We start from the raw sequence: 53385 nt of genomic DNA on the forward strand, positions 1-53385 counted from the left end.
CCTCGGCGGCTTCATTCATGTACGGGGCAAGAATTCGATTCACATAAAAACCCGCACAGTCTTTAACGACAATCGGTGTTTTACCCTGTTTTTTCGCTAACGCGACGACCGTAGAGATCGTTTCGTCGCTGGTCGATTGATGTGGAATGACTTCCACCAATGGCATTTTTTCAACTGGGCTAAAGTAGTGTAAGCCAATCACATTTTGTGGGCGAAGCGCTTTCTCAGCAATTTTAGCGATCGGTAAAGAAGACGTGTTGGTCGCAAAAATAGTGCTCTCTTTCACGTAGCTTTCTACATCCGCAACCATTTGCTGTTTCAAATCAAGATCTTCAAAAACCGCTTCAATCACAACATCCATCGTATTAAAACGTGCGAAATCGATACCGCCTGAAATCTGCATCATTTTAGATTGCTGTTGAGCTTTAGAAATGATTCGGCGCTTGCGCTGCTTATCAAACAACTTATTGTTGTATCTCAGCGCGTTTAACACGCCATCATTAGACACATCTTTGATACGTACAGGCAATTTGGCTTTGGTGACGGTAACGTGACTGATCCCTGCCCCCATAAGACCGCCGCCCAATACCGCTACTTGATCGATACTTGCTGGCTCAGCACTGCTGCCGTGCTCTTTTTTCATTTCCGTTGTCGCAAAGAAAATCGAACGAAGCGCTTTAGACTCGTCAGTCATCACCAACTCACCAAAACGTTTCGCTTCTTGCTCTAACCCTTTTTTGATGCCCTTTTCTAAACCATAACGGATGACTTCCAAAATACTATCAACCGCTGGGTAATTGCCCCGTGTTTTCTGAGCGGTTTTCTTTGCCGCTTGCTCAAAAATCACCTTACGACCAAGCCCAGTATTAGACATCAACTTTTCTTTGGTCGACGATTTTTTCTTTTTATGTTTATTTTTGGATGCTTTCTCAAGCATGGACAAAGCCACATCAAATAAAATACTTTGCGGAACACAGGCATCCACCACACCCAGCTTTTTCGCTTTTTTAGCACGAAGCTGTTTGCCCGTTAGAATCATATCAAGCGAAGGCAGTAGCCCAATCAGTCTTGATAACCGCTGCGTACCGCCAGAACCTGGCAGCAAGCCCAGTTGCACTTCAGGTAAACCAAGGCGCGTTTTATCTGAATCAGTACACACACGGTAATCACATGCGAGTGCTAGCTCTAATCCACCGCCTAGACAAGGCCCATGAATAGCGGCAACAACAGGGTAAGGTAAATCGGATAACGCCTGAAACATCTCTTGCCCTTGCACTGCGAGCGCTTGGGCTTCTTGGGCTGTTTTGCATTCCGCTAACATGCGAATATCGGCACCCGCAATAAAGTTGTCGGGCTTATCGGAATGAATAATCACGCCCTTGAGTTCATCTTGATAAGATTCAAGTTCAACCAAAATATCTTTAATCTCGGAAACAAAGGCAGACTGAAGCGTGTTCATCTTCTCGCCCGGCACATCAATTGAAAGCCAAGCCACCTTATTGTCATCCACTTTCAAGTGGAACGCTTTAGACTGAGACATTATTCAACCTCCAAAATCATTGCTGCACCTAAGCCACCCGCTGCACACGCGGTATTAAGCGCCAATCCGCCGCCACGACGTTTCAATTCACGCAGTGTTTGAGTGATCATTCTTGCCCCCGTTGCTGCAAATGGGTGGCCGTACGCTAACGAACCGCCAAGTACGTTAAACTTATCCATATCAATCTCACCAATCGCTTTGCCTCGGCCTAAATGCTGCTGAGCAAAACTGTCACTGGCGAACATCTTCACATTAGAAAGCGCCTGTGCTGCAAACGCTTCGTGCATATCGATCAACGTGAGATCAGAAAGCTCAATGCCTGCCCTTGCAAGCGCGATAGGTGTGGCGAACGATGGACCCATGAGCATGTCTTTCTCAACGCCAATGGCAGAAAACGCATAGGAACGAATGTAACCCATGACTTCAAGGCCCAGCTCTTTTGCGCGGCCTTCTCTCATTAACATGACAGCAGCAGCACCATCAGTCAGAGGTGTACTGTTTGCTGCGGTCACCGAACCGTATTGACGATCAAACGCAGGACGTAACTTGGCGTACCCTTCTAAACTGGAATCTAAACGAATGTTGTTGTCTTTATCTATCCACTTTTTATACGGGTCAGGGAAGGCGGTCATGACCTCACCTGAAATCTTTCCTTCATCCCAAGCTTTTGCTGCAAGTGTGTGGGAACGGTGCGCTAACGCATCTTGATCTTCTCTTGAAATACCATGCGTTTTCGCCATCTGCTCGGCGGTTTGTCCCATAGAGATGCCCGTTGAGTACTCAGCAACGGCAGGCGGTACAGGAACCAGATCTTTGAGTGATAGGTTTTTAAGGATTTTAAGCTTTTGCCCAACGGTTTTGGTTTTGCTCAACGCAAGTAAGTTAGCGGCCAGTTTTTTCGACACACCAATCGGAAGAACCGATGAAGAATCTGCCCCCCCAGCAATACCAATATCGATAGTGCCAGAAACAATGCTCTCGGCCACATTGGCTGCCGATTGAAAACTCGTAGCGCACGCGCGGGTCACACTGTAAGCATCGGTATGAATGTTCATCCCAGTACCCAGCACTATCTCGCGAGCGATATTTGGGGCTTCAGGCATTTGAACGACCTGGCCAAACACCACCTGATCGATCAGTTCCGCAGGGACTTCGCTGCGTGCTAGTAGCTCATTGACCACCATTTTTCCGAGATCAACCGCAGGTACATGGCTAAATTCTGTACTTTGACGAGCGAAAGGGGTTCGAAGCCCCGCAACGATAGCAATACGTTCACCGGAACGTGTTTGCAGTATCTGCTTATTAATATTATTTGGCTTGCCCATTAGTTCTCCTTACATTCGCCATTCAAAACATTCTTCATTCAAAGATAGAGGTCAGACCTGATGCATTGTAACGAAATTGTTAACACAATCAAACAGACGTTTGAATAAACGTGAACTAAGCGATATTGAGGGAGCCACAAATGAGGGAGCATCATGGATAAGAAGTAGAACTGGTCATTAAATTTATCCGTTTTTACACGTTAAAAGTCGGAACAGTCTGATTAGTTTTTGGACGTTAGGGATGAGAACGGCCAGATACAGAGGGCTATTGCGTAATGGATGAAACAGTAAACGGGTTAGTTAATTGACTAGCCTATTGCGCAAACACTGACGTAGAACAATAAGAGCGTTAACCATGAAACAGGCACTTAAGAACATAAGCGAATGAATTAAAAGCAAAAAAAAACCACACAAAGTTGTGTGGTTGGAATGTATAAAGCAATCAACTTAACGCCAATTGAAAAATCAGTTTCCTGATTAGGAGAAAGTAAAGTCAGCCTTCAAAAGGAAGTGTCACCTTGCTCAACACACTAACTCATAGAGTTAGCTAGATGACAGGTTGTACTATAGCCACAATTAAGTATAAGATTTTGAAGTAGATCAATTTTATCTCATATTTCGTGCTCATGACCCCTGGATGGAGACTTATGTGTCAATAATCGAATTCTTTGGAAAGAAAAATCCAAAACGTACGGTCAACTCTGATATGGACAAACAAAGAAAATATGAAGCACTCGTACGTGCCTATCACCGTGACCTCTTTCGATATGGCTTTTGGCTATGCAAAGACAAAAGCATTGCAGAAGATCTGGTGCAAGAGACCTGCTTAAGAGCATGGAAATCACTCGATAGCTTACAAGATGAAAAAGCTGCGAAGTCATGGCTCATTACGATATTGAGGCGCGAGAATGCTCGCCGCTTTGAACGAAAGCAGTTCGATTTAGTCGACATCGATGATTACAGTAATGATGCCATCGTCAGCGATGATGCTCATCACCAATCTGAATGGGTACAAACATTGATCATGAAATTGGATGTCGAATATCGCGAACCACTCTTCTTACAGGTTGTCGGCGGATTTAGTGGTGAAGAGATAGGTTCCATTCTCGATCTCAATAAAAACACCGTAATGACACGACTGTTCAGAGCACGAAACCAATTAAAAGAGATGATGGAGTCATCACAATCTACAAGAGGGCAGCAAAATGGATGATTTAGAATTTCGCCGCCATGTCATGTCTGATCCTAAACAACGAGATCACGACATTATAGACGCGATAAATAGTAACGAAGCCAACGCTAAGTTTTTAGACGACGCTCTTGATCTAGACAGTAAGATTCTAAAGGCCATGAATGTTGATGTGCCTGAAGATCTCGCTGATAAAATTCTATTCAGCCAGCCAGATGAAGAACCTAATGTTATTCGGCCTAACTTTGTTAAGCGTTCAATGGCCATGGCGGCCTCTGTGGCTTTTGCCTTTGGCTTGTTAGCTGGGCAACTCAACTGGGGGAATCTGCTGGTTTCTCCTGCTCAGGCGAGCCTGGCTGAAACCGCAGTAAAACATGTCATTGATGAGCGTGATTTTATTTCACCACTTGATGAACGAGTTGGTCTATTTCAAATTAATGCTAAGATGCAGCCGTTTAAAATGAAGTTTGAAAGCGATTTTCCTTACCATGTTTACTATTTGAATCACTGTGGTTTTGGTGATTCCAACGCACTACACATGGTGTTTGAAGGTGAACATGGAAAAGTCACGCTGTTCATCACCAACATATCTCAAGCCGATCGTAAGGTCTTTGACCAAAAAGGCATGACGGGCGTTGTTGAACCTTTAGCCAACGCAAGCTTAATCGTGGTTGGAGAGGAAGGCGAAAACGTCGCTAAAATTGCCGAAAAACTTGCCTCGTCTGTGATATCTAGCCTATAAACCGTGCTTATTTCATACTAGGCTCTGATTGCATATCAGGGCCTTTTTTGAGCCTATTTTGTAGAGTCATAACTCTAAAAACAGCGTTTTATTCCCTTTTTCCTGCCAGATAGGCATCATTTCATTAATTTTCACTGCCAATTTAACGGTGGTCGGATTTGTTTGCTATATACTTGAGTCTAGGATCAGCCACCAACTGAGCATTTGCTCAAATATATCGCCCAACTAGAGGCGAATATTACAAAAAGGAAAAAGCAACTATGAACAACTCGCGTCTGTTTAAAAAATCGCTTCTCGCAGTGACTATTGCCTCAGCTTCTCTTGCCTCTGCGCAAGTAGTAGCAGCAGGTTTCCAACTTAACGCTCAATCAGCAACCGGTCTTGGCCGTGCATTCGCTGGTGACGCTGTTATTGCTGATAATGCATCAGTCATGGCACGTAACCCAGCTGCAATGGCATTGTTTGACTCTGTCGAATTGTCTCTGGGTTTCACATCCATTACCTCTCAAATTGAAGTGAAAGACGCAACTTACTGTGGTCCAACTTGCCAAGTTACTGGCGGGGCTATGGGCTCAGAAAGCGCCAACTACAGTGATGCTGGTGATACGTCACTTGTGCCAAATATTCATTTAATCGTTCCAGTAAATGATAAGTTTGCTTGGGGTATTAATGCTTATACTAACTTTGGTACAAAAACTGAATTTGATAGCACATATGCAGGCTATGAATATGGCGGTTTGACTGATGTTAAGAGCATGAACTTTGGTCTTGCTGGTTCTTACCGTTTAAACGAACAATGGAGCTTTGGTGCCGGCCTCGATCTAATCTATGGTCAAGGTAAGCTACAAAGAAGCTTTAGCCCTGCAATTGCAGGCGCATTAGGTACGGACAAAGCTCTAGATGTAGATGCTGACGGTTGGGCTGTTGGATTTAACCTAGGTACTGTTTATGAGTTGGACGAAAACAATCGTTTTGGTTTAGCTTATCACTACAGCCCTGAGTTAGAAGCAGATGGAGATGTGACATTTAAAGGTGTTAAGTATTCAGACGATACTTTGTTAATGCCACTACCTGATATGCTAGAGTTCTCTGGTTTCCATAAAATAACGGACACTAAATTTGCAGTTCACTATAGTGTTCAGTGGATCGGCTGGAGCGCATTTGATGTACTTAAAAGCGAAAAAGCTGGTGAGCTAAATCAGTATAAATGGCAAGATGGTATGCACTACTCACTGGGTGGTACTTATTTCTTGAATCAAGATTGGACAATACGTGCAGGCTACATGTATGACACGAGTGCGCAAGATCAGCTTACTTCGATTTCAGTACCAGATTCAGATCGCCAATGGTTCTCTGCTGGTTTCACATATCATATCGACACGGCATCAAACATAGACTTTGGTTTCACATATCTACTTGGTGATGATGTAAAAGTTTCTGAGTCTAACGCAAACCCATTCTTTGGTACTCAACACCAAACAGGTACAGCGGAAAACATCTCTAGTATTTCTGGTACAACCCACGCAAATGCTATCCTAGTCGGTCTTCAATATAGCCGTAGCTTCTAAGCTTTTTACTACTTAAGTAGTCGCTGTTTTTAAGATTGTTAAAGGGCTGGTTTTCCAGCCCTTTTGTTATTTTTCCTTCCTGTAAAACTCTAATCTTCTTCAAAAACCTTTCATTTCGCATCACAGCTGTTCGCTCAAAAAATGAAACAACCTCATAACATCTAGGCTTTTTAACTGCATAAGACCGACTTTAAAGATAATTAGTCTGAATACTCTAGTTTTACTCTTTTTTATTTTTAAAGTAATAACTCTAAACGTACCATTCAGCCACGATATTGATTCAACTCAGCGAACGGTACGATTAAATGGACTTCAACACTTCAAGAAAAACTCTCCTAGCTAGCGCAGTGGCCTTTGGTCTGCTTTCTACTTCTTCTGCCGTATTTTCCGCAGGCTTTCAGCTCGCCGAATACTCTGCAACTGGCCTTGGCCGCGCTTATGCAGGCGAAGCAGCCATGGCCGACAATGCCAGCGCTCAATGGCGTAATCCCGCGATGATGACGTATCTTTCTGGTACTCAGATTTCAGTAGGCGGTATCTATGTAAACCCGAATATTGATGTAGAAGGAAAAGTGACCCACGCTCACCCTGCACTGGGTCAAAGTCAGGCTTCTTCTAGCGACTTCGCTCACGATGCCATTATTCCAAACCTTTACATTTCTCACCGTTATAACGAGAAGTTCGCGATTGGCTTGGCGTTTGGTACTAACTACGGCATGGAAACAGACCTAGGTGACGATTTTAATGCATCGCACTTTGGTAACGAAGCAAGCGTGATTACCAAAGAAGCCAACCTAAACTTTGCTTATCAAGTCGTTGAGCAAGTGAGCATCGGCGGTGGCATTCGCTATGTCATGGGGGAAGGCAGTTTTGGCGCAACCGCCCCGGCTAAAAATGCCGTTGCTGTTAACCCAAGCACTCAAGCACCCATCTCGGTTCCCGCTGGCACCGCACTTAAATACATGGAAGGCGACGACACTTCTTGGGGCTGGCAAATCGGTACGGCCTGGCAAATCAACGATGATCACCGTATCGGGTTTGCGTATAAGTCGGAAGTTAAGCTTAAGCTAGAAGGCTATGCTGAAGGTATTGGCTTTGGTTTGGGGTCTCAAGCTGTGCCGATGACTCGTGATACGGGCTACATGAATCTCGCTCTACCCGCAACAGCTGAGTTAGCGAGCTTTCACCAAGTAAGCGAAACTGTCGCGATTCACGCAAGCTTTAACTGGACCGACTGGAGCTCTTTTGAAAAGCTTCAAGCCGAGCTAGACACGGTGGGTAGCCAAACCGTTAAAGTTGAAAACTGGGAAGATAACTACCGTTTCGCTATCGGCGCAACGTATCAAGTGGATCCTAAACTCGCATTGCGTACCGGTGTCGCCTACGACACGTCTGCGGTCAGCGACAAGAACCGCACGATCACCATTCCAGAAACAGACCGTACATGGTTAAGCGTTGGCGCTGGTTATCAGTGGTCGGAGCAACTGACATTAGACGCGGGTTTCACTTACATTATCGCTAAAGACGCCCCAATCACAGAATCTCGCGGTTATGAGTCGGATGATACCGCAGAAAAAGTGGGCGGGCAGTTTGTTGGCACAACGACAGGTAATGTTTGGCTAATCGGTGTGCAAGCGAACTACACGTTCTAAAGTTTGATAGAACAGCAACGATAAAACCAAAAGAGGTGACACTCATACTGTCACCTCTTTTTCTATTCACGTCTTATGTCATCATTTCTATATAAGCTAATTGAGATTAAATTCTTCATCGAGGTAATCATCGAGAAAATCCTCTTCATCTTCATCGTAATCATCTCGTTCAATTTCGGCTCTAAAATCTTGATTCTGTAAATAGATTTCTTTGCTCAGCGCATATGGATCAGGTGAATCATAGAGCATGGATTCTTGCGATACTAAACGAGCACGAGACTCCATTCCTTCTAGCGCCCACTTGCTAAGCCCTGCCCAGATGTTGAGATAAGAGAGTGGCGCGTACAAACTGTCAACGACATCTGTCGCTTCACGAACGGTCCAAGGGCCATAAGCAGGTACCATCACATAAGGCCCGTTACCTACGTCGTAGTGACCGACAGCATCACTGAACACTTTTTCGCCGTGCCTGATAATTCCTGCTTCAGACGCAATATCAATGACGCCAAGCAGACCCAACGTTGAATTCAACCAAAAACGATTAAAGTGATCTAAGGCTTTTTCACCGTTCCCCATTATGAGGTTATTGACCACGCTAGACGGTTCATCCAAATTAGAAAGAAAGTTCGCAATGCCCTTTCGAATCGGCGAAGGGACATAATTGACATAAGCCAATGAGGTTGGGCGAACCAGGTAAGGATCGAGATAATCGAAGTTAAGCGCCCACATAGTGCGGTTGAAGCTTTCAAACGGATCACCTTCGTTTCCCGATTGGCTGGATACAGAGCTTTGAGAAGAGTTGCCGTTTTCAGGGCTATTCGCCAAAGCAGCATTGCCCGTCGTGGAATGATTTGGCGCTGAATAACCACGTGCTGCATCGTCTGATGCGGAATCATCAGGTGAAGAAGCACAGCCCGTCAATAAAACAGACAGCAACATGAGCTTAATTGAACGCACTCGGTTTAATTCCATTTACCTTTTCCATGAAGTAAAGCGTATAAAAAACAAAAAGGCCGATGAATGCATCGGCCTTTGTTAACAATGACTAAGCGTGCATCGTTATGAGTATAACAGCTGATTTGCTATCAATAACGTTTATCAATGACAACGTCAACCGATTCACCAAATTGTGCGACTTGGCTTTCTCCGTACCAGTCACCTTCTCGGGTTGACACATTACCATCCGTATCAATTCGAACGCGCACTATGTAGCTTTCTAGATCCGACAAGTTACGCCCTGGCATCATACTGTTGCCATCGTCTAAAACGACGGTTCGAGGAAAACTACCTAGCGGGTAACGCGCTGCAGCTACGGGCATTGGCGAACCATCTGCATTGTGTACCGATACAATTAACGCATCATTCTCTGCGGCGTTCACCTCGTTACTGATCGCGATAGTCACGGCAACACTGCCACCCGCCGCCGTCATGGTTTCACCCATTTTGTTTTGAGCGCTTTCAATGCTTCGAGACAACATTTCGTAGCGACTGTCTTCTGGGCCAATCATTTTTTGCATCACACCCCAGAACTTAATCGCGGCTGGGTAATCTTGGCGCTCAAAGGCGTCAAAGGCCAGCAGAGAGAAAACTCGCAGATCAACATAATCTTGCTGCACTAAGTTGTTGAGAATCGAGCGAGCACGGTTTTGCTCCCCTTCATCATCAGACATCATCAATGCTTGAGCAAAACCTAGCTGAGAGTCAGTGTCAGTGGTATCCAGTCGATACGCTCGCTTCATTGCCCCAATGGCCGTTTCAACATCGCGGTTAGCTAATGCGATTCTTCCTAGCAATAACCAGCCTGTTGCATCATTGGGTTCAACGTGCAATCGAGAGCGCAAGCCCAAGGTCAAATCGTCCATTTCATCATCAGTGAGCGTGACCCCATCAGGATTCATTAGCTTTTTCGACAATTCTGGCAACGTGTTGGTGACTTCATTCCATTCGATGACTTTATCCATTGAACCAAATTTCGCGTACACCCCGTAAGAAAGTACAATCACGAGCAATACAGATGGTACGACAAACGTCATCGGTGAGATCGACGATACGCGATTACGGTCGCTACCAGTTGGGACGTCATCGAGCAGTGATTGTTTAAGATCCGAAACCAGCTCTTGCTCGTTATCAACCAAGCCTTCCTCAGTCTCGACAGCAAGCTCAGACAATCGGTCTTTATATAACGCTTTATTTAGTTCATCTCTTAATATTTGGTCATTGTTGGCCTTTTGCTTTATCGCAGGCAGCGCAATCATTAAGCAACCAAAGAGAATTAATAGTACAGAAGCGACCCAAAATAATGTCATTACTGCTTGTCTCCATCATTTTTTTCATCAAGCAACGCGTTCAAACGTGCTTCTTTATCGGCATCCCAGACATCATCGGCTGTGGCTTTCACAGCTTTCGATTTTTTACTGCGCACAATAATCAAGCCAAACCCGATTACGATGATGATGAATGGGCCACCCCATAAAATTGACGTCGCGAGTGTCAAAGGCGGATTGTAAGTCACAAAATTACCGTAACGTGCAATCATGTAATCAACGATTTCTGATTTTGACTTCCCTTCTTTTGTCATTTCATACACTTTTTGACGTAAATCTTGTGCAAGCTCGGCATTGGAATCACTGATGGTGTTGTTTTGACATTTAGGGCATCGAAGCGTGTGGCTGAGATCTTTAAACTGTAATTCTTGTTCAAGATTATCGAATTCGTAGATATCAATCGCCGCACTCGCTCCCATCGAAATAGCAAAAACAGCAAAAAATGCCATGATTAACTTTTTCATTGTTTGGCCTCCGCGAGAAGCTCAGCGTACATTGGGCCCAATTTTTCAGCCCAGTTACGTGAATTAACATCACCTACATGGCGGTAGCGAACCACACCCTTAGCATCAATCAAAAAGGTTTCTGGTGCTCCGTACACACCGAGATCTAGCCCCAGCATTCCATCGCCATCAAACAGGCTAATCAGATATGGATTACCCAAATCCGTCAACCAACCGACGGCTTTGTCACGTTGGTCTTTGTAATTCAATCCAATGATTTTTACGCCCTTTGCAGACAACTCGTTTAAGTACTGGTGCTCTGCATAACACGTTGGGCACCATGTCGCCCATACGTTAAGTAGCAACGGCTCGCCTACAAAAATATCCTGGCTATAAAGCTTACCGGGTTGAGCAAGATCTTCTAATCGGAACTCTGGAACAGACTTACCAATCAGTACAGACTCTAGCTTAGTTGGATCGTCTCCCTGTGCATTTCGAGCCAGTTGCGTAGCAAACACAGCGGCCAATGCTAGAAAGGCAATAAAAGGCAGAAACAGTATTTTCTTATTCATTTATGCCTCCTTTAGACCACGATTTTCAGATGACTTTTCATCGCTTTTTCGGAATCGGTAACGTTTGTCACTGATTGCCAAAATGCCACCTAAAGCCATTAACAACGTACCGCCCCAAATCCAGCGAATAAAGGGTTTGTAGTAAACACGTACTGCCCATGAAACGTTGTCATCTAGGCGTTCACCCATTGCAATATAAAGGTCACGTGTTACGGCTGCATCAATAGCGGCCTCAGTCATCATGGATTTAGAGGTACGATAGAAGCGCTTCTCTGCATGCAGAGTATTAACGTACTCACCGTCTTTGGTGATTTCAAAGTCAGCAATGAAACCATCGTAGTTCGGGCCGTCTTCATCACGTAATCCTTTAAAGTAAAAATCATACCCTTCGATTTGATAATGCTCGCCCGGCGCCAAACGAACATCTCGCTCAATGCTGTAGTTCTGAACCATAGCGATACCAATAACGGTCACAGCCATACCAACGTGAGCAAGAATCATCGCCCAGTGACTGCGAGGCAGTTTAGTGATACCGACTGCGAAGCTGTGTCTGTGCGTGGATCGTTCGTAAAGTTCAAAGCCGTGCATGGTAATAATCCAGTAAGCCATGACCCAGCCCATGAACGCCATACCATTGTAATGTTCAGCAAAGAGATAAACGGAAAGTGCAGCAAGACCCAGTGATAACACACCTGAAATCACCATAGGCTTGATCAGCTTCGATAAATGATCACGCTTCCAACGGATAAGTGGCCCAATACCCAGTAAAAATGAGAATGGAATCATGAGCCAAGCAAATAGCATGTCAAAGAATGGCGCACCAATCGAGACTGAGCCCAAGCCAAGCTGCTTATGAACTAACGGCAATAATGTACCGACCAGAACAACAGTCAGTGCAGCGATCAAGAGAATATTGTTACCGAGTAATGCGTTTTCTCTAGAAACCAGATCAAAGTTACCTCGCACACGTACTTTGGCCCCTTTAATGGCAAACAACAGTAAAGAGCCGCCAATAACAAAGATCAAGAAGCCAAGAATAAACATTCCACGTGCAGGATCGGAGGCGAATGCATGTACTGATACTAAAATGCCAGAACGTACTAGGAATGTGCCGAGCAAACTCAATGAAAATGCGGATATGGCCAGCAATACTGTCCACGCCTTAAAAGTACCACGCTTTTCGGTTACTGCTAACGAGTGCATCAACGCCGTACCCGCAAGCCAAGGCATAAATGACGCGTTCTCGACTGGATCCCAGAACCACCAGCCGCCCCAGCCAAGTTCGTAGTAAGCCCACCATGAACCTAGAGAGATACCCAGTGTTAAGAAAATCCACGCTGCGGTTGTCCAAGGACGAGACCAACGTGCCCAAGCCGTATCTAATCGGCCTGACATGAGTGACGCAATAGCAAACGAAAAGGCGACAGAGAACCCTACGTAACCCATATACAGCATAGGCGGGTGTACAATTAGTCCAGGATCTTGCAGTAACGGGTTTAAGTCACGACCGTCAACCGGGAAAAATGGCAATGTTCGGTCGAACGGGTTTGAAGTCATGATGATGAACAGCAAGAAGCCGACGGTGATCATGCCCATTACTGCCAAAACACGTGCAACCGATTCTTGTGGCATACCACGACTAAATGAAGCAACCGCGACAGTCCAGCCCGCTTGAATGAGTGCCCATAATAGCAATGAACCTTCATGCGCCCCCCAAACCGCGGTTAAACGATAAAACCACGGTAGCTGGCTATTCGAGTTATTTGCGACATATTGAACCGTAAAATCGTTAACGTAAAACGCCCACAATAAAACGATGAATGACACCATAATAAGTAAGAACATACCCCAAGACAGTGGCCTTGCAGTATTCATTAGCATCGTGTCGTTTCTTGATGCACCGACAAGTGGCAAAATACTCAGAAGTACCGCCAGCCCCAAAGATACGATAAGGGCAAAGTGGCCTATTTCAACAATCATTCATAGCTTCCTTGTTTTTGCTCTTCAGTGTACTGAAGCGGTTCATGCGTTTTTTTCATCGCTTCGGCAATTTCTGATGGCACATATTCTTCATCGTGCTTTGCAAGCACTTCAAAGGCTTCTATTGTGGTGGCATCTGTCAATACGCCTTGAGCAACAATGCCTTGCCCTTCACGGAACAAGTCAGGAAGAATACCCTCATAAAATACCGTCACCGTCGGGCCTACATCGCGTAGGTCGAAGCTAACACGTAATGACTTAGGATCGCGAGATACCGAACCAGGAACCACCATTCCACCAATTCTCAGCCTCTGCCCGACTTCAGGCTTACCGCCATTGGGCTTGCCATTGACGAGTTCGGTTGGGGTGTAAAAAAGATCCATATTTTGATTCAATGCATAGAGCATTAAACCAACTGTCGTTGCCATACCAACAAATATCGCAAGGACAATACCGAGCCTCTTTTTACGTCTTGGGTTCATAAGGTGTTCTCCAAATCCTTCGCTGCATCGATTCGAGCTTGACGCTCTATTTTTGCTTGGACTTCTTTCAGTAAGTCCTTACCACGTCGAATGCTTGTGACTAAAATAATAAACATTGATAAAAATGTAATGCCAAAAGCGCTCCACACATAAACCGCGTAGCCGCCCATTTCCAATAACTCGCTCAGTGAATCAAAATACATAATTAAACACTCCCCTGAGATTTTTGCGTTGCAAGGCTAATGACCCAAGGTCGATGGCTTTCTTGACTGATGATTTCATTACGAAAGCGAATCATGGTGACCCAACCAAAGAAAAAGGCAAAACCAAAGATATTCAGCAGCAGCGGCCACAACATGTCATTTGAAATCGAAGGGGTGTCAAACTTAGTAATGGTTGCGCCCTGATGAAGCGTGTTCCACCATTCAACCGAGAAATGAATAATAGGAATATTCACTACGCCCACTATAGCTAAAATGCCAGCCGCTTTCGCCGCGGTTTTTTGATCATCAAAGGCATTGTAAAGGGCAATAACACCGAGATAGAGAAATAGCAGAATGAGCTCTGAAGTCAGGCGAGCATCCCAAACCCACCATGTTCCCCACATAGGTTTGCCCCACACCGCACCAGTTAACAGAGCGATAAAGGTAAATACGGCACCAACGGGAGCCATAGCAGAAACGGCCATACTGGATAAACGCACTTGCCAAACAAGGCCAATAAAGGCCGCAGTCGCCATCGACATATATGCGCCCATCGACCAAATCGCCGACGGTACGTGGATATAGATAATTCTGAAACTGTTGCCTTGTTGATAATCAGACGGTGCGAACACCAAACCCCAAATGGTACCTACCGACAGACACAATAGCGCCAGTGCCGCAAACCAGGGCATCAACTTACCACACAACTGATAAGAGGTTTCAGGCCTTGCATAAGGATGAAGCCATTTCCACATTGTCTTTCTCACTCTAACTTCGTTAAGACGAACTTGATGTCCGTTCTATAATTTATACTCGTCATTTCTTTAATGGACGCTAACGCGAAGTGCCACACTAATGGCAAACGGAGTCATTGTCATCGATCCCGCTAACATGGCCCCTAAAATAGCCAACTGGCCATTATAGGCGGCCCCTAATGAAGCGGCGTCGATAGCCGACGTCGCAAAAATCAGAATCGGAATATACAGGGGCAGAATCAGCAGACTGAGTAATACGCCGCCTTTTTGTAGCCCGACCGTTAGTGCAACCCCGATCGCGCCAATAAAACTCAGAGCAGGTGTTCCAATGATGAGCGTCAACACCACGGCCTTCCACGTCTCGTAATCTAAAGAGAGTAGAATCAATAACAGAGGACTAATGATAATCAGCGGTAACCCTGTCAACACCCAGTGAGCAAACACCTTGGAAATCACCACGACAGGTAGTGGGATAGGCATAAGCATCATTTGCTCTAGAGCACCGTCTTGAAAGTCATCACGAAAAAGGCGCTCTAACGAAAGTAATGCGGACAACAATGCCGCTACCCATACAATCCCTGCAGCTATTCGAGCCAGTAGGTTTGGCTCTGGTCCAATACTCAATGGAAACAAAGTAATGACGATGATAAAAAACCACAGCGGATTAAAAATATCAGCCTGTCGTCGGAAAGCGATCAATAGCTCTCGACGAACAATGGTATTCATAGTAGAGATCATCGTTAGCTACCTAATTTGATTTTTCTTAACTTGGGGTTATCTGTAAACATGTCTTGATGCGTCGTTAACATAACGATGCCTCCGTTTTCTGCGTGTTGCAGAAAAAGAGCTTCAAGCACCTTAACGCCTTGTTTATCGATGGCAGTCAACGGCTCGTCAAGAATCCATAATTTTTGTTTACTCAGCCAAAGACGTGCTAGTGCGACACGACGTTGTTGACCGGCAGACAATTGTGCAACAGGTACATCTTCCCTACCCGCGAGACCCACTTTAGTCAGTGCGCTGAAAATAGCGTTTTTATCATCAGATTCAGGTGAATGGATGGATTGGTAGAAATGAAGGTTTTCATAAGCCGTCAGCTCTCTCTTAACCCCTGTCTGATGACCAAGAAACAGCAAATCTTGATGGAAAGATTCGCGGTTCGATTCTATATTTTCTTGATTCCAATAGATGTCGCCTTCGTCTCTGTCGCCAAGCCCAGTAATGATGCGTAACAGTGTGGTTTTACCTGTTCCATTACGGCCTTCCACTTGAACCAATTCCCCTTCTTTTACGGTAAAAGACAAAGATTCAAACAGGGCTCTTTCGTCTCGAATGGCAGTGAGCTTTTTTACTTCTAGCATGTGTTGTCATCAAGAAAATTCATGAAACTTATATTAACACAGCCATCGTTATACGAAATAGTCTATCCACATCGTGAGTCACGAAACAACGTAAGGAACTGTTAATATTTAATCACTTTTTGTCTCATTTGCCACTTTTTAGTTACAAGTGCTAAAAAAGGAAGCAATGCTTCCTTTTTTGTTATCTTCGATGATGACCTGCTCTTGGTCTCTGTTGAGGCTGCTTGTCTGGTGTGCTTTCCAATGGGGGGACTTTTTCTTTTCCCGTTAACTTATTTTGCAAAGACATCATAAGTTCAGCTTCCGCTTTTGGTAGCTCACACTCTTCAATTAGCTCATGCAACCCAGCACCAAGTTGGACCATTTTACTCGCCCTGGTGTAAAGACGGCCATCACTATCTGCGTGTTCAAGTTCAGACACCCTTTCATCTAAGTGCTTGATGATATCTTGCTGTTCACTGAGCTTTTGGCCTAGGCCAACAACGACGGAACGAACTTCAAGTAACTGTTTACTGGACTTTTGCAGTTCTTTATCCAAGCCTCGGATTTGTCGACGATAAATCTCATGCTTTTTTTTTGCATTTGACTTAGAGCGATAGACCAACAAGCCCATCACTAAAACAACCAGGCTCAGTGCTCCCGCTATAATGGGAGCCTCAAACAAGAAATCAGGTGCCATTATAGATGAGCCATGTCATCCCATTCTTCATCTGAAAGAAGCTTATTAAGATCAACCAAGATAAGAAGCTTACCGTCGCGGTTGCTGACTCCTTGGATGAATTTAGCACTTTCATCGGTACCAACACTTGGTGTGGTATCAATTTCAGAAGAACGTAGGTAAACCACTTCCGCAACACTATCAACCAAGATACCAATCACTTGTCTCTCTGATTCGATAACGATAATTCGAGTGTTGTCAGTGATTTCACCTTCCATCAACCCAAAACGTGAACGGGTATCAATAACGGTAACTACATTGCCACGAAGATTAATAATGCCTAATACGTAATCTGGAGCACCGGGTACTGGCGCTATTTCCGTATAGCGTAAAACTTCTCGCACCTGCATAACATTGATGCCATAAGTTTCTTCTTCAAGTTGGAACGTCACCCACTGAAGCACTTCGTCGTTAGACTGATCTTTTCTTACTTCGACTTCATTAGATTGAGACATACCTTTTCCTCTCTAAGTCGTTTCCGACACAAATACGTTATTTATCGAGTGCTTTTACATCAAGCCCTGCATTAAGCATAGCTATCAATTCTTCAACGTGAATTAAAGCGCACATTTTTTCTTTTACCATTCCCGCAAGCCAAGGGCGTTTTCCTGCCATTTCACGCCAGCGGACTTTGTCTGTATTGAGCGACTCAGTCCCTTTTAATTCGGTACTAGCCAGTCCCCACATACTTTCACCCAACATCACAATATACTGATAGTGATCTTTATGGCTGTCATCTGATAATTTTTCAGACATCACCCACTCGGCCGTATCGACGACATCGAGCTGGTTTTCTTTGCTTGTTTGCAAACCAAGATACCACCCTGGGCGTCCGATAAGATGACTCAGTGTGCCCAATCTATGGATTCCACCCAATTCATCGAGCGGTACTGCAAACATCACACCGTTGACATCAAAATACAGGACTTGAAAGTCTTCAGTTCGTTTCGTGCTTTGCCAAACCTTGGCCGGGCTTTCATTTGCTTGCTCAACCGCTATATCAGTTTCAATATCAACGTGTTGATCTACGATTTCTTGTACTTGATGAACCGGCTCTTCGACAATGGGTGCTTCAATGACAGGTTCAACAAACGCCGTTTCTTCTACCTGTAGGCTCACCGTTTCATCGATTAAAACGTCGTCGACTACGGGCTCTTCTACCACGGTCCAGTCTTGAACCTCTCGCTCCGCTTTGGCCTCTTTTTCCGCGGCTATCTGTCGCGTATTTTGCTCAAGAATTTCGTCTAAATCGAGCTCAGCCACAGGGTTACTTGATTCTAGCTGCTGTAAGAGTCGCTCTACGTCTTCCAGATTCGGAACAGCGATGTCGTCGTCATGAAGTTTATAGAATCGCTTTTCCGTTTGAGCTTCCGGTTGCGGCTCTGGCTCTAATTCTGGTTCAGGTTCTGACTCAAGAAGCGCAGTTTTCGCTTCCGGCATTGCTGGCTCTAGAGTTTCTGTGTCCTCTCCGTCCAACATCGCAGTAAAGTAGTCATCGAGAGCTTGCTCACTAGAAATCATCGATGAATTACTCATTAATGCTTAACCTCTCGAGAAATAATAATAATTGCTTGTATGCGAATACGCCTCTGCTTCCCGCTGCGAAGTGGGAAACCGGTAAATGCCGCAAGCTAGCATCACGAAATTTAGTATCAATCGGAACCGCCGAATTCCAAACCTGATCTGGGTAGTCTTTTTTCAACTGGTTGAGCGTATGTAATGAAGCATTAGTTCGTTTGTCATACATCGTCGGAACGATGGTGACTTTAAACGCTTTATTCCGCGATTTCTGCATAATGTCTAAGGTTCTGACCATTCGCTCTAAACCTTTCATTGCCAAAAACTCGGTTTGAACCGGAATAAGGATACGATCGCTTGCTGCCAGCGCATTAACCATCATGACACCCAAAATAGGAGGGCAATCAATCAAGACATAATCATAATGTTCACGCAATGCGAGAAGTGCACGTTTCAAAATCAAACCCATACCACTTCGGTTACCCATGACACGATCCAACGTCGCAAGTGACATGTGAGCGGGTATAATATCAATCCCCTCGACATCTGACTTCAAAATCAAAGGTGTAACCGTTTGAGTGGTGTATTCTTTCAGTTGAAACAGATCAAATAGGCTTGCCGGCACATCGTCGGAATCATAACCAAGGTAGGTTGTTAAAGAACCATGTGGGTCAGTATCAACCAATAGGACTCTATGTCCTTGCTTACTTAATAAGCCCGCTAAGGTGACGGTAGTGGTGGTTTTCCCTACGCCTCCTTTTTGGTTTGCTACACTCCAAACTATCATTCAGTTCCCCTACCCTAGACCGACTTCAACGAGCATTCGCTCTGCAATACGATCTAGCGGTAAATCTTCGGTAGAAAGTCCTGCTTTTGCAACGGCCTGTGGCATACCATAAACAACGCAACTTTCTTCATCTTGTGCCCAAATGGTGGCTCCTGCTGTCTTCAGCATTCGAGCGCCTTCTCGACCATCCGCTCCCATACCCGTCAATACCATTGAAAGTACTTTGTCTGTATAGATTTTAGCCGCAGACCCGAAGGTAACATCGACACAAGGTTTGTAATTCATGCGTTCGCCGCCATCTATGACTCGTAACCTTGCCGAACCCGGTCGACCGTCAACCATCATCTGCTTGCCTCCCGGAGCCAAATATGCGACGCCCGGACGCAATACATCACCATCTTGCGCTTCTTTGACTTCAATCTTACACAGCGAGTTCAGTCGACTCGCAAACGCAGACGTAAACGTGGCCGGCATATGTTGAATGAGCAAAATAGGATGTGGATAATTTTGCGGCAGTTTCGTTAAGATCTTCTGCAAAGCAACAGGGCCACCTGTCGAGGTTCCAATCGCTGTTAACTGGTACTTTTTACCACTGGCTTTAAATCGAGTTGCTGCCGTTGGAGCCGAAGGGCGTGTTAATCGAGTTCCCACTGCAGGCTTCGTTGCCAAAGACGATGTGCTCGCTGATGGACGAACAGCTGGGGCCGCTCGTCTCATCATCGCACGCTTAGAGGCTATCTGAATAACACGCTGTTGCAGCAATGACACGGCATCGTCGCGGTTACGTGCAATGTCTTCAAATTTCTTAGGTAGAAAATCAAGAGCGCCCGCATCAAGAGCATCAAGCGTGGCTTTTGCTCCATCGTGAGTCAAAGACGAAAACATCAAAATCGGTGTTGGACAGGCAGCCATTATTTGCTTAACAGCAGTAATGCCATCCATAACCGGCATTTCAATGTCCATGGTGATGACATCAGGCTTAAGAGTTTTCGCTTTTTCTACCGCCTCTTTGCCATTTACGGCAACATCCATCACTTCTAATCGCGATTCCGCATTAATTATCTCGCTAACTCTGCGTCTAAAAAAGCTAGAGTCATCAACCACGAGTACTTTAATCGCCATAGGTTCCCTTTTATCTACTGACTGCGACTAGATTCTTGAAGCGGCAGCGTACTGCTTCAACAAGTCTGGTACGTCTAAAATGAGTGCGATGTGTCCATCACTGGTAATTGTCGCACCTGCCATACCCGGTGTACCTTGTAAAAGCTTATCAAGGGGCTTAATGACCACTTCTTCTTGGCCAATCAAAGCATCAACCACAAATCCAACTCGTTGACTGCCAATTTGAACAATCACGACATGGCCATGGCCTTTTCTCAATTCAACCATTCCGTCTTGAGGCGATAACCAGTTCTGCAAGTAAAACAGTGGGATAGACTTATCACGAACAATGATCGTGAGTTGTCCGTCGACAATATTGGTTCGGCTCAAATCAAGATGGAATATTTCATTGACACTGGCCAGTGGTAGAGCAAACGGATGCCCTGCAACGCCCACCATTAATGTCGGTAATATAGCCAGTGTTAACGGTACCTTGATGGTTATTTTGGTGCCTTTAGTCAGCTCAGAATCAATATCTATCGAACCATTAAGGGTGTTGATCGCGGTTTTAACCACGTCCATCCCCACGCCACGTCCTGATATATCCGATATTTTTTCTTTGCTTGAGAAACCAGGCATAAAGATTAGGTTGAAGCACTCTTTATCAGACAGTCGAGAGGCTGCATCTTCATCCATCATGCCACGATTGACAGCAATGGAACGTAGCTTATCAGGGTCCATACCACCACCATCATCGACGATGGCTAATTCTATATGGTCGCCTTCTTGAGAAGCAGAGAGTATCACTTTACCGTTTCGAGACTTGCCTGCTGCTGCTCGATCATCGGGCATCTCAATACCATGATCGACCGAGTTTCTCACCAAGTGAATCAGTGGATCGGCTAACGCTTCAACAAGGTTTTTATCTAAATCAGTTTCTTCACCGCGCATCTCAAGCGTGATGTCTTTATTCAAGCTACGAGCGAGGTCACGGACAACTCGAGGGAAGCGGCCAAATACTTTCTTGATTGGCTGCATTCGAGTCTTCATCACCGCGCCTTGCAGGTCAGCGGTAACGACATCTAAGTTAGAGACCGCTTTTTCCATTTCTTCATCATCACTGTTCAGTCCTAGGCTTAAAAGACGATTTCTCACCAAGACTAGTTCACCGACCATGTTCATAATGGTATCAAGCGTAGATGTGTCGACTCGGACTGTGGCTTCCGCTTGAGGCTTTTTCGCCTGAGGCGCTGGCGCTGCATTTTTCGCGGGTGGCTCGGCTTCCGGTTTAGGCGCAGCCTTCGGAACCGCGGCAGCTGGAGCGGGTTTTGGCACTGGCGCAGCAGGCGCGGGAGTCACTGGTTTAACGGCAGCCGCTAACTCGTCGGGAGCCGGACCATTACCTGCACCATGCAAATCATCAAGAAGTTTTTCAAATTCTTCATCAGACATTAGATCATCGCCACCTTGAGCAGCCGGTGGTTTAGCGGCTGGTGCACTAGAAGCAGGTGGTTCAGGTGCAGACACTGATGATGAGGCTTGAGGGCTTTTACCTGAGCCATGGAGCTCGTCTAGCAATTTTTCAAATTCATCATCAGTGATATCACCACTGGCTTCTGAACTTGAAGCCGGTGCTGCAGGAGCCGCAGGAGCCGATGATTCAACTGAGTTAGGGGCCGTGCCTTTACCGTGTAACTCATCAAGCAGCTTTTCAAATTCATCTTGAGTGATGTCATCGACAGAGTTTGATGACGTCACTGCTTCTGGCGCTGAGGCAACTGGCTCTGGTACCGTTTCCACTACAGGCTGTGGCGCTTCTTCGACATGAACCGCTTCCTCAACAACTTCATCTTCAGACTCTGGTTTACACAACCGGTGAAGCTCATCAAGCAACCCTTGATCTGCCGCTGGAAGAGGTGTCGAGTCTTGAACCGCTCTAAACTGCTCATTGACTGTATCCAGAGCACGTAGCATGGTGTCCATAAGGCCAGAAGTCACTGAACGCTGTCCATTACGCAAAATATCAAAGACATTTTCTGCGCCATGACATGTATCAACAAGCTCAGTTAAGGCAAGAAAACCTGCACCACCTTTAACGGTGTGAAAGCCTCGGAAAATGGCGTTGAGTAATTCTTTATCGTCAGGGTTGTTTTCTAGCTCGACAAGTTGCTCAGAGAGCAGTTCGAGTATTTCACCCGCCTCAACTAAAAAGTCCTGTAGAATATCTTCGTCTAAATCATAGCTCATACGTTACCCCTAAAACCCAAGACTTGAGAGCAAGTCATCGACTTCATCTTGAGATGAAACTGCATCCGTTCGTTCATGAGGATTCAATATTGGCCCTTCTGGACTGATCGATGCTTTATTGTTGTTATCATCCGATTCTTGTGTTTGTTTTTGATTGGTACCAAATACCGTAAGAATCTCAACTAAGCGGTCTTCGACTTCGTTAACTAAAGTGATGACTCGGCTAATGATTTGCCCAGTAAGATCTTGAAAATCTTGAGCCATCAATATTTCAGTTAGCTGACCTTTCAGCTCGGTGCTGTCACCTTCAACTTCAGTGAGTAATCCATCGATACGGTGACACAGCGTTTTAAAATGAGCTAACTCTATTCGACCACTCATTAATTCATTCCACTGCGGCCTGACTTGAACTAGACCTTCATGGAGATTATCAGCAATTGGCATACAGCGATCGACCGCATCCATTGTTTTATTGGCCGCAACTTCCGTCTTCTCTATCACGTATTTGAGTCTATCGCGAGCATCCGGAATCTCGTCTTTCGCGATTTCACTCATCCGCTCATCTAAATTGAAGTGCTGAAGTGAATCGTGGAGATCTCGAGTCAGTGTGCCTATCTCTTGAAGCATGGCGTTCTCACCACCTTCATAGATAGTTTTTACCAGCAAATTAGCTTCTTGCTGTTGCTCACCTTCAAGTAACTCGACAAGTTGTTTTGCCTGTTCTAGTGAAATCATCCTGATTTTGCCTTATTGCGCTTAATCAATGTGTACAACTTTTGGCTTATAAACGCTCAAAAATCTTGTCTAGCTTTTCTTTAAGCGTAGCTGCAGTAAATGGTTTAACAATATATCCATTCACACCAGCTTGTGCGGCTTCAATAATCTGCTCTCGCTTTGCTTCCGCAGTGATCATTAACACAGGCAAATGCTTGAGTTCATCATCAGCTCGGATATTCTTGAGTAAGTCGATTCCTTGCATGCCAGGCATATTCCAGTCTGTTACAACAAACTCAAATTCGCCCTTTTTTAACATTGGCAACGCTGTAAGACCATCATCTGCTTCTTGAGTGTTATTAAACCCCAAGTCACGTAATAGGTTTTTAACGATACGACGCATTGTTGAAAAGTCATCAACAATAAGGATCTTCATATTTTTATTCAAAATTGCCTCCACTGAGTTTGATATCAGTGATTGTTATTCATGTTCCGTCCAAGCACTTAACTTTGTACGTAGACGCTGCATTGATTGGCTTAGTATTTGGCTAACACGTGATTCGCTTACACCAATGACTTCACCAATTTCTTTTAAGTTTAACTCTTCATCATAATAGAGCGAAAGTACTAAGGCTTCACGCTCTGGTAACGATTTTATTGATTCAATGAGTGCTTTTCTAAAAAACTCATCGGCAACACCGCTAAATGGCGTATTTTTATCTTCTTCTACTGGAGAAATGGCATCATCTGAAATACCCAAATCTTCAATACCAACTAGACGAGAACAATTTATGTCTGTTAATGCAGTGTGGTACTGTTTTAGCGACATATCTAGGTGATTTGCAACTTCTGTGTCGGTTGGGTCTCTATTTAGTTCACTTTCTAACGCTGATATGGCCAATCCAATCTCTCGATTGTGCTTGTGAACCGAACGCGGAACCCAGTCTCCTCGTCGAATATCATCGAGCATTGATCCTCGAATTCGAATGCCTGCATAGGTTTCAAAGCTTGCGCCTTTAGTCCCGTCATAATTTTTCTGTGCTTCAAGCAGGCCAATCATCCCAGCTTGAATCAAATCATCAACTTGTACGCTAGGAGGAAGACGTCCTATGAGGTGGTGCGCTATGCGTTTAACCAATACAGAATACTTCTCCAAAAATAATTTTTGGCTATTTTGATTCGCGTATTGATCGTAAGTCAGCGCTTTATTCACTCAATGATTCCCCTAATATATCGGTCCGATTTAGTAAACGTTCTACGAAAAACTCCAAATGCCCACTAGGGGTTTTCGGGATCGGCCATGTCAATGCTTTATTCGCTAATGAACTGATGGCCAACGCGGCTGGAGAACGTGGGTACGCATCTACAACAATCTTTTGTCTTTTAACCGCTTGACGTACTTTATCATCTAATGGGATACATGCGACGAGTTCAATGCTGACATTTAAGAACCTCTCTGTGACCAAGGTCAACTTTGCGAATAATTCTCGCCCTTCTCGGTAGCTTCTGACCATATTTGCAACAATCTTGAAGCGTTGGACTTGATGCTCCGTACTTAACAGCTTAATCAGAGCATAAGCATCGGTTATTGAGGTTGGTTCATCACAAACCACGACAACCACATCTTGAGCAGCACGAGAAAAACTGACAACCATATCTGAAATACCCGCAGCGGTATCTATTAACAATATGTCCATTTCTTCTTCTAAGCTACCAAATGCACGAATTAATCCGACATGTTGTGCGTGAGATAGCTCTGTCATGCTTTGTGTGCCGGAGGTCGCGGGTATTATTTTAATTCCATGTGGCCCTTCAACAATCGTATCTCTTAGCTCACATTCACCCGCTAATACATGGCCTAAATTCTTTTTAGGCCGTATTCCGAGCATAATGTCGACGTTTGCTAAACCTAAGTCCGCATCGAGCACAGTCACTTTTTTACCTTGGCGCGCCATGCATATGGCTAGCCCCAAAGTTACGTTTGATTTGCCAACGCCCCCCTTACCACCCGTCACAGTAATGACTTTCGTCAATGACGGTTGCGTGAGTCTGCGTAGGCCACTTGCTTGGTCGTGAATCATTTTATCTGTCATATAGTTGCGCCGCCTAGAGCCCCTCTCCGGAGTCACTATTCCAGTAGTGAGGTTCATTGTCTGTCGACTTTTCAAGTAATTCGTTCGCTTTCGCTACCATGTATTTAGGCTGAGCGAGTACGATATCTTCTGGTACTCGCTGACCGTTTGCTATGTAAGCAACTGGTAACGCGTTTTGAACGATAACACTTAAAAATTCACCTAAGCTGAGTGATTCATCCAGCTTAGTCATGATGCAACCAGAGAGCGGTATTCTTCTAAAATGCTCTATGGTTTCTTGTAATACTTTTCGCTGAGCGGTAGCCGGCAATACAAGGTAGCTATGTATTACTTCGCCACTTTCCTGCATAAGGGTATCTAGCTGCTCAGAAAGCCTGACATCTCGCTGCCCCATACCCGCTGTATCGACCAAAATCAGACGACGATTTCTTAGCTGATATATTACATCGGCTAACTCATTGGAATCTTTAGCAACTCTTACTGGGCAACCCATAATTCGACCGTAGATCGATAATTGTTCATGTGCACCAATTCGGTAGGTATCTGTTGTCACTAATGCGACATTATCTGAACCATATTCCATTGCAGCACGAGCGGCCAATTTGGCAATCGTTGTTGTTTTTCCAACGCCGGTCGGGCCGAGAAGCGCAACAATGCCCCCACGTTTTAGGATGTCTGTTTTTGCAACGGGAATCTGATCCGCAACCAAACCGAGTAATGCTTTCCAAGCCTTCGGTGGCGCGGTATCTTCGGGAATGTAACAGGCCAATTGGTCCGCAAGCTCTAGCGATACGCCCATTCTCTCGAGTCGTTTAATCAGCATAGCCCGTAGTGGTTCACGTCGCTCAACTTCTTGCCACATTAGCCCTGAAACTTGGTGCTCTAAAAGTCGTCGAATAGACGTCATTTCTTCGCGCATCCCTTCCAATTCTTCGTTATCGGCCTTTGGGTCGTCTCGACGAGGTCTGTCATAACGAGTGGGATCAAGCTTGGGGGTGTTTCGTTCAGAACGTCTGTCTTGCGCGATCAATTTTGCGAGTGGCGATTCTGGATTAGACAGCATCCCGTTGGGGTGATTAGCATTGTTTGTACTGTTCGTATTGCTTGTATTGCTTGTATTGCTTGTATTCTTGGTACGGCGATCGGCTGCTTGTGAGCTTCTTTGACGCTTTAACAATGCAGTTAATGAATCTTCATTTTCAGAACGGTGCTCTTGCTCTGGCTCGCCATTGCTGTATTGCTTTAGCATATTGGCAAAGCGTTTTGTCATTGACTTTCCAGAATCGGCGCCCGATTGCAAGCTCACCTTGTCTTGCTCAAGTTCACGAGGGGTAGGCTGAGGCTTCGCAGTCGCCGCTTGCGTGTAATCATTACGTGGGCGAGAGTTGTAATTTTTGGTCGATTGATTACTGGCTTGATCGCCATCTACCGCGGCCACAATCTCCACACCACCGGCGACTTTTTTGTTGGACATGATCACCGCTTCCGCACCAAGTTCTTCTTTGACTTGAAGCAGTGCGGAGCGCATATCTTTGGCAAAAAATCGTTTAATCTTCAAAGTCTATGTCCATATCTGAATTGGAGTTGCGCATGACGTTAATTCCCGACCGCCTGCACAATTCGTATTTGTTTCTCATCTGGAATCTCTTGATAAGACAGCACCCTCAATGAAGGGATGGTGTTCTTAACAAATTTCGCTAGGGTTGAGCGCAGAACACCAGACGTCAATAATACCGCGGGTTCACCTTTCAATTCTTGTTCTTGAGTCGCTTGGCTTAAAGAGCTTTGTAGTCTTTCTGCTAATCCAGGCTCTATCCCTGCAGACTCTCCCCCTGAGGCTTGCATTGTCTGATGCAATATTTGTTCCAGCTCAGGAATTAAAGTAATCACCGGCAGCTCAGGCTCTATACCATTGATTTCTTGTACAATTAATCGTTTTAGTGAAATTCTGACCGCTGCAGTCAAAATGTCAGGTTCTTGACTCTTACTCGAATACTCGGACAAAGTTTGAACGATGGTCCTAATGTCGCGAATAGGGATAGCTTCATTGAGTAAGTTTTGTAAAACCTTAACGACTGTACCTAGCTGCAATTGATCGGGGACAAAGTTTTCAACCAGTTTCGGCGCACTTCGTGACAGCATTTCCATGAGATTCTGAACTTCTTCATGGCCAATCAGTTGTGAAGCATTATTGGTTAGCAGCTGACTCAAATGCGTCGCCAGTACTGTGGATGAATCCACAACCGTATAACCTAGCGCCTGAGCATGCTCACGCTGTTCTTCGCGAATCCACACGGCTTCTAAACCAAAAGCAGGGTCAATGGTGTGTTCACCTTCAATCATCCCATAAACTTGCCCAGGGTTAATCGCAAGCTCTTGATCTGGCCTAATTTCTGCTTCTCCGACCGCAACCCCCATTAGAGTAATTCGGTAACTGTTTGGGGTTAATTCTAGATTATCGCGGATATGGACAGCTGGAATAAGAAAACCGAAATCTTGAGATAGCTTTTTACGTACACCCTTGACGCGTTCAAGAAGCTCGCCCCCTTGATCACGGTCGACTAATGGAATCAATCGATACCCGACTTCTAATCCAATAATATCAACGGGCTGAACATCATCCCATGACAGCTCTTTGGGCGCAGAGGTTTCTTTTTCTGTTGTTGCTGGCAGTTTGGCGTCTTCTTTAGTTTTTTTCTGTTTACGTGTGATGAGGTAAGCACTTCCCCCTGCAATGGCTGCCAGTAATAGAAATGCAAAATGTGGCATTCCTGGTACTACTCCCATGACAGCTAAGATGCACGCGGTTATGGTCAGTGCCTTGGGGTTGTCAAACATTTGGAAGACGAGCTGTTGGCCCATGTCTTCGTCTGTGTTTTGACGTGTTACCATCATAGCCGCACCAATAGACAGCAACAGAGACGGTATCTGTGCTACCAGGCCATCACCAATAGTCAATAGCGTGTATATTTCTATTGCTTGGGAAAAACTCAGATCATACTGCACCATACCTATCGACAATCCACCGATGATATTGATGAATAGGATCAAAATACCAGCGATGGCGTCCCCTTTCACAAACTTTGAAGCACCATCCATTGAGCCATAGAAATCGGCTTCTTTAGTCACTTCAAAACGGCGTAATCGAGCTTGGTCTTGGTCAATCAACCCTGCATTCAGGTCTGCATCAATTGCCATTTGTTTACCTGGCAAAGCATCGAGTGTAAAGCGAGCGCTTACCTCCGATATACGACCTGCACCTTTTGTTACAACCATAAAGTTGATGATCATCAAGATCAGGAAGACAACCAAGCCGACAGCGTAGTTTCCGCCAATCACAACGTTACCAAACGCTTCGATCACTTTACCAGCCGAACCCGGCCCTTCATGACCATACAATAAAACGACACGTGTTGACGCTACATTGAGTGCTAGACGCAGCAATGTAGCGATAAGGAGGACGGTAGGAAAGGCAGCGAAATCTAATGGCCTACGGGTGTAAACTGTAACGAGTAAAACCACCATCGACAATGCGATGTTAAACGTAAATGACAAATCGAGAATAAACGCCGGAATCGGCAATACGATCATGCCCAACGTTGCTAACACCATTATCGGTGCACCTATCGCTGGTAGGCTACGTTGAGGAATGGCTGGGAGTTTATCCGCGAACGGTAGAGTAAATTTCATAGAATCGCTAGTAGCCCAAATTGAAAAACTGGCTTGATTTTAATAAGTTCAGTCGTGATGCAAGATTTAGTCCATTGAACACGTCAAAATTATGACTTAACTTTTTATTGTCATTATAGGCCCAGAACACGTTAACACGAGAGTTACAGGCCATTTGGTCATCACTCTAGATACGTTTAACGATGGATATTCCAGAGCAATTTTCCGTTTTGTTTCGATTCATTAAACTCAATGCAAGCGAGCCCTGAGGTCGGGAACATAGGAGGCGCAATGTCGGTTGCAAATTCAGCGGTTAAGTAGCTCACGAGGGGTAAGTGAGAAACCAATAAAATCGACTCTATATTCTCGGCCCCGATTAACGCATTGACATAGTCAAAGACCTGATCTGATTGACCATAAGGAGTTATATCATCACAGGTTTCAACATGCGGACTCGAAAACTCTGAGCTTATGGCCTGCCATGTTTCCTGCGCTCTTAAGTATGGGCTAACCAATACTTTGTCGAATTGAGAAAAGCCCTTCTCACAGCACGCTTTCGCAACATTGATTGATGCAGAGCGCCCACCAGCGGTAAGCGCTCTCTCTGCATCCGATGCGGCAAAGTGCTCCGCTTCGCCGTGGCGCATAATAAAAACTTTCATTTTAAGCTTCCTAACAATTTTTTTGGGCTAACCGATAACACGTTAATGGCAGTCTGTTGCTGCTCTATTCGTGCCCGTGAATTATGGATAATTATATCAAGTGCATTGCCAAACACTCTGCTTTTTCTAACAATCTATTGAAATCCGAGACTTAAGTAACGTTTATAGTGACTTCTCGTTGCTCTAAGTTTGCAGGAGGCGATTTCAAGGCTCATACTTAATGCAATTTATTACCATTTTAATATTTACGTCCCTCGAAACGGAGTTTCATCGTGCATTTAAGCCCAAATGATACCAATACTTATCGCTATATTACATTGTCTAATGGGTTAAGAACTCTGCTTGTCCACGATCGCAATGCTCAGAAGTCAGCGGCAGCGTTAGCGGTTCAAGTTGGGCACTTTGATGACCCTGATAATCGTGAAGGCTTGGCGCATTTTCTCGAGCATATGCTATTTTTGGGCACAGAGAAATACCCTAAGATTGGTGAGTTTCAAAGCTATATCAATCAACACGGTGGAAGCAACAACGCATGGACGGGAACTGAACATACCTGCTTTTTTTTCGACGTCGCGACCAAAGTGTTCGAGCAATCACTTGATAGGTTCAGTCAGTTCTTTACTCACCCTCTCTTTAATCAAGAAGCCCTCGATAAAGAGCGGGAAGCGGTTGATTCTGAATATAAGCTTAAACTGCAAGATGACGCTCGACGGCTTTACCAGGTGCACAAAGAAACGGTGAACCCACTGCACCCATTTTCTAAGTTTTCAGTCGGAAATATCGACACGCTAAGCGATAAAGAAAGTGCCTCTATCCGGGATGAGATTATTGCCTTCTACCAAGATCATTATTCCGCGGATCTTATGACGCTAACGATGGTGGGAAGCCAATCTCTCGAAGACCTTGAATCATTGGCCCGTGATAAGTTTTCAGCGGTCACGAACAATCATCTGCAAGGAAAACAAATCTCTATACCTTATGTCGGTGACAACAGCACGGGCATCTGGGTGCAAGTTGAGCCGGTAAAAGAACTTAGAAAACTGACCATCGCCTTCCCTTTGGATAGTATTGATCAGTATTACCAATCTAAGCCATTGTCTTATTTAGCGCACCTGCTCGGGTATGAAGGTGAAGGCAGCTTAATGTTGTCACTCAAAGAGCAAGGCTTAATTACCTCACTATCGGCAGGTGGAGGAGTGAGCGGTAATAATTATCGAGAATTCACGATCAGCTGTACATTAACACCCGATGGGCTAAGCAACACCGACCTTATTGTTCAATCTATTTTCCACTCAATTCGTATGATTGAAAACGATGGCTTTGCTGAATGGCGATACAAAGAGAAACAAGCGGTGTTAGAGTCAGCGTTTCGTTTTCAAGAGCCGACGACACCTCTCGATCTAGCCAGTCACCTTGTTATCAACATGCAACATTACGACGAGCAAGATGTTGTTTACGGTGACTACATGATGAATCACTACGATGAGCCTCTGATCCGTTCGTTTCTGGCGAAGTTCACTGCCGAGAATGCGCGTATCACCATTGTTGCCAAAGGAGGGGAATACAACAAAGTTGCAAAGTGGTATCACACCCCTTATTCGGTCAGCACCATAAGCCAAGCGCAGTACAAACTTTATCGTACTCCCTTGCAGAATTGCACTTTGACATTACCTCCAAAAAACACCTTTATTTGCTACGATTTGGATCCCCAACCCGTCGAGGCAGAAAGTGATACCCCTGAGGTAATTGAGCAGCTAGAAGGCTTTACGTTGTGGCACCTACAAGACAGCCAATTTAGAGTCCCTAAAGGGGTCATTTATGTCGCTATCGATAGCCCTCATTCGGTTTCATCTACACGAAACATAGTGAAAACGCGTCTCTGCGTAGAAATGTTTTTGGATACCTTGATGAAAGAAACTTATCAGGCAGAGATAGCAGGGATGAGCTACAACCTCTACTCCCATCAAGGTGGTGTGACGTTATCTATATCTGGCTTTAGTCAAAAACAGGCAGATTTGCTGGGCATGATTCTTTCCCAATTTGCCGACAGGAAATTTAATCCGGATCGCTTTGAATCAATCAAACAACAGCTCTTACGAAATTGGCGGAATGCTTCGCAAGACAGGCCCATTTCCCAACTTTTCAACGCTATCACGGGTATTTTACAACCTAATAATCCACCCTATTCAGCGCTCATCGAAGCCATTGAAACCATCGAGGTCGATGAACTGGCAAAATTTGTTGACGATATTTTGAGTGAATTGCATGTCGAAATGTTTGTCTATGGCGATTGGACCCGACCTGCGGCTCTCAAACTGGCGGACACATTGAAAAATGCGTTACGTGTCAGTAATCAATCTTATGAAGAGTCATTGCGACCACTCGTCATGCTTGGAAAAAATGGTACCTTTCAAAAAGAGGTCACATGCAATCAAGATGATTCTGCTGTCGTTGTTTACTACCAATGTGAAAACACACATGCCAAGAGTATTGCTCTGTATTCACTGGCTAACCACCTTATGTCTGCAACATTCTTTCATGAGATTCGAACAAAGCAACAGCTTGGCTACATGGTAGGCACTGGAAACATGCCGCTTAATCGCCATCCAGGCATTGTTCTGTATGTGCAATCCCCCAATGCTGCCCCCATTGATTTAATCAGTTCAATTGACGAATTTCTCAATGCTTTTTATATGGTGCTGCTTGAACTCAATGAATATCAATGGCACAGCAGTAAACGAGGCCTTTGGAATCAAATATCAACACCCGACTCAACCCTTCGCGGGCGAGCACAACGGCTTTGGGTATCGATCGGCAATAAAGATACCGACTTCAACCAAAGAGAAACCGTGCTTCAAGAACTTAAAGAATTAACGCGAAGTGATATGATCCGTTTCGTTGTTAATGAGCTAAAACCTCGAACGGCTAACCGACTCATCATGCACACCCAAGGCAATGCGCATCATGAAGAGGACGCTCTGGATCTTGGACAGGAAATTGGGTCTATCAGTGAGTTTCAATTAAGACCAAGAGATTGCAATTTGGGTTAAGCCTGTTCGGACTCAACAATCTTTTTCAAAGAGTGGGGGTGAAGTTTGATACACACCCCTTTCCATTTAAACGCAACCGTAGGGTTATTCAACCTTTCCCCTTCACCTTTAGGGCTTGATAGTTTGATGCTGACTCCGCTCTCTTCCAGTTGATGATATTTGGCCTTAAATTCAGGGAATTGGTGTTTTAGATCCGCTAAATAGGTATCGGCACTCACTGCATCACTCGCTACAACGAATTCGACGTGCTCCCACGTTTGTTCTGGATACACTTTACCCTCGGCAGGATAAGGTAACTCCAAACATTCAATTGACCAATCCAATGCTCTCAATGGCGCATGAAACTCGATAACAATGATCGGCCTGCCATTGATCGAGGCTTGCGATAGCACCTTCCCTTCTTTTTGCCATTCAGCATGCGCTGTTCTTGCTAGCTCTGGGTCATTGATTCGCATGGCAATGTGATCCGCTTGATGTTGAGTCAGATCCAGTCGCAAAATAGAACCCAACTGGGTAATTTTCTGCATAAACTCTTCAAGTTTCGCTTTCATTTGAATAGGCGCTAAGTTCGCTTCGGTAAGGCATGAGGACATTGTAAGGGTTCCAAAACATTGATTTCGCCATAATACTATCAATAAGGCGGTTAAAAGTGGACAAATTCCCCGTTAACTCTCTATATGATTGCCTATAAAGTTGCTATTATGAGCGCCAATTACAGAACAATAGAAGTTACGCGTTTAAGCTCAATGCCCGAACTGACAGTCCGAACCGATCGCCAGAACTTAAATGCCTAATTTTGCAATTCCAATGAATTGAAGGAAACCCGTGTGAATATCCAAGCACTTATTAATGACAAAGTATCTCAGGCTCTAGAAGCCGCTGGCGCACCTGCAGGCTCTCCTGCTGCTGTTCGCCAATCTGCAAAACCACAATTTGGTGACTACCAAGCAAACGGCGTTATGGGCGTTGCTAAACGACTAGGCACTAACCCACGAGAATTTGCTCAAAAAGTATTGGATGTTCTAAACCTAGACGGTATCGCTTCTAAAGTTGAAATCGCAGGTCCAGGTTTCCTAAACATCTTCCTGGATGCAGCCTTCCTTGCAAAACAAGCAGACGCAGCGTTGGCTGATTCTCGCCTTGGTGTTGCAGTCGCAGAAACACAAACCATTGTTGCTGACTATTCTGCGCCAAACGTTGCGAAAGAAATGCACGTTGGCCACCTTCGTTCAACTATCATCGGTGATGCGGTTGTTCGTACTCTTGAGTTCTTAGGTCACAACGTTATTCGTGCTAACCACATCGGCGATTGGGGGACTCAATTTGGTATGCTTATCGCAAACCTTGAGCGCGTTCAGGCTGAGTCTGGCGAAGTTTCAATGGAGCTTGCTGACCTTGAAGGCTTCTACCGCGAATCTAAAAAGCTTTACGATGAATACGAAGAGTTCGCAGTTAAAGCTCGTGGCTACGTTGTTAAGCTGCAAAGCGGTGATGAGTTCTGCGCAGAGATGTGGAAGAAGTTGGTTGACGTAACAATGATTCAAAACCAGCGCAACTACGACCGTCTAAACGTGTCTCTAACACGTGATGACGTAATGGGCGAAAGCATGTACAACAGCATGCTACCGACTATCGTTGCAGACCTAAAAGAGCAAGGTCTTGCTAAAGAAGATGACGGCGCACAGGTTGTATTCCTAGACGAATACAAAAACAAAGACGGCGACCCAATGGGCGTTATCATCCAGAAGCGTGATGGCGGTTTCCTTTACACAACCACCGATATTGCTTGTGCGAAATACCGTTATGAAACATTGGGCGCGGATCGTGTACTTTACTTCATCGACTCGCGTCAACACCAACACCTAATGCAAGCTTGGACTATCGTTCGTAAAGCTGGTTACATTCCAGAATCAGTGTCTCTTGAACACCACGCGTTCGGCATGATGCTAGGTAAAGATGGTAAGCCATTCAAAACTCGTGCTGGCGGTACGGTTCGTCTTGCTGATCTTCTTGATGAAGCCGAGGTTCGTGCAGCGAAGCTCATTGAATCTAAGAATCCAACGCTAGCAGAAGACGAGAAGAAAGCCATCGCAAACACAGTAGCAATGGCCGCGGTTAAGTACGCAGACCTTTCTAAGCACCGTACTACAGACTACGTGTTCGATTGGGACAACATGCTTGCGTTTGAAGGCAACACTGCACCGTACATGCAATACGCTTACACTCGTGTTGCTTCGGTATTTGCTAAAGCTGGCGTTTCTATGGACTCTCTTGAAGGTGAAATCAAAATCACTGAAGAGAAAGAGAAAGCCCTTATCGCGAAACTTCTACAATTTGAAGAAGCGGTACAGTCTGTTGCTCGCGAAGGTCAGCCGCACATCATGTGTAGCTACCTGTTCGAACTTGCGGGTCAATTCTCTAGCTTCTACGAAGCATGCCCTATCCTTGTGGCTGAAGACGAGACAGTTAAGCAAAGCCGTCTGAAGCTTGCTGCACTCACTGCGAAGACTATCAAGCAAGGTCTATCGCTTCTAGGTATCGATACTCTAGAGCGCATGTAATTCCCTTCGGGTTACAATGAATAAATACAAAGGTTGATGTGAGAGCATCAACCTTTTGTTTTATCTAACGTATACTGAATTCAAGAAATCGAAATGGATAATAATAATGAGCTTTGAACTTCACCCACAACTTGCGAAAGACACCACGCTTATCGGCGAATTTCCACTGAGCTTCGCACTCCTTCACAAAGACAGTGCTGTGCCTTGGGTTATCTTGGTACCAAAACGTGCCAACCTCAAAGAGTTGCACCACTTACCAATGAAAGAGCAACAGCAGTTCCTACATGAATCTCAGGCGGTCAGCCAAGCACTTGAAGCCACGTTCCAACCAGACAAATTGAACCTTGGCGCACTGGGTAACATGGTGCCACAACTGCACATCCACCATATTGCACGCTTCAAAGACGACATTGCTTGGCCTGGCCCAGTATGGGGAAATACAAAAGGCGAACAGCGCAGTGAAGAAGATCAAGCCGCTATCCTGACTCGTATTCAAAACGTTTTATCGCTTAGTTCTATTTTCAAGAAAGCATAATTCGACTTCATCTCATTGAGCTTTAAAGAAAAATACTTCAGAAAAGACACATAACAAAAAGCCGCTTATCTTAGATAAGCGGCTTTGTAATTTTCTAATCTCGCCTTTTTCAACGAGAGTCTGAAGATCTGAACTACATCATCACGTTAAGCGACAAACCATCTTGTTTGCTGATGGTGTAGCGAATACGCGTTGTATGACCATGCATATTCGTATCGACCAAGCGAGAAACTTTCCCTTTCTTGACCCACACACTCAGCATCGCATCGACGCCATCTTCACTCATTCCAAACTTTGCAGCGAGCTCTTTACGAGCCGCAACCCCTTGGCTATCAATGTATTGATGAAGTTCAGTTAAAATCATACGACTTGCACCTCTAGGGCTTTCTGCTTACTGCCCACTTTCTTGAAGACACGATACGTCAACACAAAACCACCAGCAATCGCCACCATCCATACTGCACTTGTCACTGGATGGGCAGCAAAGTTTGCTGCTTGGTAGTAGAAGGTCGCGCCAAAGTAGCCAAGCGCCATCGTCCAAACCGCGATGAAGCGTGCAAACATCTGACCAAATTCACGAACGTAAGCACCCATCGCTGCCACACAAGGCGTGTAAAGCAGGATAAGAATCAAGTAAGCGAACGCCGCATGACCAGATACAAACTTGTCTTTCAAGTTGCCAAAGATAGAGGTATCCACTTCTTGCTCTTCTGCAACCGCCCCTGAATCGCTTAAGTCACCAACCTCAATACCTAAAGGATCCGAATAACTCAAACCGGCTAGGTTTTCAGGGATGGTCATTACCGCTTCTTGCAAGCTTGCTGTTAGGTCAAACTCAGCCGCCTCTTCGTCAGAAGGCGTTGTGTATAGGCTGTTTAGCGTACCAACAACGGCTTCTTTAGCGAAAATACCCGTAATGATACCAACCGTTGCAGGCCAGTTCTCTTCAGTAATGCCAATCGGTTGGAACACAGGAGTGACAACCTGAGCTGCTTTAGACAGTACTGAATTTTCGCTGTCTTCGTTACCAAAGCTACCGTCCATACCTAGTGAATTTAGGAAGCTAAGAATGGCCACAACCATCACGATGGTTTTACCTGCGCCAAGTACGAAACGCTTCAGCTTCTGCCAAGTTTTCAGCATTACGTTTTGCACTGTTGGCAATTCGTAATCTGGCATTTCCATCACTAAGCTATCACTGCTACCCGGGTAGATCGTGTTTTTCAGGAACAGACCCGTAAATACAGAAGCAACGATACCCAGAATATACAAAGCAAATACTACGTTTTGGCCAGCGCCAGGGAAGAATGCCGCTGCGAACAGTGCGTATACCGGCAAACGAGCACCACATGACATAAACGGCGCCATTGATGCTGCCAATTTACGTTCACGCTCTTGGTCTAGAGTACGCGTAGCCATGATAGAAGGTACGTTACAACCGAAACCAAGTACCAGTGGGACAAACGCTTTGCCTGGCAAGCCAATTTTTTGCATCACTTTATCGAGTACAAATGCCGCACGAGCCATGTAACCCGAGCTTTCTAGTATCGCTAAGAACAGGTAAAGCGCAGCGATAACAGGTATAAAGGTCGCAACCGTTTGAATACCGCCACCGATACCATCAGCGAGTATGGTGACTAACCAAACGGGTAAGTGATCATCTAATAAGTAATGCCCACCATCAACCAGTATTGCACCAACACTAATATCAAAAAAGTCGATGAACGCACTACCGATGTTGATGGAGAACATAAACATCAGGTACATGATGACAAAGAAGAAAGGAATACCAACCCATTTGTTCAAAATGAATTGGTCTGCTTTCTCGGTAAAGCTGCGGCTAAATTTACCTTCTGTTTTGCGAACGTTTTTACATAGTTCATGCAAGTAAGTGTACTTTGTATCTGCGACCAACAAGTCGATATCTATATTGCAGGTTGTTTGTAGCTGAGTGACCGTGTTTCTGTCATCACGACTCATTGTATTAAGTACCAAGCGATCATTTTCTAATGCTCGAATGGCCAATGCCCGGCGAGTCACCGTTTTGTCCGAGAAGATCGGTTCGATTTGTTTAATGCACTGCTCAAAATCACTGTTATAGGTAAGGCCTAACTCACGAGGCGGGATACCTTGAACAATCCGCTTATGTAGGCTTTTTTTAAAGGCACTGACTTTTGATTTATCGGTGGCCGATAGCTCTATGACGGGGCACCCTATCGCTTTTTCTAATTTTTTGGCATCAATGTGCTGCCTTTCTCTTTTTAGCGCATCTATTTTATTAAGAACAACAATCATTGGTCGTCCTAATTCTCTTAATTGAAGCGTCATATAAAGAGAACGTTCAAGGCATGTCGCATCAACGACATTGACAATGAGGTCAGCAGGGTGCGTTAACACCGCTCTTGACGCAATGGATTCGTCAATGCTGTTCGTATCGTTACCACTGTCTAGTGCATAAATTCCTGGTAAATCCGTCAAACCGAAATCTTCACCTGCATGAGAAAACGAGCCTGTCTTTTTTTCTACCGTGACGCCAACCCAATTGCCCACTTGTTGCTTGGCACCGGTGAGTGCATTGAATAGCGTGGTTTTACCGCTGTTTGGGTTTCCCACCGTCAATATCTGGTAACTCATTCGCTGATCTCCACTGTAATTTGAGCAGCGATGTTATGCCTGAGTGCTAACGACACACCTCTTACATCCACCTGTAGCGGATCACCTAACGGGGCCCGTCGGATCAGTGTTACTGGCGTTTTGGGAAGCACCCCCATCACCATGAGTTTTTTTCGAGTGTCTAGAGGCATAGAGTCAAAAGATTTTATGACTGCGCTCTCACCTTGTTTTAATTCAGATAACTTCATATTCGCGCCACATCAATGCTAATGAGAAGGATTTCTATTAACAATGGCGATTGTAGAGGTAATTGATCGTGAAGATATTGTGTGAAATCAAACTTTCCAATAATGGTGATGTCAATTTCGTAAGTTATCTCTACGTCAAAAACGTTAATTTTATAACCTCACCTCTCAATCAATATACTCTATTTTTTAGAATTAACCTCACCCGTCAATTTAAACCAATAAAAACATACACTTAAACCCACCCGCCAATATGTCGGTTTTCTTACATTAGATTGTCGTTAATTTTATACGTGAAATAAGTGGTCTAATTTATAGTTATTCACGTCGAGAGGGTTTTCCTCTAAACAAATTCCAGAGGTGGTTTGGTTCCTACCATACCACTCCGGCAGCAAGCGAAGGTGTCATTGACACCCGTGGTATAGTCCCCCGGCTATGCCACGACATTTTTTTCTTAATACACTTCAAATCTCTACTTCTAGCTTAACCTCACTGCCTAGATACAAACCAACTAAATTAAAACCAATAATATATCGACTACTTATCGTCTTTATTCTACGTTCGAGTCTATCCGCCTTCATTGTTACCATTTTTTGGCGATAGCGTTGAATAAACAAAGATGTACTTAAAAATAAGAATGGATAGAGTAACTGAAGTATTAGGCGTGACTAGTGAAAACCCATGCATGAAAGTTCATTAAGAGTGTTCATGATATACCCGCGTTACGGAGAAAAGTGGCAGGCTATGCTTTCTTCAACCATAGTTAGGATGAGTTACCAGTAATACGTAACTATAACTTATTATTCTGAGGCAACTCGTTGCCCTCGATGAACTGTGTCGGTGAAACGCCGAAGTGATGCTTAAATCGTTGGCTAAAGTATGAAGCATCGTTATAACCACAATCAAAAGCGACGTCAGACACTTTATCTCCGGCTAATAATCTTTTGGCCGCTTTTTCTAGGCGGTATTCATTAAGGTACTCTTTAAAGGTTTTTCCATAGCTTGCTTTAAATCGCCTTTGCAGGCTTCTTTCTGAAATGAAAAGATGTTTGGCGGCGGCGGCTGTACCAAAATCGGCATTTTCATAGTGTTTACCAACCAAGCTCTCTATTTTATACATCCAATTTTGATCGACATTGCCCCCCCCTTCACGTTCATCTAATTCGCTTTCTTGGACGTCATTATGGTCAGGTGCTGCATTGGTTTCAGCAACGGGCCAAAAAATTTCTATCAAGTTACGCTCTTCAGAAACAAAATACGCAAGCTTGCCTCCACTTTCGGTAACAAGCGTAGGTAGGTTATGTACACTTAGGTCCAATGAAGTGACTTGTTCATATCCTTCTAGATCGGGAAACGTTCGACCGCTGTCGATCATTTTCAAGGTAGCGATACCATCAGCACTACTCACCTCAATCTGGACGTGTTGGTTTTTAAAACACCGCTCTAAAACACTATCAAGCAATGTATTGATCACGACATCTAAATTAAAGTTACTCAGTTCAACCCAAACGCTTTCCTCTGCACTGCTAAACTCGATACCTATGCCTGACTTTGTAAATTCTGACTGCCAACCGGATAACACCGTGGAGGTCACCAGGAATAAATCGAATACCTGCTTAGTACCACTGCCATTACTTTTTGCATCACGAAGAATTTCCAACTCCTTAGAAACCAATCTAATGATTTCTTGCGAGGATAGCCCCCTCTCTCTTTGATTGCTGCCTGCTGAATGGTTACGCGCTAGAGTGTTCAAATTGTCTTGCACTGATGTGATCACTTGATTGTAAATTAGATGCCTAACTTCCAACTGTTTCCTAAGTTGCTTGTTATTCGTGAGCAGAATGCGGCTTTGGTGGCGTAGTTGGTTGGTTTTTAGAGAGACTTTTGCTTTTAGCATTTTATTTGATGCTGACATCAGACGAGATCGCCAAAGCGACATTAAACCAACAAAAGTCATTGTCATTAAAACGCAAACGAAAATAGCCCAACCGCTAAGATACCAAGGCTCTAAGACAACAAACTCTTGCGACGTAAACTCACTGTCACCGCGAATAGAAGACGCTATTTTGAAATGCAATATATGTGAACCAGGCATTAAGTGATCGAAGGAGAGTTGGCGTCCTTCTAGTTTGAACCACTCCTTATCGTCATCCATACGATAATAAAGGTTATCGATATTACTTCGTGGGACAACACCCATTAAAAATCCGACAGAATCACCATAATTAATGGTAAAACGCTCCAACAGCTTAACGCCTAAACTTATCGGTTCTTGATTGACGCTTATCTGACTAAACAGGAGTTGGCCAGTTGGCAAAGGGTCGTTGAGCAGTGCTGTTTCACTGACTAGAATTAGACCTGTTGTTGTGCCCAGCAATAGATCATTGATACCATTGTTACTAGGGTCACATAGACTAGAAACAAATTCATTGTTTAACACGCCAAATGGCGCACCTATATGTTTGCTCAGCGTTCCATCACTGTCATAGAAGGACAAACCAGCGGTCGAGGTTAACCAGATTCCACTCTGGTTCTGAATAAGGCATTTAGGGCTGATATTTTGTTCCACCATAGGAATCGGGGAAATGTGTTCTTTTTTGTCCTCAACTCTAAATATCCCATAAGTAGAAGCCACCCAGATAGCCGTATCTATTTCCTTAATCGCAACAACATGACCGTATTGAGTACTGTCTTTAAAAAAGCGAACCTCACCATTTTGTAATTGGTAAAGGCCATGATCCGTACCGATGAATAATCCGGATAATTCTGTTGCTCTAAGCAGCGTCACGCTGGCTGGTTTAAATCGACTTACCATCCATAGATCACCGTGATCTTTAAAACGACTCGTATTCAAGTTATAAGACCAGAGGTTCGATCCTTTCACTCCCCACAAGTTGCCTTTTGAATCTAACTCTATCTGCTCTATAGTTTTGGATTTTATACTATTTGGTAATCCATCATCCGCAATGACTTTGCCTGTATTGATGTCAATACACACAATGCCTGACCGTGTTGCTACCAATAAGGTATCGCCGTATTGAACTAAATCGAACACTTCACTTTGATCATAGATTAACGTTCTGAAAGGTTTATCTTGCAAAGCCACAAGGTATAACGCTTTATCTGAGACCAACCAATGACCTTCACGATTTTCATTTTTGACAATTTTCTTGAGTGATTCCCCACCACTGTTATAGGTAAGCATGTACTTTGGAATTCGGCGAAACTTTTCACTGTAGAGTGAAAAGTAACGAATACCTTGTTCAGTCGCGATCCAAATCCCCTGACGAGTGTCATTGATAAGAGAATAGATTTTATTTCCCGCAAGATCGTACTTCGCGCTCACACCGCCTTCCAGCTGTTTGGTTTCACCGGTAGCGAAAGAATGAACAAATAATCCTACTTCCGTTCCAACCCAATATTCATTATCTGTCTCGGCGATAGAGAGAACATGGTGATCACTTATAAATCTTGGCGGCGCTTCTGGCTGAGTAATGTCGATAACAAGCGCCCCTCTTATTGAGCCAACCACTAATTCTCGCCTTGATGCTGAGAAGTACAATGTTTCTATATAGTGCTTGCCAGAAGAGGAAACATGAACAAGTTCAAACTTGTCAGATATGAACGCGCCAGAATTCGTCGCTAACACCCATTTAGAAAAAATGAATTGAGCATCATTGATATCAACTCGACTGGCATCACTTGATTGGTAAAGTTGCATCAAAGAGTAGGTATTGAAGTCGCCAGTATCAATGTGATACGTATAGAAATTACTATCATCGGCTACCCAGATATAGCGGTTAGATGTACCGATAGATCGTATATTGGTACCAGGCGTTAAGCTAAATACTAGCTCTCTTTGATGGTTAGGTTTTGAACGATAAACCTCGTTGTCGGCGAAAGACCAAAAGGATTGGTCTAAGTAAACCAGCTGTTCTGTGGTGAAGTCTAATGCTGAACCGCTACTTGGTAGGGTATTGTCACCATCGTAAAAAACAACACGCCCATGAACATCGTGGATCCAGATGCCACCTTGCTCACTTAAGAAGAGTTTTTTTGCTGCAATAACACGCCCTTCTGCCTGTGTCGACAAAGGGTAAAAAATTGAAGGCATGCTGTCTATCGCTATAGCCAATCTTGGTAGCGAAGAGAAGAAGATGAACAAACAAAAACGAAATAGCAAACTATACCCTTTCAGCATCAAAGTCAGTGTATTGCTACGCCATGAAAGAATAATATTCACACAATAAAGTTAAGCGAACGTTGCTTGTGCTCTTAGGTGAGTGTTTTTTTGCGGCGCTAACTTTGTAGTGTATATGAACCCCTACAGATATTCAGCTGACAATACCGCAAAAAAACGTTTTGTTTGTAGTTTTAGATGTATCGCTGGTAGCTCGCGGGTTTATTTAAGGCATTCGACAAAGCTGTCGGCCAGAGAATGAATAAACACAAAGTAGCTATCAGCCTGAACAGTAATCTCTGAACCAATAGGATCAAGCTCACCTAGCCCTACGCTGCTACCTCGAGTTACTGACTCTACAATTGCTGGCGTAAATTGGGGCTCTGAAAACACGCACTTGGCTTGATTTTCCTGTAAGGTTTTCTTAATCGCTATTAAGCTTTTTGCGCCAGGCTTCCTATCTGGGCTGACGGTAAAGTAACCCAAATGGTTCAATTGATAATCGGATTCAAAATATCCATACGCATCATGGAATACATAGTAGCCATTTTTCTTAACTGGTTTTAGCTTGTCTTCAACCCGCGCTTTTTCTTGTTTTAACCGTAATTCAAAGGTCTGGTAGTTTTGTTGGTATTGCTTACGGTTGTTCGGTTCTAGTAAAGATAACCGATCGGCTAAGGCCTTTGCGACCTGCAAGGTAGGCTCATAACCTAGCCAAAAGTGAGGATCATGGTCACCATGATCATGACCGTCATGTTCACCATGATCGTGATCCCCTTGGTACTCTCTCAAGGAAAGATGAGGAATCTCACTTAATGTAAGTACGTTGTCTTGATTCGACAAAACACCTGTTAGGAAGGGTTCTAAATCGTGCCCATACCAAACGACAAGATCGGCACTACGAATACGTCGTATGTCAGAGGGGCGCAGCGCATAATCATGAGGGGACGTGTTGTTTGCCAACAATACATCGGCATCACCGGCGTTGAGCGTTATTTCGGTGGCTATCATTTGAATCGGCTTAATGCTCGTCAGTAGGTTCATTGCCCAAGCAGAGTTGATATTAAAAAATAGGATTGAAGCAATTAATAAACGAAATCTCATTTGCGTGCCAGTCATCGTTCTGTAGAATATGGAGGGAATGGATGTTACATTATAACAATAGCTAATTGCAAATGAGTTCTATTTATGCCCCCCTTGATTGAGTTAAACAATATCTGCGTAACGTTTAACAATAAACGCGTTTTAGACAATGTTAACTTAACACTTGAACGAAAAAAAATAACCACGCTCATTGGGCCTAACGGAGCTGGGAAATCGACCTTAGTTAAGGTTTTACTTGGCCTACAAAAAGTGGACTCTGGAGTCGTGAAGCGCGGGGCTTCATGCAAAATTGGCTATGTCCCTCAAAAGCTAAGACTGAACGATGCACTACCACTGAATGTAAAACGTTTTTTGCAATTGGCTGGGCGTTACAGTGCGCAAGAAATTCTTGACGCATTAAAATTGGTCAAAGCTGAGCACCTTATTAGTAACAACATGCATCAATTATCGGGTGGCGAAAATCAACGCGTATTAATAGCAAGATCTTTGCTGCAAAGACCAGACGTATTGGTCCTTGATGAGCCAGCACAAGGCGTTGATATACAGGGTCAGATCGACCTTTACAATCTTATCGATGATATTCGCCATCGGTTTAGCTGCGCTGTTTTTATGGTGTCTCACGATCTTCATCTAGTGATGGCAAAAACCGACGACGTGATCTGCTTACACCACCACATATGCTGTTCAGGATCACCACAAGACATCACGCAACACCCAAGCTACATCGCGCTATTTGGCCATAGTGGTCGCGAATCGCTCGCTATCTACCACCATCAGCATGATCATCACCATCATGATTTATCTGGTAACCCTGTTACCGGTAATGCAACAGAATGCGCCAACCATAACCATGGACACACACATGATTGATTTTCTCCTTCCTTCACTTTTGGCAGGACTCGGTATCGCACTGATTGCTGGACCGCTGGGATCTTTCGTCGTTTGGAGAAAGATGGCCTATTTTGGCGATACTTTAGCCCATGCTTCTTTAATGGGCTTAGCACTTGGCTTTCTATTGAACATTAATCTCTACTTAGCTTTGCTGGTTTGTTGCCTAGGTTTAGCATTGATTCTTGTGACTCTACAAAAGCAAAAATTGGTCGCCACTGACACGTTACTCGGTATTCTAGCGCACAGTTCCCTCTCTTTAGGCTTAATCGCCGTCAGTTTTTTAGATTCTGTTCGTATCGATTTAATGAGTTATTTGTTCGGCGATTTACTGGCTGTCGCTCCTGCTGATTTAGTCATAATCTATGCAGGTGTTGCGGTCGTAGCCATAACACTGTTCATTTTCTGGCGACCATTGCTTTCCGCGACAATCAATGAAGACTTAGCGGCTGTCGACGGTATCAACATCGACTTGATGCGACTGATCCTCATGCTCATGGTTGGGCTGGTGATCGCCGTAGGAATGAAATTTGTTGGTGCACTGATCATGACATCGCTGTTAATTATCCCGGCAGCGACCGCTCGAAAACTGGCTCAAACACCTGAACAAATGGCCATTTTCGCTTCGATTATCGGTGCTCTTTCTGTGTGTGGCGGGTTGTATTTATCATGGCACTTTGACACTCCTGCAGGACCATCGGTTGTCATCAGTGCTACTTGTATGTTTATGCTAAGCCAGTTTGTAAAATCGCCTACGAGCTAACTCAAGCTGTATTTAACAAGCGTTTGTTTCCGTCAATTTCTCGATTAAAAAACGCCGAATAAAAAAGGCTTCCAACTGGAAGCCTTTTTAATCTCTATTTTAGACAACGATAAAGAATAATCTCTTTTCGTTACGCCCCTTCATTGTGCAAATCAAGGTTAACTAGCTCGGCCTCAGACTCAGCTTTAGCATCATCACCACGTAACGATTCTACGTACTCTAGATATTCTTGATTAATATCACCCGTGACGTATTCACCACTGAATACCGACGCCTCAAAACGTGCGATGTCTGTATTACCAAGACCAACGGCTTCAACAAGATCGTCAATCGTTTGGAATATCAGTTCATCCGCGCCAATCTGTTTACAGATCGCATCGTTGTCACGACCATGCGCAATCAGCTCGTTCGCACTTGGCATATCAATCCCATACACGTTAGGAAAACGAATTTCTGGAGCTGCTGAAACCATGAACACTTTCTTCGCGCCTGAATCTCTCGCCATTTCAATAATCTGTTCTGAGGTGGTTCCACGAACTATCGAATCGTCTACTAGCAGTACGTTCTTATCCTTGAATTCAGAGCGAATTGCATTGAGCTTACGGCGAACTGATTTCTTACGCTGCTGCTGGCCCGGCATGATAAACGTTCGACCTACGTAACGGTTCTTAACGAAGCCTTGACGGTATGGAATGTCAATCGCTTGGGCAATTTGCAATGCGATGTCACACGATGTCTCTGGGATAGGGATAACCACATCAATATCAAGATGGCCGTATTCATCTTTAATACGTTCACCCAGTTTTTTACCCATTTCAACACGAGCGCTGTAAACGGAAATTTTGTCTATGAATGAATCTGGTCGAGAAAAGTAGACATACTCAAATAAGCAAGGGTTTAAAACAGGGTTATCTGCACATTGCTGTGTAAATAACTGCCCATCAAACGTTGCGTAAAGCGCTTCGCCTGGTGCCACATCACGTACAAAATCAAAGCCAACCGCATCTAAAGCGACAGATTCTGATGCGACCATATATTCGGTGCTACCATCGATTTCACGCTTACCTAAACATAATGGGCGAATCCCGTTTGGGTCTCTAAATGCAATCATACCGTGGCCAATAATCATCGCGACAACAGCGTATGCGCCACGAATAGTGCGATGTACATTAGTCACAGCACGAAAGACATCTTCAGAGGTTACATTCCCTTTAACCATATCAATTTCATGTGCTAACACGTTTAGCAACACTTCCGAATCTGACGTAGTGTTGATATGACGGCGATCTTTCTCCGCTAATTTTTCACGAATTTTGTGAGCGTTAGTCAAGTTACCGTTATGAGCTAAAGTAATACCAAATGGAGAGTTAACATAAAATGGCTGCGCTTCGGACGCACTAGAGCTGCCTGCTGTAGGGTAACGAACATGACCGATACCCACATCACCCTGTAGGCGTTGCATGTGTTTTGCTTCAAAGACGTCTTTCACCAAACCGTTTGCCTTACGCAGACGGAAACGATTGCTTTCTATGGTACAAATACCCGCAGCATCTTGGCCACGATGCTGCAACACAGTCAATGCATCATAAATAGACTGGTTTACAGGCGTTGCGCCCACGATTCCAACAATACCACACATGGCCTAACCCTCGATTATCGACAATTGCTGGCGCTATAGTGCGCCAGATAAAAAAGTTGATGTTGCTTGTAAGTGCTCGAAAAATGGCGCGATGATACGACTAAACTCAGGTACCAATTGCGAACTTTTCCACCACTCAGAACTTGGAAGTGCTGTGAAAGCATCCATAAAAAACAGTGCTGCCGAGACGATCAGTACCCCTCTTAACGCTCCGAAAACAATCCCTAAGATTCGATCGGTGCCCGATAGTCCTGTCTTTTCGACAAGCTGAGCAATAACGTAATTCACTAATGCGCCAACAATGAGCGTAGCGATAAACAGCACTGCAATCGCGGTTCCATTGCGAAACATGTCATCTTCAATATTGGTGAAATAAACCGCCAATTTTGCGTAATACTGGCTGGCAATAAAGAATGCGCCACACCAAATAACCAATGACAAAGCTTCTTTAGCAAAACCTCGAACTAAACTGATCAAAGCGGATAGCCCGATCACCCCTAAAATGACAATATCTAACCAATTCATGTTTTCTGCATCTTAAGTTGGCGCGCATTTTAACAGAAAAAATGCTGACGCAAACGTTTTCTTATGGATTTAGTGGTTTAAATTTGAGCAATTGACCGTTTGAACCGGTAATTTTGTTTAGTTCAACCAGTTGTTGCTCAAGTTTACTTTTTGACACATCAGGACCAATAATGACACGGGTGAAGCCATTCTCGTTCTTTGTATGCGCCTGATAGCCTCTTTTCCGTAGATCCTTGACTAAAGTTTCTGCGTTATCTGCATTTTTCAATGCCATTAACTGAATAATCCACGCACTGTCTACATAGTCATTTTTTTCATCTACAGAGTTTACCTTCGTGGGTAACGGTTGGATTGTGTCTGCAGTTTCTCTATCACTTGTTGTGTCGCCGACGGTGATTTCTACAGGCGACTCAGGTAGCATAATCTGATCTTCAACTGGATCAAGAAGTTCAAACACTTCCATTTCACTTTCAAGCTCTGGTTTTATAGGAATACTCGCGATTTCATCTTTATAGTGCTCCTTTTTACCATCGAGTAGGTCTGGCAGTACGATAATTCCCACTGCAACCAAGATAACTGTACCGACTAAGCGGCTATGGAATTTACTGGCCATTTATTCTCCTTGATCTCGCCAGTGCTCTAAGACTTCACCAACCGTATGAAATGAGCCAACGACGATAATGACATCTTGCTTGTTCGCCTGTGTCAATGCGCTATTAAATGCCTCTACGGGGTTAGAATATTTCCCTTGATAACTTGGCAAATGGATACTTAATTCTTCGACAGAAGCCGCTCTAGGGCCGTGAAGAGAAGCTGGATACCAGCAAGTCACAACTGAGGTTAACTCGTCTAGCGTCGATTCAATGTCTTTGTCATGAAGCATTGCCACGACAGCATGTATGTTCTTGTTTGGATACTTCTCTTGAAGTGATGCAACTAAGTATTTAGCCGAATGCGGATTGTGCGCGACATCGAGCACGATCGTTGGCTCGGTGGAGATAACCTGCATACGACCAGGAAGCTGTGCCGACTTCAATCCATTCACAATATTGATATCTGTCAGTTCGAGATTAGCCACGGCAAGTGCCATTAAAGCCGTTGCTGCATTAGGTAAAGGTAATTGAGGTATCGGCAGTGAGTCGAGCTCGAAGGTGCCACTTTTCCAGCCCCAGGTCTTATCGGTTTCTTTTTGATAGGTGTACTGAATGCCTACTTGATAAAAATCAGCACCAATATCGTCGGCATGAGCTGCGACTGTCGCGGGTGCTTTAGGCTGACCACAAATAGCAGGACGGTTAGTTCTGTAAATCCCCGCTTTTTCAAAGCCAATGACATTAATATCATCACCAAGCCAATCGACATGATCGACAGCTAAGCTGGTAATCACAGAGACGTCGTGATCCACGACATTGGTCGCATCAAGTCGCCCACCTAACCCCACTTCAAGTAGCACAATATCTACATGTTCGGTTTGAAACGCACGCAACGCCGCCAAGGTCCCATATTCAAAGAAACTAAGGCTAGTCTCACCACGTACTTTCTCGATAAAATCGAAAGCCAAGCAGTGCTTTTCATCACTAAGATCAACGCCATTAATACGTACGCGTTCGTTGTAGCGAATTAAATGAGGAGAGCTGTAAACACCAACGCTGTAACCGGCATCCAAAAGAATGGATTCCATCAATGCACAGGTTGACCCTTTGCCATTGGTTCCAGCAACGGTAATCACTGTTGGGGCGGGTTTTGTCAGTTCTGCTGTTTTAGCCACCGCTTGAACACGGTCAAGGCCTAAATCTATCGCAGAGCTATGAATGTTGGACAAATAATCAAGCCACACCGTTAAGGGAGATGTGGCTTGAGGAATTGGATTTTGAGTCATCTAACTATAACCAAATAACGGTGGTTTATTGTTAGTAGCTACTTTACCCTTTTTCAGCGGATTCTGGTACTTGATATGCTGCTTCGTTTGGAGAATCGTTAACAGAAACCACCAATGGAGACGTACGGTTCGTCAGTTTAGCCACTAGGCTACCAACTCGTTGACGCATTTCTCGGCGATCAACAATCATATCAATAGCACCGTGCTCTAACAAAAACTCACTGCGTTGAAAGCCTTCAGGTAGGTCTTCACGGACTGTTTGTTCGATAACACGGCGTCCAGCAAACCCGATTAGAGCTTTTGGTTCGCCGATATTGATGTCTCCTAACATAGCTAAGCTCGCAGAAACACCCCCCATCGTTGGGTCCGTCATGACGGAAATGAACGGTAAACCTTTTGAAGATAAACGCTCAAGCGCCGCACTGGTTTTTGCCATTTGCATTAGAGACATCAATGCCTCTTGCATACGAGCACCACCACTGGCAGAAAAACAAACCAAGCCACAGTTATTTTCAATAGCCGCATCAACAGCACGTACAAAACGAGCACCCACTACAGAGCCCATCGAGCCGCCCATAAATGAGAATTCAAAGGCACAAGCAACCAATGGCATGCCTAACAGCTCGCCTTGCATAACGATCAATGCATCTTTCTCACCACTGTTTTTCTGGGCAGCAGAGATACGATCTTTATACCGTTTGGAATCTTTGAATTTAAGCTTGTCTTGTGGCTCTAGCTCATTCGCCAATTCAACTCGGTTATCAGCATCCAAAAACGTTTCAAGGCGGCGACGCGCCTTCATTCTCATGTGATGGTCACACTTAGGACACACCTCAAGGTTACGTTCTAGTTCTGCATGATAAAGTACTTGTTCACAAGAAGAGCACTTAGTCCATACCCCTTCAGGGATAGACGCTTTACGAGAACTGCCTATGTTGCTTTTTTCTAATATCTTTTCAAGCCAACTCATGGAAGACCTTTTCTATCTAGTCTTACGCCTAATTACGCAAGATACAAATTCGGGATTTACGCGTGAAGGATTAAAGCATAATAAATGCCAGCTGTAGACAAAAAACTGGTTGTACCTATTTCCTGTATCGATGTCTCACGAGAAAAATGTTTAAAAATGACCAAAATTGAACATTATGTCAGGTCATTAGGCAAAAATAACGGCCCTAAAGGCTCTCTAGGTAATTGATAATGAGTGGGGTAATCAACATCTATCAAATACAAGCCTGCAGCTTTTGCCGTAGCAGAAGCCTGCTTTCTGTCTTTGGCTTTCAGCAATTGATCTATCCATTGGGGATCTTGCTCGCCCTTACCAACAGTAATCAGACTGCCTGCAATGTTCCTCACCATATGATGAACAAACGCATTGGCCTTAATATCAATCACGACATAATGCCCATGACGAGTCACATTCAAGTGCATAATATTACGCCAAGGACTGCGAGATTGACAATGGATAGCTCTAAAGGACGTGAAGTCATTCTCACCGATAAGGTATTGACCTGCAAGGTGCATTTTATCAGCATCAAGCTCCCCGTGATAATGACTTAATCCCGAAGCAAGAATTCCAGGCCTTAGGGCGTGGTTATAAATAACATAACGATAACGGCGAGCCGTCGCGGTAAATCGAGCATGAAACTCTGCATCAACCACATGTGCCCAACGAACCGCAATATCTTTAGGGAGATTAGCATTCACCCCCATCGTCCAAGCGGCTGGCTTGCGCATACTTTCCGTATCAAAGTGAACGACTTGGCCTGTGCCGTGCACCCCTGAATCGGTACGACCTGCACACTGAACTTCAACAGGATGATTAGCGATGATACTTAAGGATTTCTCTAGCTCTTCCTGAACACTCGTTACATCCCGCTGACGTTGCCAACCATAATAATTAGTGCCATCGTACTCGATGCCCAGTGCTACTCTCATGTTCATTTACTCTTAAAATCCGGCCGGAGATTATAATATCAATACCAACAAATATCTAATACGACAAACAAAAAAGGCAGCAGACGCTGCCTTCCGTTATACGGCGATTAGCCACGTCGTATTGCATCAATTAAGCTTTTAGCTTCCCGTCTTATCGTATCGGAACCATCTACAATCGCTTCTTCCAGTAATTTAATCGCCCCGTCAGTATCATTCATTTCCATGTAGATTTTAGCTAGATCCATTTTTCCTACGGCTTCCGCGTTACTGTCCACATCTTCAAATCCAATGTCACCAATAACGTCAGGAAACTCGTCCAGCCCAACGTTGAGGTTTAATTCTTCGTCATCAGGGTTCGCTTGATTCGCTTCTTCGCTTTCAACTTCTGCCATTAATTCATCAATAGTCCGGTACTGCTCCGCCTTTGAATCAAAATCCTCTTGATGCTCCCAATTTTCGTCAGAAACAACCGCCTGCTCCGGTTTGTTTTCTTCACTCCAAATGGCTTGCTCATCATCTGGGATGTCAGTCGAAATACTAGCTTGCTGTTCAGCAGATAGATTAAAACCATTCCAATCCTCGCCACCGACTTCCAACATAGCAGCAATGTCCATTCCCGCACTATCGGTCGTTTTGGCATCGAGGGCTGAATCAAATGAGAATGAACTCGACATAAGTTCGTCTTCATCTTCGGAAAGTAGCTCCGACAACGCGCTTTCATCAAAACCATCTTTAGACAACGAATCCAGATTTTGAGCTTGGAATATATCAAACAATGCATCCTGCTCTGATATTTCACCTGCTTCATCAGGCGCCATATCTATCGGTATATTCGGTGATTCTGCTACGCCAGGAAGCTCTGAAGCCTCAGGCTCAATAGGCATATCTGCCAACGCCTCTTCTTCACTGTATTCTGGAAGATCGGCTTCATCGAAAACCTCGGGGTCATCACTACCTTGTTCTATAACATCGTCTGGAGTGTCCGATGAAATGGGCATATCGGCTAAGGCTTCTTCTTCGCTGTATTCAGGTAAATCTAGCTCATCAAACGTTTCAGGCAGTTCATCAGAAGTAGGCTCTGGCACTTCTTCCACTGATTCTGTGTCTAGTGCTTCGACTGTATCTTGAATTGCAGGTGCTTCTGGTACCTGAGTTTCTAGTGCCTCAATCGTCTCTAGAGTATCAGAATCTTCTTTAGCCTCTGCTTCTTCTGGAATCTCGAGCTCTTCTTGAGCGCCTATTTCTTCTTCGGCACCAGCGTCTTCAATCGCCTCTAGTTCGTCAAGCGTCTCGATTTCTTCAAGTGCGTCAGTCTCGCCTAAAGACTCGGCATCATCGAGAGGATTGATAACGTCTTCATGCGCTGGCAGCTCAGCCAATGCATCTTCTTCTGTATATTCTGGAAGCTCTAACTCATTAAACGTTTCCGGCAATTCATCAGAAGTGGGCTCTGGAACTTCTTCCACAGATTCAGTATCTAGTGCTTTGACTGTATCTTGAGCTTCAGGTGCTTCTGGTACCTGAGTTTCTTGCGCCTCAATCGTCTCTAGAGTATCGGCGTCTTTAGCCTCTACTTCTTCTGACGCTTCCGTTTCATTTAGCACCTCATCCGATAACTCACCGCCAAATTCGACATCAGGCAGCTCGAAGTCATCGACTGGATCAGGTAACTCTTCAGCTAATGCCTCATTGGCTAAAACACTTTCAGCTTCGACTTTCGGAGAGTCTAGTTCATCGTCTATTAACCAGTCGTCATCCTGCGGCGTGCCAAATTCGTTCGGTACTGCTGTTGGCTCTGGCTCTGGCTCTGGCTCTGGCTC

General features: G+C 44.5%; 47 protein-coding genes (1 of these 47 cut by a window edge). 9 read left to right on the top strand and 38 right to left on the bottom strand.

What is annotated here, in order from left to right; translation table 11 throughout:
• Both fadJ and fadI read right to left on the bottom strand, forming a co-directional pair.
• Nucleotides 1-1540, bottom strand: the 5' portion of a protein-coding gene (gene fadJ, locus A1QO_RS15550; RefSeq protein WP_017040421.1) for a fatty acid oxidation complex subunit alpha FadJ. 629 nt of this gene lie to the left of the window's left edge; the window shows 1540 of its 2169 coding nt (coding positions 1-1540); the start codon lies at nt 1538-1540; its stop codon lies beyond the left edge, outside the window.
• The gene (fadI, locus tag A1QO_RS15555; protein WP_017035220.1) at nt 1540-2865 is read right to left on the bottom strand and encodes an acetyl-CoA C-acyltransferase FadI; all 1326 of its coding nucleotides are present in this window, start codon (nt 2863-2865) and stop codon (nt 1540-1542) included. Before fadI ends, fadJ begins: the two co-directional genes overlap by 1 nt.
• Before the next feature lie 637 nt (nt 2866-3502).
• On the opposite strand from fadI, the gene A1QO_RS15560 reads away from it, so the two are divergent.
• The 4 genes from A1QO_RS15560 (at nt 3503) to A1QO_RS15575 (ending at nt 8016) form a co-directional block, all read left to right on the top strand.
• Nucleotides 3503-4078, top strand: a complete 576-nt coding sequence (locus A1QO_RS15560; RefSeq protein ID WP_139152169.1) for a sigma-70 family RNA polymerase sigma factor — start codon at nt 3503-3505, stop codon at nt 4076-4078.
• The gene (locus A1QO_RS15565) at nt 4071-4796 is read left to right on the top strand and encodes a DUF3379 domain-containing protein (protein WP_017040420.1); all 726 of its coding nucleotides are present in this window, start codon (nt 4071-4073) and stop codon (nt 4794-4796) included. The genes A1QO_RS15560 and A1QO_RS15565 overlap by 8 nt, the downstream gene beginning before the upstream one ends.
• A 260-nt stretch (nt 4797-5056) precedes the next feature.
• Nucleotides 5057-6364: an outer membrane protein transport protein gene (locus A1QO_RS15570; RefSeq protein ID WP_017040419.1), complete on the top strand. Its 1308-nt coding sequence runs from the start codon at nt 5057-5059 to the stop codon at nt 6362-6364.
• A gap of 305 nt (nt 6365-6669) precedes the next feature.
• Nucleotides 6670-8016 carry an outer membrane protein transport protein gene (locus tag A1QO_RS15575; RefSeq protein ID WP_017040418.1) on the top strand — a complete coding sequence of 449 codons (1347 nt, stop codon included), beginning with the start codon at nt 6670-6672 and terminating at the stop codon, nt 8014-8016.
• 96 nt (nt 8017-8112) lie between these two features.
• On the opposite strand, the gene A1QO_RS15580 is transcribed toward A1QO_RS15575, so the two are convergent.
• The 23 genes from A1QO_RS15580 to sixA all read right to left on the bottom strand — a co-directional run bounded on the left by A1QO_RS15580 (nt 8113) and on the right by sixA (nt 29645).
• Nucleotides 8113-8988, bottom strand: coding sequence for an MlaA family lipoprotein (locus A1QO_RS15580; protein ID WP_017040417.1), 876 nt, complete (start codon nt 8986-8988; stop codon nt 8113-8115).
• Nucleotides 8989-9101: 113 nt separating this feature from the next.
• On the bottom strand, nt 9102-10322 hold the full coding sequence (gene ccmI / locus A1QO_RS15585; protein WP_017038080.1) for a c-type cytochrome biogenesis protein CcmI: 1221 nt from the start codon (nt 10320-10322) through the stop codon (nt 9102-9104).
• Nucleotides 10322-10804, bottom strand: coding sequence for a cytochrome c-type biogenesis protein (locus A1QO_RS15590; RefSeq protein WP_017038079.1), 483 nt, complete (start codon nt 10802-10804; stop codon nt 10322-10324). The genes ccmI and A1QO_RS15590 overlap by 1 nt, the downstream gene beginning before the upstream one ends.
• The gene (locus A1QO_RS15595) at nt 10801-11355 is read right to left on the bottom strand and encodes a DsbE family thiol:disulfide interchange protein (RefSeq protein ID WP_017035212.1); all 555 of its coding nucleotides are present in this window, start codon (nt 11353-11355) and stop codon (nt 10801-10803) included. Before A1QO_RS15595 ends, A1QO_RS15590 begins: the two co-directional genes overlap by 4 nt.
• Nucleotides 11356-13335 (bottom strand): heme lyase CcmF/NrfE family subunit, encoded by a 1980-nt coding sequence (locus tag A1QO_RS15600; protein ID WP_017035211.1) that lies wholly within the window; start codon nt 13333-13335, stop codon nt 11356-11358. It lies immediately after the preceding gene.
• Nucleotides 13332-13817: a cytochrome c maturation protein CcmE gene (ccmE, locus tag A1QO_RS15605; RefSeq protein ID WP_017038077.1), complete on the bottom strand. Its 486-nt coding sequence runs from the start codon at nt 13815-13817 to the stop codon at nt 13332-13334. Before ccmE ends, A1QO_RS15600 begins: the two co-directional genes overlap by 4 nt.
• The gene (gene ccmD / locus A1QO_RS15610; protein ID WP_017035209.1) at nt 13814-14020 is read right to left on the bottom strand and encodes a heme exporter protein CcmD; all 207 of its coding nucleotides are present in this window, start codon (nt 14018-14020) and stop codon (nt 13814-13816) included. The genes ccmE and ccmD overlap by 4 nt, the downstream gene beginning before the upstream one ends.
• Nucleotides 14021-14022: 2 nt before the next feature.
• On the bottom strand, nt 14023-14775 hold the full coding sequence (locus A1QO_RS15615) for a heme ABC transporter permease (protein WP_017035208.1): 753 nt from the start codon (nt 14773-14775) through the stop codon (nt 14023-14025).
• 69 nt (nt 14776-14844) lie between these two features.
• Nucleotides 14845-15513 (bottom strand): heme exporter protein CcmB, encoded by a 669-nt coding sequence (gene ccmB, locus A1QO_RS15620; protein WP_017035207.1) that lies wholly within the window; start codon nt 15511-15513, stop codon nt 14845-14847.
• Between the two features lie 2 nt (nt 15514-15515).
• Entirely contained in the window at nt 15516-16136 is a 621-nt protein-coding gene (gene ccmA / locus A1QO_RS15625) for a cytochrome c biogenesis heme-transporting ATPase CcmA (RefSeq protein ID WP_017035206.1), read from the bottom strand.
• 181 nt (nt 16137-16317) lie between these two features.
• Nucleotides 16318-16815, bottom strand: a complete 498-nt coding sequence (locus A1QO_RS15630; protein WP_017035205.1) for a DUF2802 domain-containing protein — start codon at nt 16813-16815, stop codon at nt 16318-16320.
• On the bottom strand, nt 16815-17309 hold the full coding sequence (locus A1QO_RS15635) for a chemotaxis protein CheW (RefSeq protein ID WP_017035204.1): 495 nt from the start codon (nt 17307-17309) through the stop codon (nt 16815-16817). Before A1QO_RS15635 ends, A1QO_RS15630 begins: the two co-directional genes overlap by 1 nt.
• Before the next feature lie 37 nt (nt 17310-17346).
• The gene (locus A1QO_RS15640; RefSeq protein WP_017040151.1) at nt 17347-18375 is read right to left on the bottom strand and encodes a chemotaxis protein CheW; all 1029 of its coding nucleotides are present in this window, start codon (nt 18373-18375) and stop codon (nt 17347-17349) included.
• Between the two features lie 7 nt (nt 18376-18382).
• On the bottom strand, nt 18383-19159 hold the full coding sequence (locus A1QO_RS20330) for a ParA family protein (protein ID WP_017035202.1): 777 nt from the start codon (nt 19157-19159) through the stop codon (nt 18383-18385).
• A gap of 9 nt (nt 19160-19168) precedes the next feature.
• Entirely contained in the window at nt 19169-20281 is a 1113-nt protein-coding gene (locus A1QO_RS20335) for a protein-glutamate methylesterase/protein-glutamine glutaminase (RefSeq protein WP_017038069.1), read from the bottom strand.
• A gap of 27 nt (nt 20282-20308) precedes the next feature.
• Nucleotides 20309-22507, bottom strand: a complete 2199-nt coding sequence (locus A1QO_RS15655; RefSeq protein ID WP_017040913.1) for a chemotaxis protein CheA — start codon at nt 22505-22507, stop codon at nt 20309-20311.
• 9 nt (nt 22508-22516) lie between these two features.
• A complete protein-coding gene (locus tag A1QO_RS15660; protein WP_017036162.1) occupies nt 22517-23242 on the bottom strand; it encodes a protein phosphatase CheZ in 726 nt (241 codons plus the stop codon).
• A gap of 46 nt (nt 23243-23288) precedes the next feature.
• The gene (cheY, locus tag A1QO_RS15665) at nt 23289-23657 is read right to left on the bottom strand and encodes a chemotaxis response regulator CheY (protein WP_017036163.1); all 369 of its coding nucleotides are present in this window, start codon (nt 23655-23657) and stop codon (nt 23289-23291) included.
• Nucleotides 23658-23702: 45 nt separating this feature from the next.
• Nucleotides 23703-24434: an RNA polymerase sigma factor FliA gene (locus A1QO_RS15670; protein WP_017036164.1), complete on the bottom strand. Its 732-nt coding sequence runs from the start codon at nt 24432-24434 to the stop codon at nt 23703-23705.
• Complete coding sequence (locus tag A1QO_RS15675; RefSeq protein WP_017038067.1) at nt 24427-25314, bottom strand: MinD/ParA family protein; 888 nt, start codon at nt 25312-25314, stop codon at nt 24427-24429. Before A1QO_RS15675 ends, A1QO_RS15670 begins: the two co-directional genes overlap by 8 nt.
• Nucleotides 25315-25327: 13 nt before the next feature.
• Nucleotides 25328-26872: a flagellar biosynthesis protein FlhF gene (flhF, locus tag A1QO_RS15680; protein ID WP_017040914.1), complete on the bottom strand. Its 1545-nt coding sequence runs from the start codon at nt 26870-26872 to the stop codon at nt 25328-25330.
• A 38-nt stretch (nt 26873-26910) separates the two neighbouring features.
• On the bottom strand, nt 26911-29004 hold the full coding sequence (gene flhA / locus A1QO_RS15685; protein WP_026026969.1) for a flagellar biosynthesis protein FlhA: 2094 nt from the start codon (nt 29002-29004) through the stop codon (nt 26911-26913).
• Between the two features lie 176 nt (nt 29005-29180).
• Entirely contained in the window at nt 29181-29645 is a 465-nt protein-coding gene (gene sixA / locus A1QO_RS15690) for a phosphohistidine phosphatase SixA (RefSeq protein ID WP_017040399.1), read from the bottom strand.
• A gap of 272 nt (nt 29646-29917) precedes the next feature.
• Between sixA and A1QO_RS15695 the strand changes: the two genes are divergently transcribed.
• Nucleotides 29918-32695 carry an insulinase family protein gene (locus A1QO_RS15695; RefSeq protein ID WP_017040400.1) on the top strand — a complete coding sequence of 926 codons (2778 nt, stop codon included), beginning with the start codon at nt 29918-29920 and terminating at the stop codon, nt 32693-32695.
• On the opposite strand, the gene A1QO_RS15700 is transcribed toward A1QO_RS15695, so the two are convergent.
• Entirely contained in the window at nt 32692-33288 is a 597-nt protein-coding gene (locus tag A1QO_RS15700) for a VOC family protein (RefSeq protein WP_017038063.1), read from the bottom strand. The two genes, A1QO_RS15695 and A1QO_RS15700, sit on opposite strands and share 4 nt — an antisense overlap.
• Nucleotides 33289-33522: 234 nt before the next feature.
• Here A1QO_RS15700 and argS point away from each other — a divergent pair, with 234 nt between their 5' ends.
• Together argS and A1QO_RS15710 are read left to right on the top strand one after the other, a co-directional pair.
• Nucleotides 33523-35256 carry an arginine--tRNA ligase gene (gene argS / locus A1QO_RS15705; RefSeq protein WP_017040915.1) on the top strand — a complete coding sequence of 578 codons (1734 nt, stop codon included), beginning with the start codon at nt 33523-33525 and terminating at the stop codon, nt 35254-35256.
• A 106-nt stretch (nt 35257-35362) separates the two neighbouring features.
• Nucleotides 35363-35791 carry an HIT family protein gene (locus A1QO_RS15710; RefSeq protein ID WP_017040761.1) on the top strand — a complete coding sequence of 143 codons (429 nt, stop codon included), beginning with the start codon at nt 35363-35365 and terminating at the stop codon, nt 35789-35791.
• A 133-nt stretch (nt 35792-35924) separates the two neighbouring features.
• Here the strand turns inward: A1QO_RS15710 and A1QO_RS15715 are convergent, their stop codons facing one another.
• The 5 genes from A1QO_RS15715 to znuA all read right to left on the bottom strand — a co-directional run bounded on the left by A1QO_RS15715 (nt 35925) and on the right by znuA (nt 43948).
• Nucleotides 35925-36155, bottom strand: coding sequence for a FeoC-like transcriptional regulator (locus A1QO_RS15715; RefSeq protein WP_017035356.1), 231 nt, complete (start codon nt 36153-36155; stop codon nt 35925-35927).
• Nucleotides 36152-38425 carry a Fe(2+) transporter permease subunit FeoB gene (gene feoB, locus A1QO_RS15720; RefSeq protein ID WP_017040762.1) on the bottom strand — a complete coding sequence of 758 codons (2274 nt, stop codon included), beginning with the start codon at nt 38423-38425 and terminating at the stop codon, nt 36152-36154. The genes A1QO_RS15715 and feoB overlap by 4 nt, the downstream gene beginning before the upstream one ends.
• The gene (locus A1QO_RS15725; protein WP_017035354.1) at nt 38422-38652 is read right to left on the bottom strand and encodes a FeoA family protein; all 231 of its coding nucleotides are present in this window, start codon (nt 38650-38652) and stop codon (nt 38422-38424) included. Before A1QO_RS15725 ends, feoB begins: the two co-directional genes overlap by 4 nt.
• A 787-nt stretch (nt 38653-39439) precedes the next feature.
• A complete protein-coding gene (locus tag A1QO_RS15730) occupies nt 39440-42763 on the bottom strand; it encodes a helix-turn-helix domain-containing protein (protein ID WP_017040266.1) in 3324 nt (1107 codons plus the stop codon).
• 288 nt (nt 42764-43051) lie between these two features.
• Nucleotides 43052-43948 (bottom strand): zinc ABC transporter substrate-binding protein ZnuA, encoded by an 897-nt coding sequence (gene znuA, locus A1QO_RS15735; RefSeq protein ID WP_017040268.1) that lies wholly within the window; start codon nt 43946-43948, stop codon nt 43052-43054.
• Between the two features lie 69 nt (nt 43949-44017).
• On the opposite strand from znuA, the gene znuC reads away from it, so the two are divergent.
• Together znuC and znuB are read left to right on the top strand one after the other, a co-directional pair.
• Nucleotides 44018-44803 carry a zinc ABC transporter ATP-binding protein ZnuC gene (gene znuC, locus A1QO_RS15740; protein WP_017034856.1) on the top strand — a complete coding sequence of 262 codons (786 nt, stop codon included), beginning with the start codon at nt 44018-44020 and terminating at the stop codon, nt 44801-44803.
• Nucleotides 44796-45584 (top strand): zinc ABC transporter permease subunit ZnuB, encoded by a 789-nt coding sequence (gene znuB, locus A1QO_RS15745; protein WP_017034855.1) that lies wholly within the window; start codon nt 44796-44798, stop codon nt 45582-45584. The genes znuC and znuB overlap by 8 nt, the downstream gene beginning before the upstream one ends.
• Nucleotides 45585-45714: 130 nt before the next feature.
• Here the strand turns inward: znuB and purF are convergent, their stop codons facing one another.
• The 7 genes from purF to A1QO_RS15780 form a co-directional block, all read right to left on the bottom strand.
• Nucleotides 45715-47223: an amidophosphoribosyltransferase gene (gene purF / locus A1QO_RS15750; RefSeq protein ID WP_017034854.1), complete on the bottom strand. Its 1509-nt coding sequence runs from the start codon at nt 47221-47223 to the stop codon at nt 45715-45717.
• A gap of 33 nt (nt 47224-47256) precedes the next feature.
• Nucleotides 47257-47748, bottom strand: a complete 492-nt coding sequence (locus A1QO_RS15755) for a CvpA family protein (protein ID WP_017038057.1) — start codon at nt 47746-47748, stop codon at nt 47257-47259.
• A 61-nt stretch (nt 47749-47809) separates the two neighbouring features.
• Nucleotides 47810-48361: an SPOR domain-containing protein gene (locus A1QO_RS15760; protein WP_017034852.1), complete on the bottom strand. Its 552-nt coding sequence runs from the start codon at nt 48359-48361 to the stop codon at nt 47810-47812.
• The gene (folC, locus tag A1QO_RS15765) at nt 48362-49627 is read right to left on the bottom strand and encodes a bifunctional tetrahydrofolate synthase/dihydrofolate synthase (protein ID WP_017040269.1); all 1266 of its coding nucleotides are present in this window, start codon (nt 49625-49627) and stop codon (nt 48362-48364) included.
• Nucleotides 49628-49670: 43 nt separating this feature from the next.
• On the bottom strand, nt 49671-50597 hold the full coding sequence (accD, locus tag A1QO_RS15770; protein WP_017034850.1) for an acetyl-CoA carboxylase, carboxyltransferase subunit beta: 927 nt from the start codon (nt 50595-50597) through the stop codon (nt 49671-49673).
• A gap of 173 nt (nt 50598-50770) precedes the next feature.
• The gene (gene truA / locus A1QO_RS15775; RefSeq protein ID WP_017040270.1) at nt 50771-51565 is read right to left on the bottom strand and encodes a tRNA pseudouridine(38-40) synthase TruA; all 795 of its coding nucleotides are present in this window, start codon (nt 51563-51565) and stop codon (nt 50771-50773) included.
• A gap of 107 nt (nt 51566-51672) precedes the next feature.
• Nucleotides 51673-53385, bottom strand: a 1713-nt coding sequence (locus A1QO_RS15780) for a FimV/HubP family polar landmark protein (protein WP_017040916.1), incomplete at its 5' end; no start/stop codon positions are given.

The organism is Vibrio genomosp. F10 str. ZF-129 (assembly GCF_000287055.2).
In the GTDB taxonomy this organism is placed as follows: Bacteria; Pseudomonadota; Gammaproteobacteria; order Enterobacterales; family Vibrionaceae; genus Vibrio.

What these genes read in the sequence shown, in the direction of transcription:
- A1QO_RS15715 (WP_017035356.1), bottom strand. Translation starts at nt 36,155, where the DNA reads ATGATTTTAACTGAACTTCATCAATACATTGATAGCCAAGGGGTTGCG.
- ccmE (WP_017038077.1), bottom strand. Translation starts at nt 13,817, where the DNA reads ATGAACCCAAGACGTAAAAAGAGGCTCGGTATTGTCCTTGCGATATTT.
- truA (WP_017040270.1), bottom strand. Translation starts at nt 51,565, where the DNA reads ATGAGAGTAGCACTGGGCATCGAGTACGATGGCACTAATTATTATGGT.
- A1QO_RS15565 (WP_017040420.1), top strand. Translation starts at nt 4,071, where the DNA reads ATGGATGATTTAGAATTTCGCCGCCATGTCATGTCTGATCCTAAACAA.
- A1QO_RS20335 (WP_017038069.1), bottom strand. Translation starts at nt 20,281, where the DNA reads ATGGCGATTAAAGTACTCGTGGTTGATGACTCTAGCTTTTTTAGACGC.
- A1QO_RS15600 (WP_017035211.1), bottom strand. Translation starts at nt 13,335, where the DNA reads ATGATTGTTGAAATAGGCCACTTTGCCCTTATCGTATCTTTGGGGCTG.
- A1QO_RS15725 (WP_017035354.1), bottom strand. Translation starts at nt 38,652, where the DNA reads ATGAAGTTATCTGAATTAAAACAAGGTGAGAGCGCAGTCATAAAATCT.
- A1QO_RS15640 (WP_017040151.1), bottom strand. Translation starts at nt 18,375, where the DNA reads ATGATTTCTAGTGAGCAAGCTCTCGATGACTACTTTACTGCGATGTTG.
- ccmD (WP_017035209.1), bottom strand. Translation starts at nt 14,020, where the DNA reads ATGTATTTTGATTCACTGAGCGAGTTATTGGAAATGGGCGGCTACGCG.
- A1QO_RS15590 (WP_017038079.1), bottom strand. Translation starts at nt 10,804, where the DNA reads ATGAAAAAGTTAATCATGGCATTTTTTGCTGTTTTTGCTATTTCGATG.
- purF (WP_017034854.1), bottom strand. Translation starts at nt 47,223, where the DNA reads ATGTGTGGTATTGTTGGAATCGTGGGCGCAACGCCTGTAAACCAGTCT.
- A1QO_RS20330 (WP_017035202.1), bottom strand. Translation starts at nt 19,159, where the DNA reads ATGATAGTTTGGAGTGTAGCAAACCAAAAAGGAGGCGTAGGGAAAACC.
- znuB (WP_017034855.1), top strand. Translation starts at nt 44,796, where the DNA reads ATGATTGATTTTCTCCTTCCTTCACTTTTGGCAGGACTCGGTATCGCA.
- A1QO_RS15615 (WP_017035208.1), bottom strand. Translation starts at nt 14,775, where the DNA reads ATGTGGAAATGGCTTCATCCTTATGCAAGGCCTGAAACCTCTTATCAG.
- znuC (WP_017034856.1), top strand. Translation starts at nt 44,018, where the DNA reads ATGCCCCCCTTGATTGAGTTAAACAATATCTGCGTAACGTTTAACAAT.
- ccmB (WP_017035207.1), bottom strand. Translation starts at nt 15,513, where the DNA reads ATGATCTCTACTATGAATACCATTGTTCGTCGAGAGCTATTGATCGCT.
- sixA (WP_017040399.1), bottom strand. Translation starts at nt 29,645, where the DNA reads ATGAAAGTTTTTATTATGCGCCACGGCGAAGCGGAGCACTTTGCCGCA.
- A1QO_RS15730 (WP_017040266.1), bottom strand. Translation starts at nt 42,763, where the DNA reads ATGCCTTCAATTTTTTACCCTTTGTCGACACAGGCAGAAGGGCGTGTT.
- feoB (WP_017040762.1), bottom strand. Translation starts at nt 38,425, where the DNA reads ATGAGTTACCAGATATTGACGGTGGGAAACCCAAACAGCGGTAAAACC.
- A1QO_RS15595 (WP_017035212.1), bottom strand. Translation starts at nt 11,355, where the DNA reads ATGAATAAGAAAATACTGTTTCTGCCTTTTATTGCCTTTCTAGCATTG.
- flhA (WP_026026969.1), bottom strand. Translation starts at nt 29,004, where the DNA reads ATGAAATTTACTCTACCGTTCGCGGATAAACTCCCAGCCATTCCTCAA.
- A1QO_RS15560 (WP_139152169.1), top strand. Translation starts at nt 3,503, where the DNA reads ATGGAGACTTATGTGTCAATAATCGAATTCTTTGGAAAGAAAAATCCA.
- fadI (WP_017035220.1), bottom strand. Translation starts at nt 2,865, where the DNA reads ATGGGCAAGCCAAATAATATTAATAAGCAGATACTGCAAACACGTTCC.
- znuA (WP_017040268.1), bottom strand. Translation starts at nt 43,948, where the DNA reads ATGACTGGCACGCAAATGAGATTTCGTTTATTAATTGCTTCAATCCTA.
- A1QO_RS15755 (WP_017038057.1), bottom strand. Translation starts at nt 47,748, where the DNA reads ATGAATTGGTTAGATATTGTCATTTTAGGGGTGATCGGGCTATCCGCT.
- cheY (WP_017036163.1), bottom strand. Translation starts at nt 23,657, where the DNA reads ATGAAGATCCTTATTGTTGATGACTTTTCAACAATGCGTCGTATCGTT.
- A1QO_RS15635 (WP_017035204.1), bottom strand. Translation starts at nt 17,309, where the DNA reads ATGTCTCAATCTAATGAAGTCGAAGTAAGAAAAGATCAGTCTAACGAC.
- accD (WP_017034850.1), bottom strand. Translation starts at nt 50,597, where the DNA reads ATGAGTTGGCTTGAAAAGATATTAGAAAAAAGCAACATAGGCAGTTCT.
- ccmA (WP_017035206.1), bottom strand. Translation starts at nt 16,136, where the DNA reads ATGCTAGAAGTAAAAAAGCTCACTGCCATTCGAGACGAAAGAGCCCTG.
- A1QO_RS15660 (WP_017036162.1), bottom strand. Translation starts at nt 23,242, where the DNA reads ATGATTTCACTAGAACAGGCAAAACAACTTGTCGAGTTACTTGAAGGT.
- ccmI (WP_017038080.1), bottom strand. Translation starts at nt 10,322, where the DNA reads ATGACATTATTTTGGGTCGCTTCTGTACTATTAATTCTCTTTGGTTGC.
- A1QO_RS15675 (WP_017038067.1), bottom strand. Translation starts at nt 25,314, where the DNA reads ATGACAGATAAAATGATTCACGACCAAGCAAGTGGCCTACGCAGACTC.
- A1QO_RS15630 (WP_017035205.1), bottom strand. Translation starts at nt 16,815, where the DNA reads ATGGCACCTGATTTCTTGTTTGAGGCTCCCATTATAGCGGGAGCACTG.
- folC (WP_017040269.1), bottom strand. Translation starts at nt 49,627, where the DNA reads ATGACTCAAAATCCAATTCCTCAAGCCACATCTCCCTTAACGGTGTGG.
- A1QO_RS15760 (WP_017034852.1), bottom strand. Translation starts at nt 48,361, where the DNA reads ATGGCCAGTAAATTCCATAGCCGCTTAGTCGGTACAGTTATCTTGGTT.
- A1QO_RS15580 (WP_017040417.1), bottom strand. Translation starts at nt 8,988, where the DNA reads ATGGAATTAAACCGAGTGCGTTCAATTAAGCTCATGTTGCTGTCTGTT.
- A1QO_RS15710 (WP_017040761.1), top strand. Translation starts at nt 35,363, where the DNA reads ATGAGCTTTGAACTTCACCCACAACTTGCGAAAGACACCACGCTTATC.
- A1QO_RS15655 (WP_017040913.1), bottom strand. Translation starts at nt 22,507, where the DNA reads ATGAGCTATGATTTAGACGAAGATATTCTACAGGACTTTTTAGTTGAG.
- A1QO_RS15700 (WP_017038063.1), bottom strand. Translation starts at nt 33,288, where the DNA reads ATGTCCTCATGCCTTACCGAAGCGAACTTAGCGCCTATTCAAATGAAA.
- A1QO_RS15575 (WP_017040418.1), top strand. Translation starts at nt 6,670, where the DNA reads ATGGACTTCAACACTTCAAGAAAAACTCTCCTAGCTAGCGCAGTGGCC.
- A1QO_RS15570 (WP_017040419.1), top strand. Translation starts at nt 5,057, where the DNA reads ATGAACAACTCGCGTCTGTTTAAAAAATCGCTTCTCGCAGTGACTATT.